Source organism: Caulobacter sp. Root343 (assembly GCF_001425745.1).
In the GTDB taxonomy this organism is placed as follows: Bacteria; Pseudomonadota; Alphaproteobacteria; order Caulobacterales; family Caulobacteraceae; genus Caulobacter.
Map to the genome: position 1 here is coordinate 784,966 of NZ_LMDF01000005.1, position 57,671 is coordinate 842,636.

At 69.5% G+C, this 57,671-nt stretch carries 45 protein-coding genes (2 of these 45 only partly in view); 21 read left to right on the forward strand and 24 right to left on the reverse strand.

Annotation, left to right across the window (positions count from 1 at the left end; all coding sequences use genetic code 11):
* From ASC70_RS07580 to ASC70_RS07590, 3 genes are all read right to left on the reverse strand, one after another.
* Positions 1-1,163 carry the 5' portion of a DUF4350 domain-containing protein gene (locus ASC70_RS07580; protein WP_056048266.1) on the reverse strand. 52 nt of this gene lie to the left of the window's left edge, so 1,163 of the gene's 1,215 nt are visible here — the first part of the coding sequence; it begins with the start codon at positions 1,161-1,163; its stop codon lies off the left edge, out of view.
* Entirely contained in the window at positions 1,160-1,786 is a 627-nt protein-coding gene (locus tag ASC70_RS07585; protein WP_056048269.1) for a DUF4129 domain-containing protein, read from the reverse strand. Before ASC70_RS07585 ends, ASC70_RS07580 begins: the two co-directional genes overlap by 4 nt.
* Positions 1,787-1,873: 87 nt before the next feature.
* Positions 1,874-2,788, reverse strand: coding sequence for a LysR substrate-binding domain-containing protein (locus ASC70_RS07590; protein ID WP_047408442.1), 915 nt, complete (start codon positions 2,786-2,788; stop codon positions 1,874-1,876).
* A gap of 205 nt (positions 2,789-2,993) precedes the next feature.
* Between ASC70_RS07590 and katG the strand changes: the two genes are divergently transcribed.
* Together katG and ASC70_RS07600 are read left to right on the forward strand one after the other, a co-directional pair.
* A complete protein-coding gene (gene katG / locus ASC70_RS07595) occupies positions 2,994-5,183 on the forward strand; it encodes a catalase/peroxidase HPI (RefSeq protein WP_056048271.1) in 2,190 nt (729 codons plus the stop codon).
* Between the two features lie 108 nt (positions 5,184-5,291).
* Positions 5,292-5,726, forward strand: a complete 435-nt coding sequence (locus tag ASC70_RS07600) for a transcriptional repressor (protein WP_056048274.1) — start codon at positions 5,292-5,294, stop codon at positions 5,724-5,726.
* On the opposite strand, the gene ASC70_RS07605 is transcribed toward ASC70_RS07600, so the two are convergent.
* The 6 genes from ASC70_RS07605 to ASC70_RS07630 form a co-directional block, all read right to left on the reverse strand.
* Entirely contained in the window at positions 5,714-5,917 is a 204-nt protein-coding gene (locus ASC70_RS07605) for a hypothetical protein (protein WP_056048277.1), read from the reverse strand. The genes ASC70_RS07600 and ASC70_RS07605 overlap by 13 nt on opposite strands.
* Positions 5,918-5,931: 14 nt before the next feature.
* Entirely contained in the window at positions 5,932-7,224 is a 1,293-nt protein-coding gene (locus tag ASC70_RS07610; protein WP_162247189.1) for a hypothetical protein, read from the reverse strand.
* Positions 7,196-7,417, reverse strand: coding sequence for a hypothetical protein (locus tag ASC70_RS07615; protein WP_056048283.1), 222 nt, complete (start codon positions 7,415-7,417; stop codon positions 7,196-7,198). The genes ASC70_RS07610 and ASC70_RS07615 overlap by 29 nt, the downstream gene beginning before the upstream one ends.
* Positions 7,418-7,777: 360 nt before the next feature.
* Complete coding sequence (locus ASC70_RS07620) at positions 7,778-9,532, reverse strand: adenylate/guanylate cyclase domain-containing protein (protein ID WP_056048285.1); 1,755 nt, start codon at positions 9,530-9,532, stop codon at positions 7,778-7,780.
* A gap of 11 nt (positions 9,533-9,543) precedes the next feature.
* Positions 9,544-9,951, reverse strand: coding sequence for a hypothetical protein (locus ASC70_RS07625; protein WP_056048288.1), 408 nt, complete (start codon positions 9,949-9,951; stop codon positions 9,544-9,546).
* A 15-nt stretch (positions 9,952-9,966) separates the two neighbouring features.
* Positions 9,967-12,012, reverse strand: a complete 2,046-nt coding sequence (locus tag ASC70_RS07630; RefSeq protein ID WP_056048291.1) for a TIR domain-containing protein — start codon at positions 12,010-12,012, stop codon at positions 9,967-9,969.
* Positions 12,013-12,047: 35 nt separating this feature from the next.
* On the opposite strand from ASC70_RS07630, the gene ASC70_RS07635 reads away from it, so the two are divergent.
* Entirely contained in the window at positions 12,048-12,785 is a 738-nt protein-coding gene (locus tag ASC70_RS07635) for a Crp/Fnr family transcriptional regulator (protein WP_056048294.1), read from the forward strand.
* Here ASC70_RS07635 and ASC70_RS07640 read toward each other — a convergent pair.
* A complete protein-coding gene (locus ASC70_RS07640) occupies positions 12,782-15,424 on the reverse strand; it encodes a glycoside hydrolase family 3 C-terminal domain-containing protein (protein ID WP_056048297.1) in 2,643 nt (880 codons plus the stop codon). The two genes, ASC70_RS07635 and ASC70_RS07640, sit on opposite strands and share 4 nt — an antisense overlap.
* Positions 15,425-15,746: 322 nt before the next feature.
* On the opposite strand from ASC70_RS07640, the gene ASC70_RS07645 reads away from it, so the two are divergent.
* Both ASC70_RS07645 and ASC70_RS07650 read left to right on the forward strand, forming a co-directional pair.
* Positions 15,747-18,986, forward strand: coding sequence for an autotransporter outer membrane beta-barrel domain-containing protein (locus ASC70_RS07645; RefSeq protein ID WP_056048300.1), 3,240 nt, complete (start codon positions 15,747-15,749; stop codon positions 18,984-18,986).
* Positions 18,987-19,120: 134 nt separating this feature from the next.
* A complete protein-coding gene (locus tag ASC70_RS07650; protein WP_162247190.1) occupies positions 19,121-19,852 on the forward strand; it encodes a response regulator transcription factor in 732 nt (243 codons plus the stop codon).
* A gap of 6 nt (positions 19,853-19,858) precedes the next feature.
* Here ASC70_RS07650 and ASC70_RS07655 read toward each other — a convergent pair whose 3' ends face one another.
* On the reverse strand, positions 19,859-22,045 hold the full coding sequence (locus ASC70_RS07655; protein WP_056048305.1) for an outer membrane beta-barrel family protein: 2,187 nt from the start codon (positions 22,043-22,045) through the stop codon (positions 19,859-19,861).
* Positions 22,046-22,151: 106 nt separating this feature from the next.
* On the opposite strand from ASC70_RS07655, the gene ASC70_RS07660 reads away from it, so the two are divergent.
* The 6 genes from ASC70_RS07660 (at position 22,152) to ASC70_RS07685 (ending at position 30,723) form a co-directional block, all read left to right on the forward strand.
* Positions 22,152-22,520, forward strand: a complete 369-nt coding sequence (locus ASC70_RS07660) for a BlaI/MecI/CopY family transcriptional regulator (RefSeq protein ID WP_056048308.1) — start codon at positions 22,152-22,154, stop codon at positions 22,518-22,520.
* A complete protein-coding gene (locus ASC70_RS07665) occupies positions 22,513-24,036 on the forward strand; it encodes a M56 family metallopeptidase (RefSeq protein WP_056048311.1) in 1,524 nt (507 codons plus the stop codon). Before ASC70_RS07660 ends, ASC70_RS07665 begins: the two co-directional genes overlap by 8 nt.
* A gap of 90 nt (positions 24,037-24,126) precedes the next feature.
* Complete coding sequence (locus tag ASC70_RS07670) at positions 24,127-24,729, forward strand: RNA polymerase sigma factor (protein WP_056048314.1); 603 nt, start codon at positions 24,127-24,129, stop codon at positions 24,727-24,729.
* Positions 24,698-25,699 (forward strand): FecR domain-containing protein, encoded by a 1,002-nt coding sequence (locus tag ASC70_RS07675; RefSeq protein WP_056048317.1) that lies wholly within the window; start codon positions 24,698-24,700, stop codon positions 25,697-25,699. Before ASC70_RS07670 ends, ASC70_RS07675 begins: the two co-directional genes overlap by 32 nt.
* Before the next feature lie 130 nt (positions 25,700-25,829).
* Positions 25,830-29,009 (forward strand): carboxypeptidase regulatory-like domain-containing protein, encoded by a 3,180-nt coding sequence (locus ASC70_RS07680; protein WP_235519286.1) that lies wholly within the window; start codon positions 25,830-25,832, stop codon positions 29,007-29,009.
* 82 nt (positions 29,010-29,091) lie between these two features.
* A complete protein-coding gene (locus tag ASC70_RS07685; RefSeq protein ID WP_056048321.1) occupies positions 29,092-30,723 on the forward strand; it encodes an alkaline phosphatase in 1,632 nt (543 codons plus the stop codon).
* 23 nt (positions 30,724-30,746) lie between these two features.
* Here ASC70_RS07685 and ASC70_RS07690 read toward each other — a convergent pair whose 3' ends face one another.
* Complete coding sequence (locus ASC70_RS07690; protein ID WP_056048324.1) at positions 30,747-33,872, reverse strand: PAS domain S-box protein; 3,126 nt, start codon at positions 33,870-33,872, stop codon at positions 30,747-30,749.
* A 317-nt stretch (positions 33,873-34,189) separates the two neighbouring features.
* Between ASC70_RS07690 and ASC70_RS07695 the strand changes: the two genes are divergently transcribed.
* The 9 genes from ASC70_RS07695 (at position 34,190) to ASC70_RS07735 (ending at position 42,846) form a co-directional block, all read left to right on the forward strand.
* Positions 34,190-35,929 (forward strand): PAS domain S-box protein, encoded by a 1,740-nt coding sequence (locus ASC70_RS07695; protein ID WP_056048326.1) that lies wholly within the window; start codon positions 34,190-34,192, stop codon positions 35,927-35,929.
* Between the two features lie 119 nt (positions 35,930-36,048).
* Positions 36,049-36,648, forward strand: a complete 600-nt coding sequence (locus tag ASC70_RS07700) for a dihydrofolate reductase family protein (RefSeq protein ID WP_056048329.1) — start codon at positions 36,049-36,051, stop codon at positions 36,646-36,648.
* A gap of 126 nt (positions 36,649-36,774) precedes the next feature.
* Positions 36,775-37,428 (forward strand): hypothetical protein, encoded by a 654-nt coding sequence (locus ASC70_RS07705; protein WP_056048332.1) that lies wholly within the window; start codon positions 36,775-36,777, stop codon positions 37,426-37,428.
* A 34-nt stretch (positions 37,429-37,462) separates the two neighbouring features.
* Positions 37,463-37,696 (forward strand): hypothetical protein, encoded by a 234-nt coding sequence (locus ASC70_RS07710; RefSeq protein WP_056048335.1) that lies wholly within the window; start codon positions 37,463-37,465, stop codon positions 37,694-37,696.
* Between the two features lie 164 nt (positions 37,697-37,860).
* Positions 37,861-38,631, forward strand: coding sequence for a response regulator (locus tag ASC70_RS07715; RefSeq protein WP_056048338.1), 771 nt, complete (start codon positions 37,861-37,863; stop codon positions 38,629-38,631).
* Positions 38,628-39,950 carry an ATP-binding protein gene (locus ASC70_RS07720; protein WP_056048341.1) on the forward strand — a complete coding sequence of 441 codons (1,323 nt, stop codon included), beginning with the start codon at positions 38,628-38,630 and terminating at the stop codon, positions 39,948-39,950. Before ASC70_RS07715 ends, ASC70_RS07720 begins: the two co-directional genes overlap by 4 nt.
* Before the next feature lie 167 nt (positions 39,951-40,117).
* Complete coding sequence (locus ASC70_RS07725) at positions 40,118-40,813, forward strand: carbonic anhydrase (protein WP_056048344.1); 696 nt, start codon at positions 40,118-40,120, stop codon at positions 40,811-40,813.
* Positions 40,810-42,369 carry a SulP family inorganic anion transporter gene (locus tag ASC70_RS07730; RefSeq protein ID WP_082539821.1) on the forward strand — a complete coding sequence of 520 codons (1,560 nt, stop codon included), beginning with the start codon at positions 40,810-40,812 and terminating at the stop codon, positions 42,367-42,369. Before ASC70_RS07725 ends, ASC70_RS07730 begins: the two co-directional genes overlap by 4 nt.
* A gap of 60 nt (positions 42,370-42,429) precedes the next feature.
* Positions 42,430-42,846 (forward strand): MucR family transcriptional regulator, encoded by a 417-nt coding sequence (locus ASC70_RS07735; protein WP_056048347.1) that lies wholly within the window; start codon positions 42,430-42,432, stop codon positions 42,844-42,846.
* 61 nt (positions 42,847-42,907) lie between these two features.
* On the opposite strand, the gene ASC70_RS07740 is transcribed toward ASC70_RS07735, so the two are convergent.
* From ASC70_RS07740 to ASC70_RS07785, 10 genes are all read right to left on the reverse strand, one after another.
* The gene (locus tag ASC70_RS07740; RefSeq protein WP_056048349.1) at positions 42,908-45,661 is read right to left on the reverse strand and encodes a TonB-dependent receptor domain-containing protein; all 2,754 of its coding nucleotides are present in this window, start codon (positions 45,659-45,661) and stop codon (positions 42,908-42,910) included.
* A 278-nt stretch (positions 45,662-45,939) separates the two neighbouring features.
* A complete protein-coding gene (locus tag ASC70_RS07745; protein WP_082539820.1) occupies positions 45,940-47,940 on the reverse strand; it encodes a 3-hydroxybutyrate oligomer hydrolase family protein in 2,001 nt (666 codons plus the stop codon).
* Entirely contained in the window at positions 47,937-48,257 is a 321-nt protein-coding gene (locus ASC70_RS07750; RefSeq protein WP_056048351.1) for a hypothetical protein, read from the reverse strand. Before ASC70_RS07750 ends, ASC70_RS07745 begins: the two co-directional genes overlap by 4 nt.
* Entirely contained in the window at positions 48,254-49,612 is a 1,359-nt protein-coding gene (locus ASC70_RS07755; protein WP_056048355.1) for an acyclic terpene utilization AtuA family protein, read from the reverse strand. The genes ASC70_RS07750 and ASC70_RS07755 overlap by 4 nt, the downstream gene beginning before the upstream one ends.
* Positions 49,609-50,910 carry a CitMHS family transporter gene (locus ASC70_RS07760; protein ID WP_056048357.1) on the reverse strand — a complete coding sequence of 434 codons (1,302 nt, stop codon included), beginning with the start codon at positions 50,908-50,910 and terminating at the stop codon, positions 49,609-49,611. The genes ASC70_RS07755 and ASC70_RS07760 overlap by 4 nt, the downstream gene beginning before the upstream one ends.
* Before the next feature lie 120 nt (positions 50,911-51,030).
* Positions 51,031-51,921, reverse strand: coding sequence for a LysR family transcriptional regulator (locus ASC70_RS07765; RefSeq protein ID WP_056048360.1), 891 nt, complete (start codon positions 51,919-51,921; stop codon positions 51,031-51,033).
* A gap of 118 nt (positions 51,922-52,039) precedes the next feature.
* On the reverse strand, positions 52,040-52,924 hold the full coding sequence (locus ASC70_RS07770) for an alpha/beta fold hydrolase (protein ID WP_056048363.1): 885 nt from the start codon (positions 52,922-52,924) through the stop codon (positions 52,040-52,042).
* Between the two features lie 93 nt (positions 52,925-53,017).
* Positions 53,018-53,425, reverse strand: a complete 408-nt coding sequence (locus ASC70_RS07775; protein ID WP_056048367.1) for a GFA family protein — start codon at positions 53,423-53,425, stop codon at positions 53,018-53,020.
* Between the two features lie 19 nt (positions 53,426-53,444).
* Positions 53,445-53,882: a RidA family protein gene (locus tag ASC70_RS07780; RefSeq protein ID WP_082539819.1), complete on the reverse strand. Its 438-nt coding sequence runs from the start codon at positions 53,880-53,882 to the stop codon at positions 53,445-53,447.
* Positions 53,876-54,745 carry a PD40 domain-containing protein gene (locus ASC70_RS07785; protein ID WP_056048369.1) on the reverse strand — a complete coding sequence of 290 codons (870 nt, stop codon included), beginning with the start codon at positions 54,743-54,745 and terminating at the stop codon, positions 53,876-53,878. Before ASC70_RS07785 ends, ASC70_RS07780 begins: the two co-directional genes overlap by 7 nt.
* A gap of 75 nt (positions 54,746-54,820) precedes the next feature.
* Here ASC70_RS07785 and ASC70_RS07790 point away from each other — a divergent pair, with 75 nt between their 5' ends.
* Complete coding sequence (locus tag ASC70_RS07790) at positions 54,821-55,690, forward strand: LysR substrate-binding domain-containing protein (RefSeq protein WP_082539818.1); 870 nt, start codon at positions 54,821-54,823, stop codon at positions 55,688-55,690.
* 3 nt (positions 55,691-55,693) lie between these two features.
* On the opposite strand, the gene ASC70_RS07795 is transcribed toward ASC70_RS07790, so the two are convergent.
* Positions 55,694-56,134: a putative quinol monooxygenase gene (locus ASC70_RS07795; protein ID WP_082539817.1), complete on the reverse strand. Its 441-nt coding sequence runs from the start codon at positions 56,132-56,134 to the stop codon at positions 55,694-55,696.
* 199 nt (positions 56,135-56,333) lie between these two features.
* Positions 56,334-57,671: the 3' portion of a PLP-dependent aminotransferase family protein gene (locus tag ASC70_RS07800; protein WP_056048372.1), read on the reverse strand. 57 nt of this gene lie beyond the right edge of the window; only the last 1,338 of its 1,395 coding nucleotides appear in the window; its start codon lies off the right edge, out of view; the stop codon is at positions 56,334-56,336.

Genomic DNA, 57,671 nt, shown 5'->3' on the forward strand with positions numbered 1-57,671 from the left:
ACCCGCATCAGGTCGGACGCGGTCGCGGCCTGGGCGCGGTCGGCGAGCGCCGAATAGGTATGGGCCGCGCCGACGGTCGTGCTGGCGCGGTCGAGGAAGTCGGCGAGGGCCTGGCCCTCTAGCCCGCGCGGCGCGCCGATCGCCCGCGCCGTCGAGGCCTGGACCAGGCGGGCGTAGAGCGGGGCCATCCGGTGCTCGCGCCCGGCCAGGCGGATCAGGCCGGCGGTGTTGTCGGCCAGGGCGGTCTTGCCGAGGGCCACGGCGCGCCGCGCGGGCCGCGCCGGACCGAAACGCACCGCCGCCTGCGCGCCCGCCAGCAGGGCCAGGGCGACCAGCACCAGGGTCGCGCCCAGCAGCGGCGGCTCCAGCGCCAGGCGGATCAGACTGCGCGAACGGGTGAAGCCGTGCTGGGTCAGGTCGAAGATCACCGGCGTATCCGGGGCGCGGATCAGGTCCAGCAAGGCCACGGCGGTCCGCGCCCCGTCCGCCGTCTTCAGGGCCGGGGTGTTCAGCAGGTCGGGGTCGGCCAGGACATAGATCCAGGGCTCCTCGCGCATCACCAGCACCGGCGCGCCGGTCTCGTCGACGACCACCGGCGTCCAGCCGGGGCCGGACAGAGTGCGCAAGCCTTTCACGCGGACCGGACGCCCGATTGGCTGGCCGCCCGGCCGCGACAGCCGCACGACCCGCTCACCCGGCGCGACCTTGAGCACCAAGCCCTTGCGCATCGGCTCGGGTAAGACGGTCGTGCTCAGTTCGGTCGGCAGGCCGTCGATGGTTCGGACCCAGCCGCGATGGCGCGGATCGGGCGCGGCCTGCCACTTGGGCAGCACGACCAGCAGCGGGCCGTAGGGTCCGACGCGCTTCAAGCTTTCCGGCGACATGCCCGGCGCGGGGGTGAACACCAAAAGCCCGCCCTCGGCGCTGGCCGGCAGCGGACCTCGGCTGGTCAGCACCGGCTCGCCGGCCAGGCCCAGCAGGCGCACCAGGGCCGCATAGCCCACGGAAGAGCGCGACAAGGCGTGCGGGCCGCCGTCGTCGCCCTTCTTCAGCTCGGGCGCATAGGCCGACAGCACGCCCAGCCCGGCGACGCTGATCACCCCGACCAGGGCCAGGACGATCATGGTCATGGGCGAGAAGCCGCCCTCCGACTTGCCGCTCATCGGCTCCACCCTTCCGGCAGGGCGAAAGCCTCGTAGGCCGCGCGGCAGGCGGCGAAGTCGTCGTTGTCGACCGGCCGGCCACCGAACAGGCCGCGCTCGACGACCCGGGCGATGCTGGCGAAGCCCGGCCTGGCGGCCTCGGGCAAGGCCGGCAGCACCGCGATCTCCCGCGCGGTCAACGATACACGCAGGGCCTTGGGCCGATGCTTCTGGATGTCCTCGACGCTGCGCAGCAGCAGCAGGTGCGCCGCCTCCAGGAACCGTCCTTCCCCGGCCAGCCGATCGGCGGCGGCCAGCAGGTCGCGGGCCTCGCCGGCGTCGGGACGCCACGGCGGGTCGGCGCTAAGGCGCGGGCCGTCGGGCCGGGCCGCCGGTTTGCGCAGCCGCAGGATCTCGCGGGCGATGGCGTAGAGGATCAGCAGGGCCAGGGCCGCCAGTCCGACCCAGAAGACATATTTCAGATAGGGGGCGACCGCCTGCAGCGCCTTGCCTACCCACACCAGCCAGTCGGGGATCTTGGGCGGGGCCAGCATCGAGCGGTCGAACTGGAAGCCGCCGTCGTGCGCCAGGCGCCGCTGCGCCTGATCGACCGCGCCGCCGGACGCTTTGTCTAAAACCCTCACGCCCCGAACCCGACCGCCTCGCCCCGCGCCACGAAGCGCATCATCGACTCAACCTTACGGCGCGGCAACGGAATTCGAGCGACAAGCCTAGACCGTTCCCGCCGCCGCCCCCTCGGCGAAGCCGCGCAGGCGCCCGGCGATCACCGCGCCCACGGCTTCCACGACGGGCGCGCGCGGGAAGTGGGCCCGCCAGGCGATGCGCACCGTCCGCCCCGCGCGGGCGGCCAGCGGCCGCAGCACGATGCCGGCGTCCTGGGCCGCGCCGGCCGCCAGGCCGGGGATCAGGGTCGTGCCATAGCCGGCCGCCACCATGTTCAGCAGGGTCGGCAGGCTGGCGGCCCGCAAGGCGCCGCTGGCCGCCGCCTCGGCGCCGCAGGACTCGATGGCGTCGATGGTCTGGTCGCGCAGGCAATGGCCGTCCGACAGCACCAGGATGTCCGGGGCCAGGTCCGCCTCGGCGATCACCGCGCGTCCGGCCAGCGGATGGTCGGGCGGCAGGGCCGCCAGGAACGGCTCGGCGAACAGGGGCCGGCTGACCAGGTCGGGTCCCGGCGCCTCGGTGGCCAGCAGGGCCGCGTCCAGGTCGTGGGCGCGTAGCCGCTCCAACAGGGCGACCGTCTGGTCCTCCCACGGCTCCAGCTCCAGGGCCGGCAAGGCCTCACGCAACGGCGCGAAGATCAGCGGCAGCAGATAGGGCGCCAGGGTCGGGATGATGCCCAGCCGGAAGCGTCCGGCCAGCGGATCGCGCATGGCGCGGGCCGTCGACAGCAGGGCCTCGGTCGAAGCCACCGCCGCGCGGGCGTGGTCGATCAGCTGCAGGCAGGCGCTGGTCGGGGCCGCCGTCTTGCTGCCGCGTTCGAACAGCGCCACGCCCATCAGGTCCTCCAGCTTGCGGATCTGCACCGACAGGGTCGGTTGGCTGACGCCGCAGGCCTTGGCCGCCCGGCCGAAGTGCTCGTGCTCGGCCAGGGCCAGCAGGTAGCGGAGGTCTCGCAGGTTCATAGGCTTAGCCTATCACGACCATTAAAGCTTACGACTTCTATTTATGGCCCCGTTGGGCGCACAGTCGCGTAGGCCAGCCGACAGAGACGGCCGTCGGGAAGAAGCGTCAGGACCCCACCCGGCCAGCATCGATGCCTCGTCACTGTCGACGCGCGGCCGCGTCAGTCTGAACCACCGATCAACAGAGTCAGAACCGGAGACCCCCATGGACGGAAGCGAAATCGTCGAGCCGACCTCCAAATGCCCGCTGAAGCATGGCGTCCGGTTCCACACCAGTTTCGGGGGCCGCTCGAACCGTGACTGGTGGCCCAACCAGCTGAACCTGAAGATCCTTCACCAGCACTCGGCGCTGTCGAACCCGATGCCGCAGGGCTTCCGCTACGCCGACGCGGTCAAGACGCTCGATATCGAGGCCCTGCGCGCGGACATCGTCGCCCTGCTGACCGACTCCCAGGACTGGTGGCCGGCCGACTACGGCCACTACGGCCCGCTGTTCGTACGGATGGCCTGGCACAGCGCCGGCACCTATCGCACCGGCGACGGCCGCGGCGGCGCGGGGGCGGGCCAGCAGCGCTACGCCCCGCTGAACAGCTGGCCGGACAACGGCAACCTCGACAAGGCCCGCCGCCTGCTGTGGCCGATCAAGCAGAAGTACGGCGCCAAGATCAGCTGGGCCGACCTGATGATCTTCGCCGCCGACGTCGGCATGGAGACCATGGGCTTCAAGACCTTCGGCTTCGGCTTCGGCCGCGAGGACGTCTGGGAGCCGGAGGAGGACGTCCACTGGGGCGCCGAGGACACCTGGCTGGCCGACGCCCGCTACACCGGCGAGCGTGAGCTGGACAAGCCGCTGGCCGCCGTCCAGATGGGCCTGATCTACGTCAATCCCGAAGGCCCGAACGGCAAGCCCGACCCGCTGGCCGCAGCCCGCGACATCCGCGAGACCTTCGCGCGCATGGCCATGAACGACGAGGAGACGGTCGCCCTGATCGCCGGCGGCCACACCTTCGGCAAGGCGCACGGCGCGGGCGATGCAGGCCAGGTCGGGGTCGAACCTGAAGGCGCCGGCGTCGGTCAGATGGGCCTGGGCTGGAAGAACAGCTTCGGCAGCGGCGTCGGGATCCACGCCATCACCAGCGGCCTGGAGGGCGCCTGGACGCCCAACCCGATCGCCTGGGACAACGGCTTCTTCGACACCCTGTTCGGCCACGAGTGGGAGCTGACCAAGAGCCCCGCCGGCGCCTTCCAATGGACGCCCAAGGATCCGAACGCCGGTCCGATGGCGCCGGACGCGCATGATCCTGCGAAGAAGCATCCGCCGATGATGCTGACCACCGACCTGGCCCTGCGGCTGGACCCCAACTACGGCCCGATCGCCAAGCGCTTCCACGAGAACCCGGACCAGTTCCAGGACGCCTTCGCCCGCGCCTGGTTCAAGTTGACCCACCGCGACATGGGCCCTAAGGCCCGCTATGTCGGCCCGCTGGTTCCGCAAGAAGAGCTGCTGTGGCAAGACCCGCTACCCGACGCGGCCTATCCGCCGATCGGGGCCGGCGACGTCGCCGACCTGAAGGCCAAGGTGCTGGCCTCGGGCCTGTCGGTCCCGCAGCTGGTCGCCACCGCCTGGGCCTCGGCCTCGACCTTCCGGGGCTCGGACAAGCGCGGCGGCGCCAACGGAGCCCGCATCCGCCTGGCCCCGCAGAAGGACTGGGCGGTCAACCAGCCGGCCCAGCTGGCCACGGTGCTGGCCAAGCTGGAGGAGATCCGGGCCGGGTTCGCCAAGCCCGTGTCGCTGGCCGACCTGATCGTGCTGGCGGGCTCGGCGGCGGTGGAGAAGGCGGCCAAGGACGCCGGCTTCGACGTCGAGGTCCCGTTCGCGCCGGGCCGCGTCGACGCCTCGCAGGACCAGACCGACGTCGCGTCGTTCGCGGTGCTGGAGCCCAGGGCCGACGGCTTCCGCAACTATCTGAACACCGACTCGCCGCTGACGGCCGAGGAGCTGCTGATCGACCGCGCCCAACTGCTGACCCTGACCGCGCCGGAAATGACGGCCCTGGTCGGCGGCCTGCGGGCGCTGAACGCCAACACCGACCAGTCGCAGCACGGCGTGCTGACCCAACGTCCGGGCGCGTTGACCAACGACTTCTTCGTCAACCTGCTGGACATGGGCGTGGTCTGGACGGCGACCTCGGAGGAGGAAGCCACGTTCGAGGGCCGCGACCGCAAGACCGGGGCGCCGAAGTGGACCGCCACCCGGGTCGACCTGGTGTTCGGCTCCAACTCGCAGCTGCGGGCGCTGGCCGAGGTCTATGCCGAGTCCGACATCACCTTCGTGGCCGCCTTCGTGGCGGCCTGGACCAAGGTGATGAACGCGGACCGGTTCGACCTGGCCTGATCCGTCCAGCTTGATCGGCAAGGGGCGCGGCCGAGGTCGGTCGCGCCCGTCTCGAACTGGGCAGGGCGCGGCGACACACGACCGCGCCCGTTCCGCTGGGAGGACCGGATGCCACACACCGTGGACGCCGTGTTTCAGGAAGAGCTACGCCGCGCCGGCCTGTCCGGCCGGGGCGTGCTGCCGCATCTGCTGGCCCTGCTGAGGGCCTCGCCCGAGACGCATCTGTCGTTGTCGGACATCGCCGGGCTGAGCGCGGAAGCCGGCCTGGCGATCACGGCCGACGACCTGGCCCGGCGGCTCGAGGCCCTGGCTGATCACGGCCTGATCAGTCGGCTGCCGACCACGACCACCGAGATCGTCTTCGACACCGTGCCCGAGCCGCACTCGCACATCCTCTACGAGGACTCCGCGCAGATCGTCGACCTGCACGTCTCGGCCGAAACCCTGCTGCTGATGGTCCGCGACGCCCTGGCTCAGCATCCGGAAGGCGTGGACGTCATCATGCGCTTTCGGCGACCAGGATCGCCGCCTTACGACTCCTGAAGGGGCGCTTGGCGTGACGCGCCACGCCGCCGAGCCGCTTCCACCAAGGTCCGGTCGCGGTCGTCGGCGGTGCGCCCGCCCGCCGCCAGCAGCCGGACGCCCAGGACCAGGCCCAGCGAGCCGGCGACGATCCGCGGGGCCGCATCGGCCAGCGAACCGTCGACCAGGCCGGACAGGGCGGTTTCAAACATCGCGGCCGCCGCGCTCAGATCGCCAGGTCGGCGGAGGCGTTGCGCGCCTCGGCCGCCAGCCGCCGCCAGCAGTCCAGGACGTCCACCACCGAGCTGTTGGCGGCGAATGGCTGGCCGTGTTCGGCGCAGGCCATCATCTGGGCGGCGCCGGCGCGCAGGTCGTCGGCGATCGCGGTCCAGTCGTCCCCCAGCCGCGCCAGCCCGCCGACTTCCAGGCCCGGCGCGGCCGCCGGGGCGATGACGTCGTGGAAGATCAGCTCCTGGCGCGAGCGCAGCGGCGGCTCGAATGCCCAGCGCTGGGTCGCCCCGCCGCGCTTCAGGGTGGTGAAGATCGGCGCGCCGTGTCGCCAGCCGCCGTCGCCCGGGCACTCCAGGGCTAGGGTCTGATAGCTGACGTTCTGCAGGTAGAGGTCGGACGACACCGACACGAAGAACCGGGCGGCGTCCGCCGGAGCCTCGTCCCGGCGCGCCACGCGGGGCCTCGGCCCCCGGTCGGCGAAGGTGAACGGCGGCGGCCGGCGGGTCATCGGAATGAGGTCTTCATCCTGATCGACGACCAGGACGAGATCGGGGTCGTCGGCGCTGATCAGCACATAGGCGTCGCCGCTGGGTTCGAGGATCCAGGACTGGCGCTTGTCGAACGTGGCCATGTCGCTGGCGCAGGCCCAGCCGTCGTCATCATGGCTGAGGCACATGCCCGGGACGTGGGGCAGAACGATCCGCACCGGCGGGTTGCGCTCGCGCCGGGCGAAGGCCTTGCCCAGGCGTTCGGCGGCCTGGGCCAGCGGCGTCATGGCGCCGCTCAGCGCGCCGGCGCGGCGGGCACGCTCCTCGGCGGCGCGGCACAGGGTTTCCAGGATCGCCTGGCAGGCCTTGGCCTCCTCCAGAGACGGCGGTCGGCTCTTCAGCGGGCCCAGCATGGCGGCCAGACGACGATAGAGCTCCGGCGCAACGTCCTTGGCGTAGCTGACGATGTCTTCCGCCAGGGTCCTGGCGTCGTCGCGCACGGCTGTGTCCCACGTCTCGGCGGCGGTCGCGAACGCGACCCAGGCCTCCAGCAACGTCTGGTCCGAGAACCAGGTGACCCGGGCGATGTCGGCGGCCGGCGCGGCGCGGCGGCGCCCCTCGGCGACCATCAGGCACAGGCGCCGCCAGGCCCCGGTCTCCAGCGCCGGCAGCGTTTCGCGCGCCGCCGTCGCCGGCTCGGTCAGGGCCCCGCCGCCGGCCACGCTCCGGGCCTGGGCGGGACTGGAAGGTCGATCGGCGAAGAGCCTCAGACTACGCACCGGTTCGTCCGAAACGACCATCAAGGATCCCCGTGGTGGCGTAGTGCAGGACCCCCTCGATCAGGTTGGGAACTTCGGCCTCCGACAAGCCCTGCTCGCGCGCCCAGACCTTCAGGACGTGGCGAAGCAGGCGCGCGGCCGCGTCGTCGACGGGCGGGACGGCGTTGAGGATGGCGTTCGAGGCGTTGGCGGTTTGGTCTTGGTCGAGAAGCATGGCGTGGCTCCTGATGAAGCAATCGGTCACGCGCGCGGCGCGACCTGGAAAAGGCAGGGTCGAAAAGGCGGGACCCGACCGGCGGGTGGTCGGGTCCCTCAGTCGGTTCACGCGGCCGGCGGCGAGCGCGGACAAAAGGCGGTGTCGGTCAAGCAAGCCTCCCAGTGATGAGGGACTACAGAGACGTTCAGCCGCCCGGACCTTGCTCGTCGCGGTCGACAGCTAGACCATGGGGAAAAATGACCGTTTTCGATGTGCGGATCTGCACACCGAACAAAGATCGCGGACCGGCGATCTCCGAAACACGCCTGGCGCGCAAACGATTGGGCGCTCGCCCGCGCTAGTCGGGGCTAGTCGGCGCTAGGGCGCGCGGGTCAGGCTGAAGATCGGGGTGGCCGGAAAGCCCTTGTGGCCCTGGGTGCGGCCGACATAGCCGCAGCGCACGTTGTCGCCATGGAAGGTCGCCAGGGCCCCGGCCAGGGCTTCGCTGACGCAGGCCGAGCCAGGCGCGACGTCGGGTTCGATACGCGCGGCCACGACGACATGGGCGCCGATCACCGCCGGGGCCCGGGTCAGCGGATGGGTGCGCAGGTGCACGGGCCCGTAGTGCCCGCCGATCCGCAGGCCTAGCGACCGCGGCAGGCCCAGCGAGCGGAGGTCCAGGGCTTTATGGGTCTCCAGCAGGGCCAGGGCCGCCAAGGCCGCGTCCACCGGCTGGTCGAAGACCAGGAACAGGCCGTCGCCCCAGGTTTCGATATGGCTGGGCCGCGCCGCCAGCCGCTCGATGGCCCGGGCCATCTGGCCCATCACGAGTTCGATGAAGGCGGGGATCTGGTCGTCGCGCAGGGCGCCGAAGCCTCTCACGTCGGCGAACAGCATCGCCTTCATGGCCCGTCGAGGCGGTTCTTCGGGATGAGCCGGGACGCGGCGCGGCGGCGATGGCCGCTCGATCCGGATGACCGCCCGCCGCCGGCCGCCGCGCGCCCAATAGGCGAGGTCATAGGAGACGCCGGCCGGCCCGCCGGTCTCGTGGCCGTCCCACACGGCCAGTTGGATCGCTTCTGTCGACAGGGTCTGGGCGCGCAGCACGGCGCAGCCCATGGCGACCTGGCTGGAATAGGCGAAGATCTGCTCGTCGCCGAGATAGGGGTCCTGCGAGGCGTAGCGGATCGACGTGGCGGCGCTCATGCAGCGCTCGAAGCGCTCGACCCATGGGGCGCCGAACGGCGCGACCGACACTTCGACGAACGACTCGCGGCTGACCGGCAGCACGACGTGCAGCTCCGCGCCCGCCGCCAGCAGGGCTTCGGCGAACACGATGTCGGCGCCGGCCGCCAGGCTGCCGTAGCCGAAGCCGACGCGCTGCTCGCGCAGCAGCGCGTCGACCTGATGGCGCAGGGCGCAGTCGGCAACGGCGGCGTCGCTGGCGGGTCCCAGGATATGGCCGGTGAAATGGGCGCAGACCGGCGGCCGGAACGGCGCCAGCCAGGCCGGGTCGACGCCGGTCTCGCGGCACAGCATCTCCAACTGACGCAGGGTCGAGGCGTGGGCGGCGAAGGCCTGGGGCGCATGGGCCAGGGCCTGGACCATTGTCAGGCGCGCCGCTTCGAGGTCGCCGGTCAGGAACCGCGCCTCGGCCCGGCTGGCCGCCTCGTAATAGGCCGCCTCACCGGTCAGGCCGGGCGGCGGCGGGATCTTTAGCGCTTCGGTAGCGCGGACCCGGGCGCCGGCGGCGTCACCGGCCATCAGGGTCATGGTCGCGGCGTTGATCGCGCCATAGAGGCCGCCGAAGCGGTGGAACAGCGCCTCGTAGCGGCGGATCGAGGCTCGGGCGAAGGCGGCGCGGCGGCGTCCGCGCGCGGACAGGGCCACGTCCTTCAGAAGCCGCGCGCCCAGGGCGACGGCGTCGGAATCGTCGTCCGCCCGGTCCAGGCCCAGTCGGACATATTCGGCCCGCGCGAAGTCCGCCGCGCCCGACCTGGCCAGGCAGAGCACGGCGGCGTAGGCGATATCACGTGAGATCTCACCCGCCTCGAGGGCGGCATGAGCGATGTCGTAGGCCGCGAGGATCTCGCCGCGCTGGATCAGCGCGGCGACCTTGTCCTTGTCGAACATCGCTTCCGGGATCAGGGAACGGCGCCCGTGCCGTTCTCGACGTCGGGATCGAGATCGATCTTCTGATTGTGCGAGTCGGTCATGAACAGGCTGTAGCTGTACGTGCCCATCCGCTGGTCTTCGTAGATGATCTTGAAGCAGGTGCGCGGCGACGGGTCACCGCCGTCGATCGAATACGGCACCCAGACATAGCTCGAGAAGTTGACGCCGTAGTCGCGGTCGATCTCGATCGGTCGAGCCTGGAATTTCCAGCCGGCGTTGATCAGCTTGTCGCACAGCGTGAAGACGAGTTCGCAACGCTCACTCAGATCCAGCAAAAGCCGGGTCGGACGGTCCGGATTGCTGACGTTCATGAAGTTGTAGCGATCGTCCAAGCCGATGACGAGATATACAACCTTACTGGGAACGGGTTCGGTCATTTCTATAGCCCCCTATCAACTTGCATTTCTACCTACGGGAGAGCTTCTCCAGAACGCAAGGAATGCGGGGTGTTCATAGCCTTGTTTGGTTAAGCTGTTCACAATGGCGTCCGCCTCGGCGCGCCTTCCAAGCGCCAGATAGGCGCGCGCCAAGACGTCCAGGCTGGCCGGCGGCAGAGACCGGCGGCGCGTCGAAAGGGTCGCCGCGGCCGCCTCCGGCTGTCCCATGGCCAGCTGCGTAAAGCCCAGCAGCCGCACCTGATCGATCTTCGCGGCCCGCTCGCCCGGCGCGTCGACCATGTCCTTGGCCAGTTTCCGCGCGAGTGCGCGCGCCTCGTCCAGGTCGCCGGCGCGCTGAGCCAGCAAGATCGCCTGCTGCGCCAGCCGTCCCTCGAGATCGGCGCGCCAAGCCGTGTCCTTCGCACCGGATCGCAGCTTCGCGACCTCCGCCGCGGTCGCCGCGTAGGCGACGCGCGCGGACGCGGGATCCGACCAGATGTAGCGGTCGACCTCGTCCAACCGCCCGACGACCAGATATTCCCGCCAGCGGGCGTTGGTGGGATCCAGGGCGGCCAGTTCGCTCAACCGTCGCATGGCGACCTGAGAGCGCGCGCGCGCCTCGGCCATGCGTCCCACGTCCAGCTCCAGCCGGGCCAGGGCCAATTGGGTGGCGACGCTCTTGGCGGCCAGGCGCTGGTCGTTCGGGCGTCCGGCCACGCCCTCCGCCAACAGCTTCGCCGCGGCCTCGCGCTCGAGCAGCGCCTCCCGAGGCCGGCCCGAGACCAGGAGGGTGTCGGCGATCCACGCGTGGGTATTGGCCGTGTCGCCGAGGCGCTTGGGGTCCTTGGGCGCGCGGACCCGCTCGGCGTCGAACACGGCCAGGGCCGCGCGGAACGCGGTCAGCGCCTCCTCCGGCCGTCCCTGCTCGAAGACGAGCATGCCGAGATTGTTGTTGGCGTAGGCGACCTCGATCCGCCAGTCCGCGCGGCTGGCGTCCAGCTTGACCAGCGCCCGAGCCAGCTCGGCATAGCGCTTGAAGCCGCGCTCGGCGGCGATGACATCGCCCTGACGCCATTCCATATAGGCCAGCCAGAAGACGTTCTGGGCCTCGTCGAAAATGCGCTCGCCGTTGGCCGGGTCGCGCTCGACCAGGGCGTGGGTGGTCGCCGCCGCCTGGCCGAAGGCGTCCTTGGCGCCGGCGATGTCGCCGCGCTGCTCGCGGATCGTGCCCAGCAGGGTTTGCGCCTTGGCCCGCTGGGCCAGCGCCTTATCGTCCAATCGGTCGGTGTGGGCCTTGGCGTAGTAGGCCAGCACCTTGGCGCTGACCCCGTCCAGCACGTCGAGCCGTCCCACCGGCTCCAGCTGCTGGCGCAGGTCGCCCAGCATGTAGGCCACCAGGGCTTCGGTCTCGTCGCGCTGCTCGCGGGCGATCTGGCGGGACTTCAGGGTGGCGACGGTCATCGCGCCCATGCCCAGGGTGACGACCGCGGCCAGAGTGGTGAAGGCGGCCATCAGTTGCAGGCGCCGGCGCGCGTCACGCTGGACCAGTTGGTCGAGGCTGACGCCCAGCAGCCGCGCCGCGATCTTCAGCCGGGCCAGCCGCTTGCCGTCGGCGTCGCGCCGCAGGTCGACGGCCAGCGGCTCGACGTCCTCGGGCAGGGCGGCGCGCAGGGCCGGCGGCAGCACGTCGACCAGCGAGGCCTGGTCCGGTGTCGCGGGCGTGATCACGCAGAGGACCGCGGCGGGGCCCCGATCCTTCAGGAAATAGGCGACCTCCTGGTCCACCCAGCGCGATGTCGCGGCGGTCGGCGAGCACAGAACGATCAGGGCGTCCGAGCGATCGAGGGCGTCGCGGATGGTTTCGCCAAGATCAGCGGCGGCGCTCAGTTCGTCGCGGTCGCGAAAGATCGGTCTAAGGTCACGCGCGATACTGGCGTCGCCGCGCGCCGACAACCTGGGCGGAGCGCGATAGGCCTCCAAAGCACGATGAAGCCATTCCGCCGCTTGGCGGTCGTGGTGACTATAGCTGATAAAGGCCTTGTAGCGCTGTTGGTTATTCATTCGCCGCCCCCCTCGACAGCGTAGGACCCTAGTCGATGACCGTGATTCCTTCACCACCCCAACGCGCGTCGAACGCGATGGCCGATCCCGAGGACTATCGCGGCAACAAGCTGTTCCGGCACATGACGCGCGACGAGGTGGCGGCCCTGGCGCCGCAGGTCGAGACCCTGCGCTACGGCAAGGGCGAGATGATCCTGCAGCGCCACGACCTGGACGGCGGGATCTACCTGCTGCTGGAGGGCGCCCTGCTGGCCAACCAGTACGCGCGCTCGGGGCGCGAGGTCGGCTACCGACGCATTCCGCCCGGCGGCTATTTCGGCGAAATCGCGGCGATCGACGGCCTGCCGCGCTCGGTCAACATCGTCGCCCTGGAGGACGCGCGGCTGGTGCGCCTGCCCCAGCGCCTGGTGATGCGCCTGTTCGAGGAGTCGCCGCGCTTCATGCGGGCGCTGCTCGAGGACATGGCCGCCCTGACCCGCGCTCTGACCGACCGGCTGTTCGAACTGACCGCCGTCTCGGTCGCCTGCCGCGTCGACATCGAGCTGCTGCGCATGGCCACGGCGGCCGGCGGTCGCGGCGAGGAGGCGGTCATCCATCCCTGCCCCACCCACGCCGAGCTGGCCGTGCTGGTCGGCAGCCAGCGCGAGCCGGTGACCCGCGAGCTGAACCGCCTGGCCGGCCTGAACATCATCCGCCAGAGCGGCCGCACCCTGAAGATCCTCGACATGGCCGCCCTGGCCGACGAGGTCGAGCGCATCGGCGGCGAGCTCTAGTTGGCGAGGGCCTTTTCGCCCGTGATCCGCAGCCGGGCGGCGACGCCCGAGGCGGCCGCCAGGCCCGGCCGCGACACCGGCTGACCGCCGCCGATCCACAGCTGGGCGTCGCCGGGCTGAACCGAGCGGCGCCCGGCGGCGTCGACGGTGGCGAAGACGTCCGTGTCCAGGTCGAAGGTGACGGTCTTCGTCTCGCCCTTGCGCAGCGACACCCGCTGGAAGCCCTTCAGCGCCCGGATCGGCGCGCCGGCGGCGCCGGGCCGCGAAACATAGAGCTGAACCACCTCGTCACCGTCGCGGCCGCCGGTGTTGGCGACAGGCACGGCGATCTTGACCCGCTCCCCGGCCGCGACCACGCCCTTCAGGATCGGTTTGCCGTACGAGAAGCGCGTGTAGGACAGGCCGTGGCCAAACGGGTACAGAGGCTCGCCGCTGAAATAGCGGTAGGTGCGGCCGGCCATGCCATAGTCCTTGAAGGCCGGCAGTTGGTCCGCCGAGCGATAGACGGTGATCGGCAGGCGGCCCGAGGGGCTGAAGTCGCCAGCCAGCAGGTCCGCGATCGCGGTCCCGCCCTCGCCGCCCGGATACCAGGCCTCGACCACGGCCGGCAGGGTCTTGTCGGCCCAGTTGGCGCTGATCGCACCGCCGTTCATCAGTACAAGGACGACTGGCTTTCCCAGGCCGTGCAGGCGCTCAAGAAGTTGCTCCTGCGGGGCGGGCAGGTCGAGGCTGGTGCGGTCGCCGCCGGCGAAGCCCTTGGCGTGGACCGACATCTCCTCGCCCTCGACCCGAGCGGTCAGACCGCCGGCGAAGATCACGAGATCGGCGCCCTCGGCGGCGGCCAGGGCCGCGTCACCGTCGTCCGCCGGCTGGCTCCAGGTCAGGCGCTGGTCGCCCCGGTCGCCGTCCTCGCGGGCCTCGATGGTGATCGCGTAGGGCTTGCCCGCAACCAGGTCGATGGTCCGAGCCGAGGCCGGGTCGATCGCCGCGTTCCAGAAGTCGGCGATCAGCTGGCCGTCGATCCGGACGCGCCAGCCGCCATCGCCGGTCAGCGAGAAGCCATGTGCGCCGGTCTGGCCAGGCGTGATGAAGCCGCTCCAGCGGATCGAGGTATGGCGTTCCTGGCGGACCGGGCGTCCCCAGCTGAACTTGGCGTTGGCGTCGACCCGCGTCTCCACGGGCGCGCCGGCGAGGTCCAGATTGCCGAATTCCTCGACCTTCAAGCCCTTGGCCGCGCAGGCCGCGTCCTGGCAGAAGATCGCGTCCGGCGTCGGGCTGCTGGCCGGACCGACGACACCGGTCCCCGGGACGTGGATCACCTTGGCGTCCGGAAAGCGCGCGCGGATCCCGGCCAGCACCGTCACCGGCCTGGACGGCGTGCCGTTGTAGTTGCCGACCAGGGCGTCGATGCTGTCAGCGTTGGGGCCGATCACCGCGATGGTCCTCGGCGCGGCCTTCAGCGGCAGCAGGCCGTCGTTCTTCAACAGCACCAGCGACGACCGGACCGCGCGCAGGGCGACCGCGTGATGGGCCGGCGTGTCGTTGTCGGCGGCGGTGATCTTGCCCCACGGTCCGCTGGTCGGCGGATCCATCAGCCCCAGGCGGTAGCGGACCTCGAACAACCGGCGCATGGCGACGTCGACCTCGGCTTCGCTGACCAGGCCCGTCCGCACCGCCTCGACGATGGCCGGCGCCTCGACCCCTTTGGGGCCGCCGAAGTCGCAGGCCAGGTCCGTGCCGGCCTTCAGGGTGGCGGCGAAGGCCTCGGCGGCCGTTTTGCGATAGGCGTGCGAGGTCGGCAGGTAGACGTCCGCGACGGCGGCGCAGTCCGAGACCACATGGCCCGAGAAGCCCCAATCGCGACGTAGGCGATCGGTCAGCAGGGCCGGGTTGGCGCAGGCCGGCAGGCCGTCCACGGCATTGTACGCGCACATCACCGCCTGGGCGTGGGCCCGGGTGATCAGCGCCTTGAACGCCGGCAGGTAGGTGTCCTCCAGGTCGTGCGGCGACGGATGGATGTCGTCGCGATGGCGGTCGGCCTCGGGTCCGCTGTGCACGGCGAAGTGCTTGGCCGTGGCCGCGGTCTTCAAGTGGTTCAGGTCGGGACCCTGCAGGCCGTTGACGAAGGCCACGCCCATCTCGGCGGTCAGGACCGGATCCTCGCCGTAGGTCTCCTGGCCCCGGCCCCAGCGCGGATCGCGGAAGATGTTGATGTTGGGCGACCAGACCGTCAGACCTCGGTATTGGACCGTGCTCCCGTCCGGCGCGACCTTCTCGACGTACTTGGCGCGGAACTCGGTGCTGATGACGTCGGCGACCTCGCCCATCAGTTGGGTGTCGAAGGTGGCGGCCAGGCCGACGGCCTGTGGGAAGACGGTGGCCTCGCCGGCCCGGGCCACGCCGTGCAGGCCCTCGTTCCACCAGTTGTAGGCGGGCACGGCCAGGCGCGGGATGGCGGGGGCGGCGTGGCGCAACTGGCCGGCCTTTTCCTCGAGCGTCATCCGCGCCACGAGATCGGCCGCGCGTTGGGCGGCGGGCAGGGTCGGGTCGGCATAGGGCGCGTCGGCGGCCCGGGCGGCGCCCGCCAGCGACCCCAAGATCAGCGAGGCCGAGATCAGCCAGTAGCCGTGCTGTCGCATGGCGTATCCTCCCTTAATTCCCGGCCGTTCCAGCCTTCGCGCCCGGCTCGTCGCCGGTGTCGCGCGGCCCGAGATAGACATGCGAAATCAGGACTGGGAAGAGAAAAGTTACCGGTCACATTCACGCCGACACTGGCCCCTGTCAGCCCATCTATTCATGACGAACGGTGGGACGCGATCCGCACGAAAAACCGGATGTACATTCCCGAAACTTACAGGCGACTACGCGAGATTACGGGGCGCGGCGGGGCGGCAACAACCCGGCCACGGCGCGGCCAAGACCCCCGGCTAGGCCTGCGAGGACAGTCCTCGAAGGTTCTCCATGCCGCGCAAGTTTCTGATCGTCACCGTCGCCGCCGCGCCGTTGCTGCTGGCCGCCGGCGATGCTTTCGCCGAGGTCGAAGTCACCAGCAGCACGCGCACGGCGCCGATCACCACGTCCAGCCCCAACGGCGGAAGCGCCGACGACGTGAAGGTCACCGCCGACGGCGTCATCACCCTGAGCGCGGCGGGCCCGATCATCACGCTCGACAGCGACAACACCGTCACCCTGAACGGCGGCCTGGCCAGCGTGGGCGTCGACGACTCGGTGGGCGTGCTGGTCCTGGGCGGCAGGACCGGGACCCTGACCAGCGCCGGCTCGATCAGCCTGACCGAGGACTACGACTACGAGGACACCGACGAGGACGGCGACTACGACGGCCTGTTCGCCAAGGGCTACCGCCGCTACGGGATCCGGCTCACCGGGACCGACGCCTTCACCGGGACGATCACCAATACCGGCACGATCACCATCGAGGGCATGGACTCGGCCGGGATCAGCGTCGAGGCGCCGCTGGTCGGCAACCTGGTCCATTCAGGAACGATCAGCGTCACCGGCGATCGCGGTTACGGGATCCACATCGCCGCGCCGGTCACCGGCAAGGTCCAGATCGAGGGCTCGACCAGCGTCATCGGCGAGGGCTCGGTCGGGGTGGCGGTGGACTCCGCCATCGATGGCGCCTTCGTACTGCAGGGCTCGGTCTATTCGTCGGGCTATCGCGTCACCTCGCGCTACGCCGATCCCGACGACCGGGCGCTGCTGGACGCCGACGACAAGCTGGAAGGCGGCGGCGGCGTCAACATCGCCGCCAACGTCTCGGGCGGCGTGCTGCTGGATGTTCCGCCGACCGACACCAATGACGACACCAGCGACGACGAGGACGGCGACGGCGTCACCGACAGTTCCGAGGGCACGGCCTCGATCAGCGTCTATGGCGGCGCGCCGGCCCTGAAGATCGGCTCAAGCACGAACACCGTAACGCTCGGCGCGGTGGGTGCGGGCGACGACGCCTACGGCCTGATCATCAAGGGCTCGGTCAGCGCCGCCAGCGTCTACGACGGGGTCGAGACCACCGGCGTCCAGGTCGGCGGCGACGCCGGTTACCAGACCTTGATCACGGGCGGGATCCGGATCACCGGCTCGGTGTCGGCCTCGGGCTACGAGGCCCAGACCACCGGCCTGCGCTTGAAGGCGGGCGCGGTCGCCGACACGATCTGGAACGCCGGCTCGATCGCGGCCTCGACCACCTCCGAAGGCGATTTCTCGGCGCGCGCCCTGGTGATCGAGGCGGGCGCCAGCGTCACCACCTTGAATAACGATGGCGCGATCAGCGCCTCGGTGGCCGGCGAGAAGGGCACGTCGTACGCCATCCTCGACAACGCCGGGACCCTGACCACGATCAACAACACCCGCTCGATCACGGCCTATGTCGTGGCCACCGATGACGAGTACGACACCGACGACGACAACACCGACGCCAGCGACGAGACGGTCACCGGCAAGGCGATCGCCATCGACGTCTCGAAGAACACCACCGGCGTGACCATCACCCAGACCGGGGTCAATGACGGCGACGATGGCGACGACGGGGTGGCGGACACCGACACGGATGGCGACGGCGTGGACGACGCCGACGAGCCCAGCATCGTCGGCAAGATCCTGTTCGGCTCGGGCGACGACAAGCTCAGCATTCTGAACGGCACGATGATCGGCTCGATCAGCTTCGGGGATGGCGCCGACAGCCTGGTCATCGACGGCGGCGGCTATGTGCTGTCGAACCTGACCGACACCGACGGGCGCCTCGACATCACCATCGGCAAGGGCGTCCTGGGCCTGACCAACACCAACGACCTGAAGGTCACCAACCTGACCCTGGGGGCCGAGAGCAAGCTGATCTTCAGTGTCGATCCGGCCGCCGGCACGGCGACCCGCCTGGTCGCCGATACCGCGACGATCGCCACGGGGGCCAATCTCGGCCTCGTGCTCAACAACCTGCTGACCACCGCCACGACGTTCGAGGTGATCAAGGCCAACGCCCTGACGGCCGGCGACATCGGCCAGGACCTGCTGGGCAATGCGCCGTATCTCTATGTCGCGAAGGCCTATCAGTCGGGAAACAGCATCGACATCGACGTGCGCCGCCGGACGGCCAACGAGGCCGGCATGACCGGCAACCAGGCCTCCGCCTATGACGCCGTGTTCGCCGCCCTGGCCAAGAACGACGACATCGCCGGCGCCTTCCTGAACCAGAACACCCGCGACGGCTTCTACAACCTCTACAACCAGATGCTGCCCGACCAGGGTCTGGGCATGTTCTCGGCCCTGCAGGCGGTGAACCAGCAGATCTCGGCCGCCACCGCCATCCGCCCTGACCTCGGGGACCGCTACGGGCCCGACAGCGTCTGGGTGCAGCAGATCAACACCATGGTCCGCCGCGAGGACGGCCAGGACCAGGGCTCGGACACCCAGGCCCTGGGCTTCGTCGCCGGCTACGAGGCGATGGGCGATGCGGGCGGCGCGCTGGGCGTGACCCTGGCCGTGGTCAATATCGAGGAGCACGACACCACCGCCAAGGTCGGCGAACAGACCACCAACACCATGGTCCAGGCCGGGCTCTACTGGCGGCGCGCGATCGGCGGCTGGCGCTTCAATCTGGGCGGCGGGGCGGGCTATGGCTGGCTGACCGGCGACCGCAGCTTCTACAGCGAGGACGTCAACGCCGACGGCGTGGCCGACGTCGCGGTGACCAATGTCGCCCACTGGAACGGGGCCATGGCTAACGCCTTCGCCGGCTTGGCCTACGAGCAGAAGATCGGCCGCTACTTCGTCCGCCCCGAAGCGCGCGCCGACTACGTCTATTTCTCGGAAGGCCAGCGCAGCGAGACCGGCGGCGGCGACGGCTTCGACCTGACCCGCGACGCCCGCGCCTTCAGCAATCTCAGCGGCGACATCGGGCTGGTGCTGGGCGCCCAGTTCGGCGAGGCGGTCTGGTGGCGGCCGGAGATCCGCGTCGGCTATCGCAAGACCCTGGCGGGCGACATCGACGACACCGTGGCCCGCTTCCGGGGCGGCCAGGCCTTCGCCCTGACCTCCGTCGCCGACAAACAGGGTGCGGCGACCCTGGGCTTCGCCATCCGCGCCGGCTCGGCGCTGTCTTACCTGGCGCTCGAGGGCGGAGCCGAGGCGGCCAAGAAGCAGACCCGCTACTACATGCGCTTCTCCGGCCGGGCGATGTTCTAGCCGCGTGGAAAGTGTGGGCGGAAAGCCGCCGCAATCGCGCCACAATCGCGAATGTTTCAATACAGTCGGCCGGTAATTTCGCCACCGGCCACGCTTAACCCTCGCCGGGTCTTGTACGAGGGAGCTTGGCGGGCGTGCGGCAAACAATTCTTCTTCTCGACGCGGACACCGCCGCGCGGGCTCAACTGTGCGACCTGCTCTCGCAACACGAGTACGAGGTGGTCACCGCCTCGTCGGCGCGCCAGATGGACAAGATCCTGACCACCACGACGGTCGACGCGGTGGTGCTGGACATCATGCTGCCCGGCGAGGGCGGCTTCTCGGTCTGCAACCGCCTGCGCAGCCACGTCCCGTCGCCGGGCGTCATCGTGATCAGCGAGATGGCCGAGGAGAGCGACATCGTGGTCGGGCTCGAGATCGGGGCCGACGACTATCTGGCCAAGCCCTATCGCTCGCGCGAGCTTTTGGCCCGGATCCGCTCGGTGCTGCGCCGCCGGCAGGCGCCCCAGCGCCTGAACCCCGGAGACGATCGCGCCAATGTCTATCGGTTCGACGGCTGGCGGCTCAACATCGTCACCCGGCAGCTGTTCGACCCCTACGACCGCGGCGTCGAGCTGTCCGCCGGCGAGTTCGCCCTATTGCGGGCGCTACTGGCCAGTCCGCAGCAGATCGTGCCCCGGGCGCGCTTGGTCCAGCAGGATCCGAAGTCCGGCGCGCGGCGCGACGCTCCGCCCCAGATCAACGTCATCGTCAGCCGCCTGCGCGCCAAGCTGGCCCGCGTTCCGGGCGGCGAGGCCCTGATCCGCACGATGCGCGGCCAGGGCTACATGCTGACCGTTCCCGTCGAGAGCCTCCCGGCCGAATAGGCCCCGCTACTGCGGTCCGCCGGGCCCCTGGAAGTCGAAGCCCGGATCCTTGCGGTTCTTGCCCACGCCGAAGGTCCAGGCCAGGCTGACGCGAAGCCAACGGGCGTCGAAGTCGCGGACCACCAAGCTGTTCAGCGCCGGGGTCTTGATCACCTGCTTGTCGCGATAGAGGTCGAGGGCGTCCTGGACCGTTACGACCAGCGACAGGCTGTCGTTGATCTTGCGACGATAGCCCAGGTCGATCGCGGCGAACGGCATGCCGTAGCCCTGCGGCGTCAGGCGCTTGCCGGCCATGAAGCCGTTCAACTGCAACAGGTCCTTCGACGTCACCTGCCAGCTGAGCCCCGCGCGCCCCTGGGCGGTGACGGCCGAGCGTTTGCCCGGGAAACCGAGGTTCGAGCCGTCCATCTCGACCCAGAAGAAGTTGCTGCTGAGATTGTAGGTCAGTTTCGGCGTCAGCTTGCCGTTCAGCACCAGCTCCAGCCCGCCGTTGCGGGTCTGGGCGGCGTTGGCCTTGGTGGTGACGAACACCCCGCCGCCGATGTCGGAGACGATGTCGGTCACGACCTTCTCGTTCTCGCGATAGTACAGCGTGGCCAGGGCCATGGTCGGCGCCTTGCGGTACTGCCAGCCCAGCTCGAACGAGTGGGTGTGCTGCGGCTTCAGCGCCGGATTGCCGACCCGGTAGTTCAGCGGATCCAGGAAGAACGGCACGGGATTGAGGTCGAACGGGCCGGGGCGCTGCAGGCGCTGGCTGTAGCTGGCGGTCAGCTTCTGGCGGTCGTTCAGCGTGTAGGACAGGTGCAGGCTGGGCATCAGCCGGGCGGTGTCGTTGTCGGTCTTGTGGCCCAGGGCGGTTAGGTCGAGCTTCGACTGTTCGTAGCGCAGGCCCGCCAGCACTGTCAGCTCGCCGACCGGGCGCTCGTAGGTGACATAGACCTGGTTCAGCTGCTGTTCGTAGAAGAACTGGCTGGTCAGGGTCGGATCGGCTGCCAGCCCCGCGAGCGACGGGCCCCTGAGCCCCTCGTTGTCGTAGCCGTTGTCGTCGAACTGCAGGTCGAAGCCCAGCTTCAGGGTCTGGCCCGCGCCCATGGGCCGGACATAGTCGCCCTTCAGGTCGGTCTGGCGGGTGTCGTAGCCCAGGCGCTGCTGGTCGAACACGCTGGTCGCGGTCGGCAGCGAGCCCACGGTGTGGCCGGTCCGCGTGCGGTTGTCGTCGACGACGTCGTAGCTGATCTTCAGCGTCAGTTCGTGGCCGTCGCCGTCGAACTTCCGGCGCAGGTTGCCGCTGACCGCGGCGTTGTCGCGCCGCTGGCGGATGGTCAGGTCCCGCTGATAGGCCTGGACCAGCGCGCCGCTGGCGTCCTTGCGCGTCGTGTCGCCCAGATTGTCGAGCGCGAAATCGACGCGGCTAACCCGGGCCTCGCTGCCGATGCGCAGCTTGTCGGTCACGTCGTAGTCGACGGAGCCCTGGCTGCTCAGGTTCTCCATGTCGAGCTGGGTGTTGGTCTTGACCTCGCTGTCGATGGCGGCCTGCTGGCGACGCTCGTACTCGGTCTGGCTGGCCGGGTCGCGGCGGTAGTTGATGTCGCCGGACGCCGACAGCTTGCCGCTGTTGTAGCCGACATTGGCGCTGACCGCGCCACGGCCTGAATCGCCGCCGGTCAGGCGCAGCGAGCTGGTGCGGCCCGCGCCCTTGGCCTTCTTGGTGATCAGGTTGATGACCCCGCCCGTCCCGTCGGCGCGGAACTCGGCCGAGGGGTTGGTGATCACCTCCACCCGGTCGATCCGCTCGGCCGCCATCGACTGCAGCGCCTGGCCGCGGCTGTCGCCCTGGAACTGGCCCGAGGGCTTGCCGTCGATCAGGATGGTGACGTTGGGATCGCCCCGCAGGCTGACATTGCCCTGCACGTCGACCTCCACCGAGGGCAGGTTGCGCAGGGCGTCGGCGATCGAGCCGGACTGGGCCGAGAGGTCGCCCGAGACGCTGTAGCTGCGGCGGTCGATCGAGGTGCGCACCGCCGGCGCGTCGGCGGTCACCGTGACCGCACTGACCCCTGTCGAGGCTTCGGCCGGCTTCTCCGCCGGCTTCTGGGGCGCGGCTTGGGGCGCCGCTGGCGTCGCGGGGGCCGGCGTGGCGGTGGAGGCGGCTTGGGCGGCGGCGAGCACGACCCCGACGAGACCGATATGCACTTTGACTTTCCCCTCGGGCCGCTGGCGTCAGCGACGGAATGAGCTATCATACAGCTGTATTCTCGCCTAGAATACAAATGTAGTTTCTGTAATGCGGAGAGGGCGCGTGCGAATTTCGGGCGCCGAGAGCCAGATCATGGAAGCGCTGTGGCGGCGCGGCCCCCTGACGCCGGACGGCGTCGTCGCCGAGGTCGGCGAGGCGCACGGCTGGGCGCCAGGCACGGTCAAGACCCTGATCACCCGCCTGCTGAAGAAGGGCGCGATTTCCGGGGCCCGCGAGGCCGGCGGCTATCTCTACCGGCCGCTGATCTCCCGCGATGACTATGTGCAGTCCGAGAGCCAGGGCCTGGTCGACCGCCTTTTCGGTGGCGAAGTCGCGCCCCTAGTCGCACATTTCGCGCAGCATCGGGCGCTGACGGCCAAGGACGTCAAACTGCTGAAGGACCTGATCGCGGACATCGAGGACGATGACTGAGGCGCTGGAAACCCTGCTGCGCGTCAACCTGGCCCTGGCGGCCGCGATCGCCGTGGTGATGGCCGCGCGCCTGCCAGTGCGCCGACTGTTCGGGGCGCGGGTCGCCTACGCTCTGTGGATCCTGCCGCCGCTGGCCGCCCTGGCCATGCTGGTCCCGGCGCGAGTGGTCACGGTGACCGCGCCGACCCTGCCCGCCCTGGCCAAGCCGGTCGGCGGCGCGCCCTCGACCGAAGCCGCCGCCATGGCCGCCGCGTCGTTCGATCCGGAGCTCTTGCTGACCGGCCTGTGGCTGACGGGCGTGGCCGCCAGTCTGGCGTGGCTGGTCTGGCGTCAGGTCCAGTTCGCCCGCGCCGTACGGGCCGGACAGGCGGGACCGGCCGTGGTCGGGGTGCTGCGCGCGCGCGTGGTGACGCCCGCCGACTTCGCCGAACGCTACACACCGCGCGAGCGCGAGGTGGTGCTGGCCCACGAGCAGACCCACCTCGAGCGCGGCGATCCGCCGGTCAACGCCGCCGTCGCCCTGCTGACGTGCGTGAACTGGTTCAATCCGACCTGCCACGTGATGGCGCGCTGGCTGCGGATCGACCAGGAGCTGGCCTGCGACGCCCGGGTCGTCGCCGCCCATCCCAGGGCCCGCAAGGCCTATGCCGAGGCCATGCTGAAGACACAGCTGGCCGCCAGGCCCCTGCCCTTGGGCTGCCACTGGTCCAGCCACCCGCTGGCCCAGCGCGTGCGCCTGCTGTCGCGCCCCACGCCCAGCCGCGCCCGCCGGCTGGTCGGCGTCGGCCTGACCGTCGCGACGGGCCTGGCCGGCGCTATCGGCGTCTGGGCGGCGCGTCCGGCCGAGTTCGTCCTGGTTTCAGAGGCGTCCTCCGTCCCGGAAGGGCGGCCCGCGATCGTCTCGCCGCCGTCTCGGGCGACCAAGGCCCTGTCGTCGCCGCGCCAGCCGGCCAAGCTCGCTTCGCCCATCGCCAAGCTCGTCGAGACGCCGGTGACCGACGCCAGCCCAGAGCCCATCCTGGCTCAAGCCGAGATCCAGGCCGCGCCGACACCGGCGACCGAGCCGCCGCCGTTCGCCGACCTTCGCAGCCCCCGGATCATCCGCGCGATCGCCGACCGGTCCAGCGTCGAGCCCGGCTCCGCGGTCCGCGTGATCGCCAGCGGCCTGGCGCCCGACGGCGCGCCGCTTTGGGCCGACTTCACCGCCTTCGGCTCGCAGCGGCTCTATCGCAAAGGCGCCTATGCCCGGAGCGGCAGCCGCTATTCGCTGTTCACCAGCGTCGTCCAGGAGGGCCAGCGCCTGCGGGTCACGGTCAGCCTGGGCAAGGCCTTCCGGCCGGAGCTGACCGGATCGATCGACCTTGCGCCCAACGAGACCGGGATCCTGCGCCTGCCGACCGGCCAGCCCATGGTCGTCACCGCCCTGGTGCGGCCCGAGACGCCGGAGGAGATCGAGGAAGGCCGACGCCTGTCGGACTACGCCGAGAACGCCGTCGGCATGGGATTGAGGCTTTAGCCGACTCCTCCGCGTGCGTCGCAAGTGAGTGTCACAATTGCCGTCTAGGCAGGAGCCGCCTTCGGGCGATGTCCAGCCAGCGGAAGACGGATGAGCGGCGCCGACAGGGAAAGAACACGGTGGTTCCTGCGGAATATCCTGCCGCACGAATCCGCGCTGCGGGGCTGGCTGTCGCGCCGCCCGCTGCCAGGCGTCGACGTCGACGACGTGATCCAGGAAGCCTATTCGATCCTGGCCGAGCTGGAGACGGTGGAGGGCATCCGCTATCCCCGCGCCTATCTGTTCCAGGTCGCGCGCTCGGTCATCACCCGCCACGTCCGCCGCGCGCGCATCGTGCCGATCCATACGGTCGACGACCTGGAACGGCTCGAACACAGCGACGACGCTCCCTCGCCCGAGCAGCACACGATCGACCGGGACGAATTGCGCCAGCTGGCCCGCGCGATCGCCGCCATGCCGCTGAAGACGCGCGAGGCCTTCATCCTTCGCCGCGTCAAGGACTTGCCGCAGCGCGAGATCGCGGCGCGGATGCGCATTTCCGAGAATACGGTCGAGACTCACATCTCCCGAGGCGTCCTGTTCTTGATTGATTGGTTCGGTCGTGGCGGAAACAAGCGGTCCCAAACCTCTAAGACCCTGGAAGCGGAGATTGCCGGGATAGATGGCCGAGCGAGACACCAGTCGAGACATTGATCAGGCGGCGTCCGACTGGACGGCGCGGCTGGATCGTGGGCCGCTGACTCCGAAGGAAACAGACGCATTCCAGGCCTGGCTGCGGGCCGATCCCCGCAGTCGCGGCGCGCTGCTGCGCGCTCAGGCCCTGTCGATGATGAGCGAGTCCGCCCAGGCCCTGGGGGATGGGTTCAATCCCGTCGCGTTCGAGGAAGCCCGGCGCCCGCGGTTCGCGGGTCTGTCTCGCCGTCAGGCCCTGACCTGGACCGGCAGCGCGGCGGCCGTGGCCTCCCTCGTGGCCCTGGGCGTCGCCCTGCCCGCGGCCGGGGCCGTCGTCAGCACGCGTCGCGGCGAGATCCGCCTGGTGCCGCTGAAGGACGGCTCGACCGTGCTGCTGAACACCGAAAGCAGCGTCAGAGTGAAGTACGACGACGGCCAGCGCCGCGTGACCCTGCTCCAGGGCGAGGCCTATTTCTCGGTGGCCCGCGACGAGCGGCGGCCCTTCGTCGTCGAGGTCGATGGCCGCCGCCTGCGCACGGCCCAGGCGGCGTTCCGGGTCCGCAAGCTGGACGCCGATCCCGTCGACGTGCTGGTCAACGAGGGCCAGGTCGATCTCACTGTGGGGGGCCGAACGACTGCTTCCCTGGCGCTGGGAGCCAATACGCGGCTGACCCTCTCCGACTCGCGGGACGGCGCCGTCGAACAACCCCGGTTGATCGCGCCCGAAGCGGTGACCCGCGAGCTGGCCTGGCGCGAAGGCAAGCTGGCCTTCGAGGGCGAGACCCTGAAGCAGGCGGCGGAGACCTTCGCGCGCTATAGCGACACGCGGATCCAGATCCGCGACCCCGACCTGGCCCGTGAGCCGGTCACCGGCCTGTTCGCCGCCAACGACCCGGTCGGGTTCGGCCGCGCCATTGCTCACGTGTTCGACGCCAGGCTGGCCCAGGACGGCGACACGATCGTCCTGACCCGCCGCGCCGCCGCCGAATAAGAAGTTTTTGTTACCGCTAGCGGAAGCCTCCGGCTGACGGCTCTCAACCGCGAACGTCGCGACCAACGCGGCGATTGGGGGCTGTCAGCCAATGCGTTCTCGTTACTCCATCCTCTCCTGCGGGGCAGCCGTGGCCGCGCTCGCGATCGCCGCGCCGGTCCAGGCGCAGGAGCGCGTCTTCGACATTCCCGCGCAGGCCGCGGTGCGCGCCATTCCCGAACTGGCCCGCCAAGGCCAGGTGCAGATCGTGGCCCCGGCGCGCAATCTCGAGGGGATCCGGACGCCGGCCGTCAAGGGCCGCATGGATGTCCGCACGGCCCTGCGCCTGCTGATCGCCGGCACGCCGCTGCGGATCGACTCCGACGACGGGCAGATCATCACCCTGCGCTCCTCGGTCCAGGGCGGCCCGGCCGCCGGCGCGGGCGTGGTGCGCGGTCGCGTGCTCAACACCGCCACCGGCGAATATGTCCGCAACGCCGAGATCCGCGTCGAGGGCACGACCATCGTCGCCTATTCCGAGGACGGCGGCGACTTTCGCCTCACCGGCGTGCCGGCCGGCGACGTCACCCTCCGCGTCAAATACGCCGGCCTGCAGGAGTCGGCGGCCGTCGTCACCGTCACCGCCAACCAGGCCGCGACCGTCGACGTCGCGCTGAGTCCGCTGTCTAGCCTGGCCCAGGTCGAGGCGGTGACGATCACCGCCAAGCGGGAGGGTCAGGCCAGCGCCATCATGGAGCGCCGCGCCTCGACCAACGCCAAGAACGTCGTCGCCGCCGACAACTTCGGCGCCCTGACCATGGGCGACGTGGGCGAGTTCATGAAGAACATGCCGGGCATCTCGCTCGACTACACCGAGGTGGACGCCACCGCCGTGCGTATCGGCGGCTTGGATCCGAAGTACTCGACCTTCACCACCGACGGCGCGCGGATGGCCACGGCCACGTCGAACAACAACAACGGCCGCCAGAACTCGTTCGAGCAGATGTCGATCACCGGCGTCGACTCGATCGAGCTGAACAACACCCTGCAGGCCAGCATGGACGCCGACTCGCCCGGCGGCGCGATCAACCTGCGCAGCAAGTACGCCTTCCAGCGCAACAAGCGCCTGCTGCGCTTCCAGCTGGGCGCCGTGGGCACTTCGGACTCGGGCCTGTCGAAGGCCTATTTCCCGGACGACAAGAAGCACGCCCGCATCTTCCCGTCGGCACAGGTCGGCTATGCCGACGTGTTCCTGGACGGCCGTCTGGGGATCGCGTTCAACGCCAGCTACAACGCCAACTACGTCCAGCAGGACCGCATCCAGACCGACTGGTCCTATCTCGCCAGCGGCCGGGTCATTCCCTATCAGGTGATGTGGCGTCCGGGCCCGAAGCTGACCAGTCGCAAGGCCGCCAATCTCAGCGTCGACTACAAGCTGACCGACCAGTGGGCCGTGTCGCTGCGCAGCACCTACTCGTTCTACGACGTCGAGTACTTCAACCAGTACACCTACCTGATCTTCGGCACGACGACGGCCTCACAGACGACGGCGGACTCCAACTCGACCCACATCGCGGTCAATCCGAACGGGACCAATACCCGCCTGCACACCCAGTATTCGCACCGCTACGCCGGCACCCCGTCGGTGCTGATCGCGCCGAAGCTGGAGTACCGGGGCGACACGCTGGAGGCCGTGCTGCGCGGCAGCTATTCCAGCTCGGAATTCCATTTCCGCGACAACGACAAGGGCTTCTTTCAGCGTACGGACAATTATCTGACCCGCATCGGCTTCACGCTGGATCGCGCGTCGGAGGATTCGAACGCCTGGACCTTGAAGCAGACCGCCGGCCGCTCGTGGACCGACCCGACCAGCTTCAATCGCGACGACGACATCGGCAACAACATCCGCACGTCGGAGTCCAACGCCGGCAACCAGATGTACGGCGTCAACCTGGACCTTAAGAAGAAGCTCGACCTCGGCCCGGTCCAGCTCAAGGTGCTGGCGGGCGCGACCTATCGGACCAACGTCTGGAAGACCAACGAGGGCTCTTTCCAGCAATTCCAGTACGTCGGTCCCACCGGTGACCTGACCCAGAAGGCGCCGGAGGCGGTCATTCCGTGGACCCGGAACTATGACTTCCGGATCCACGGCTTCGACGCCGGCAACCTGAACGACCAGGACTGGCGCGCCGACAGCAACTACGCCGTCTACGACATCTACAAGGCCCATCCCGAGTACTTCGCGCCCGACTTGGTCGGCAATCTGAAGCGCAAGCTCGACAACAACAAGAAGGTCGGCGAGACGGTCGACGCCGCCTATGTCGAGGTCCAGCCGCGCGTCGGCCGCGCCCAGTTCGACCTGGGCCTGCGCTACGAGAAGACCAAGACCGACGCCCGCGTCGCCGACATCCGCTCGGCCAAGGAGGTCACCGCCGCCGGCCTGTCGGTCAGCACGGTTCCCGGCCTGCTCTACCAGTACCGCAACGGGACCTATGTCACGCGGCACGGCGAGTATGACGACTGGTTCCTGAGCGGCGGGGCCAAGTACGACTTCAGCAAGAAGCTGGTGGGCCAGCTGGCCTTCAGCCAGTCGATCCTGCGGCCCGACTACGGCAACCTCGGCGGCGTGGTCGCGGTCGACGACAACAACCTGATCGTCACGGTGCCGAATCCGCTGCTCAAGCCCGAGCATTCGACCAAATACTACGCCAGCCTGCAGTACTATCTCGAGCCGTCGGGCGTGCTGGGTCTGTCGTTCTACAAGCTGGACGTCAAGGACATGCAGGTCACCGGCATGACGGTGAACCCCGAGGACGTCGGCTACAATCCGGGCGACTACGCCGGCTACACCTTCCGCAGCGCCCAGAACCTGCCGGGAACCAGCACCAACAAGGGCGTGACGCTGGAGTACGACCAGCAGCTGACCTTCCTGCCGGGCGCGCTGCGCGGCCTGGGCCTGCGCGGCTCGATCACCAAGATCGATCCCGACGGCGAGCGCGTGAACCTGCCCAAGACCGCGGCCAACTGGGGCCTGCGCTACAGCTACGGCAAGTTCGACGTCCAGCTGACCGGCAACGCCCAGGGCAAGTACCGCACCAGCGCGCTCAACAACACGCCGACCACGCCCAACAATGGCATCCTCTACCACGCCGCCCGCGAGCTCTGGAACGTCAGCGCCAGCTACAAGATCTCGAAGCAGTTCGAGGTGATGCTGGCCGGCCGCAACATCTTCAACGCTCCCGACGTCATCTATTCCAACGTCCGCAGCCGGGTGCAGCAGTACAGCATCTACGGCTCGATGTGGAACGTCGGGATTAAGGGCACCTTCTAGCTTCCCCTGAAACTTCACCTCCCGCGGCCGCCCGGTCGCGGGAGTTTTTCTTGTTCTCACCTTTCACTGTTGGGGGACCGTCATGGTTCTGACGATTGATCGACGCAGCCTGGTTCTGGGCGGCGGCCTGGGGCTCGGCGCCCTGGTCCTTCCGGCCGGCCGCGGCTTGGCCGCCGAGCTGCTCGGCGCCACGGGCTTCACCCATAATGTGGCCAGCGGCGAGCCCGGTCCGGACTCCATGCTGCTGTGGACGCGTTACGTCCCCGCCGCCGGCGACGATATCCTGAACCTGCGGGCCGAGGTGGCGCTGGACCCGGCGTTCACCAAGGTCGTGGCCGGCGGCGAGGTGCGCACCGGCGCCTATCGCGACTGGACCGCCAAGATCACGGTCGACGGCCTGAAGCCGGGCGCGTTCTACTGGTATCGCTTCGTCGCGCCGGACGGGACCAAGTCCCCCGTCGGACGCACCAAGACCCTGCCCGTGGGTCCCGTCACCCGCTTCGGCCTGGCGGTCTTCTCGTGCTCGAACCTGCCCCAGGGCTTCTTCAACGCCTACGCCCACGCGGCCGCCCGGGCCGACCTCGATTTGTGGCTGCACACCGGCGACTACATCTACGAATATGGCCTCGCCTCGACCCGCGAGGCCGACTGGGCGCCGGGCCGCAAGGAACAGCTGCTGCCGGCGACCGAGATCCTGGCCATCGCCGACTACCGCCTGCGCTATGCCAGCTACCGCGCCGATCCCGATCTGCAGCGCCTGCATCAGATGGCGCCGATGGTGGCCCTGTGGGATGACCACGAGTCGGCCAACGACAGCTGGGAGGGCGGCGCCCAGAACCACCAGCCGGCCACGGAGGGCGACTGGACCGTCCGCCGCGCCGCGGCCATGCAGGCCTATCGCGAGTGGATGCCGGTCTCCGAGGAACCGTGGAAGGCCTATCCGATCGGGACCCTGGCCACCCTCTACCGCACGGAGTCGCGGCTGCTGGCCCGCACCAAGCCGGCCGACATCGGCGCCGCCTTCAAGGCCGCCGATCCCGACGCCGCCCTCAAGGCGTTCCGCGACGGCGTCTGGCGCGATCCCGCCGCCACCATGATGGGGACGACCCAGGAGAGCTGGCTGGCCCATGCGATGAAGGCCAATGCCGGGGCCTGGCAGCTGGTCGGCATGGGCACGATCATCGGTCGCACCGTGATGCCCAAGGACGCCGTGGATTGGCTGCGTCCCGAGACCTCCGAGAAGAAGGCCGCCGGCTATCGCAACAACATCCGCGCCGCCCAGGCGGGCCTGCCGATGTGGATGGACCGCTGGGACGGCTATCCCGCCGCCCGCGCGCGCCTGCTGACGTCGGCCCAGACCGCCGACGCCGACCTCGTCATGCTGTCGGGCGACAGCCACAACGCTTGGGCCTACGGCCTGGTCGAGGACGGCCGTCCCGCCGGTGTCGAGTTCGCGGGCCACGCCGTCACCTCGAACGGCATGGAAGGCGACATGGGGGCCGATCCAAAGCTCGTCGCCCGGGGCTTCATGGCCGCCAATCCCGAGCTGAAGTGGGCCGACACCAGCCAGCGCGGCTACATGATGGTCGATGTCACGCCCCAGCGGGTCACGGGCGAGTGGCTGTTCTTGCGGACAGTGAAGGCCCGCGACGTCACCCTGGCGGGAACGCACCGGATGCAGGTGGAACGCGGACGGAGGGTCTTCGCCACGTAAAGCGTGGCAGGGCGGGGCCTTGCTCAGGCGATCGCGCGGGTGATCGCGGTGAGCAGGCTGGCGCCTGCCAGCGGCTTGCCGACGACGCCGTCGAACAGGCCCGAGCCTTCGATCTGATCGACATCGGCCGAGAAGGCGAGAATGGGAATGGCGGCGTTCGGACCGTTCTCGGTGCGAATGCGCCGGGCCGCGCCGACCCCGTCGAGGCCCGGCATGCGAAGATCCATGAGGATGAGGTCGAACGGCGCGCGACTGGCCGCCGCCACCGCGCCGAGCCCGTCGACCGCCTCGCTGAGCTCGACGTCGAACGGCGTCAGCATGGCCCGGACCAGTTCGCGGTTCGTCCGGTTGTCGTCGGCCACCAGGATCCGGCAACCCGCCGGCAGGAGGATCTCGTCCTGCTCCGACGCCACGGGCGCGACGGCCTCCACGACGGGCGCGGGAAGCGCGAACCAGAAGCAGGCCCCCTCGCCGGCCGCGCCGCGCACGCCAATGTCGCCGCCCATGGCGTCGGCGAGACCCTTGCAGATGGCCAGGCCCAGGCCGGTGCCGCCGTGCTTGCGTGTCGAGGAGGCGTCGACCTGGGAAAATCTCCGGAACAGGCAATCGACCCGGTCGTCGGGGACGCCTGGACCGGTGTCGGTCACGGTGAAGGTCAATCGCTCGCCGAGCGGATCGAAGGCGACATCGAGGCGGACGCCGCCCGTCGTCGTGAACTTCACCGCGTTGCCGATCAGGTTGAGCAGGATCTGGCGAACCCGATCGGGGTCGGCGCGAACCGTCCGGGGCAGGGCTTCCAGATCGCTTACCGTCAGCGCGAGGCCCTTGCCCGCTGCCTGGGCCGCGAACAGGTCAAGGGTCTCGGCGGCCATCTGGGCCGGCGACATCGGCCTGGCTTCGATCTCGACCTGTCCGGCCTCGAGCTTGGAAAAGTCGAGGATGTCGTTGATCGTCGACAGCAGGGCCTGGCCCGCATTGGACGTTCGGCGGAGATAGCCGCGCGTTGTGTCCGACAATTCCGGTTGCTCTTCGGCCAGGCGCGAGAAACCCAGCACGGCGGTCAGCGGCGTGCGCAGTTCGTGGCTCATATTGGCCAGGAACTCAGACTTGACTGCCGCGGCCGTCTCGGCCTCGGCCCGGGCCGCGCGCAGTTCCGCCTCCAGGGCCCGTCGCGCGGAGATGTCGCGCACCACGTCGGTGATGCCGGTGATCGCGCCCGTCTGGAGATCGAAGGCCAGGGTCGGACGCCCTTCCAGCCACAGCACACGACCGTCCTTGTGCCGGGCGCGGAACTCCACGGCCGTGGCCGGCGCGGCGCCGTGCGACTTGAACTGGGCGGCGACCGTGGCCCTGACCCTGGCGGCGTCGGCGGGATCGATCCAACTGAAGATATCGCTGCCCACGATGTCCTCCGGCGCGAAGCCCGTCGTGGGAAGCACCGACGGCGAGATGTAGGTGACCCGCCCGGCGAGGTCGCTGTGCATGATCAGGTCACTGGCGTTCTCCGCCAGGAGCCGATAACGGGCCTCGCTCTGGGACAGCGCGATCCGGGCCTGACGTTGCTCGGTGATATCCCTCATCGTGCCGACGACAGCCATGACCCGGCCGTCGGCATTCTTTTCGACCGCGCTGGCGCCGGTGATATGGCGCACCTGTCCGTCCGCCCGAACAATCCGGGATACCGCTTCCTCCATGGGCTCGCCCGTGGCCAGAACGGCCGCCAAGCGCTGGCGGGCGGCGGCCTGGTCCTCGGGGTGGGACATGGACATCAAGGCGCTGAAATCCAGCGGCAGCGCCGGGTCCAGACCGTAGATCTGGTACATCTGCTCGGACCAGGTCACCGTTCTCGTCTCGGCCTCGAAACGCCAGTGCCCGACCCCCGCCATGCGTTCGGCCATGGCGGCCCTCTGGGCCTGCTCGCGCGCTTCGTCGCGGGCGGCGATCATGGCGTCTTCCAGCAGCTTGCGCTCGGTCGCGTCGCGGATCACCGCGACGATCTCGAAGGGCGATCCCTGTCCGTCGCGCACCAAGCGGAAGCTGGTCTCCACCCAGACCGTTCGCCCGTCTTTGTGCACCGCCCGGTGCTGCAAGGTCTTCTGGTCAAGGCCTCGCGCCAGTTGGTCGAAGGTCGCCAGGACCAAGGGGTGATCGGCCTCGTGGACGAAGGCCTGGGCCAGCCGGCCGGTCATTTCCTCGGGCTGATAGCCCAGGATCCGTTCGATCGCGGGCGAGATATAGTTGCTGCCGCCGTCGAGACGGATACGCGTGATCACGTCGCCCATATTGTCGGCGAGCAACCTGTAGCGCCGCTCGCTGCGCCTGGCCGCGTCCAGGGCCCGCGCCTGTTCGGTGATGTCCTGGAACACGCCGAACACCGCGACGACCTCGCCCTGCTCGTCGAGTTCGCACAGGCCTTTCGACACCACGTCGCGCGTTTCGCCGTCGGGGCGATGGATGCGGAGTTGGAATTCGAACGCGCCCCTGGCGGCGATCGCCCGTCTGACGCAATCGACAACCCTGGCCTGGTCCTCGGGATGATAGAGGGCCAGCGAATTTTCGCGGTCGGGGACGAAGTCCTCGCGCCTGACGCCATGGATCCCATAGACCATGTCCGACCAGCTCACGGCGCCGGTGGCGACGTCGATGCGCCAATAGCCGACGCCAGACACGCTCTCGGTGAGTTCCAGCAGGCGATGTCGCTCGCCAGCCAGCCGGTGCGCGCGGGCCAGCTCCAGCTCGTCGACGACGATCTTGGCCAGCATTTTCAGACGCTCGAGCTTGGCGGGCGCCGGACGTCGACGGGCGCGGGTGTCGAGGACGCACAGCGTGCCGAGGGTTCGGCCGTCGCGGGTCGTCAGCACGGCGCCGGCGTAGAAGCGGATGTTGGCCCCGCCGGTGACCAGGGGATCGGCGGCGAACCGGGGATCCGCCGTCGCGTCCGTGACGATCATCAGCGCGTCGGGGCCCATCCGCAGGGCCGCGGCGCTGAAGGTCCAGACCTGGGGCGGGTCTTCCGACGAGGGTTTCGGGTCGGACAGGGAGGAAATGCGTTCGACCTCGGTCAGCGACACCAAGGCGAGCGGAGTCTTGAACAGATCGGCGGCCAAGGCGGTGACGAGATCGAACCGTTCCTCGACCGGCCTCTTCAAGGCCTTGAGTACCCGAAGCGCTTCAAGTCGTCGCGCTCCCGCGCCCTTCATGACCAGACGGTTCTCCTTTTTGCGTTTGTCGCACGCCAGCTTCACCGCAGAGGTTAACCTTGGGCGCGACAATCAGGCGCAGGCGGGAGGCGCCGCGGCGAGGCGCGGGCGCGGGCGCGGGCCCTTGACCGTGGCGGCGCACGGCCACCTATGGTCGCATAGGCGCTTCGGCCCACCGAACGTGTCGCCTGACCGGGACGACGGGACTCTGGAACATTCGGCGATCGGACCACCCGATCGCCCATACATCGGTTGACGGAGTAGTCGTGTCCGACCTCGAAAAGCTGCAGCCCATCCTCAATACCGCGATCGACGCGGTCGTTGTGATGGACGCGCGCGGCCTGGTCGCCGACTGGAGTCCCCGCGCCCGGACGATGTTCGGCTGGGCGCGAGACGAGGTCGTCGGACGGCCTCTGGCCGACGTCATCGTGCCGCTTCATCGCCGCGAGGACCACAGGAAGGGACTCGAGCGCTTCGTGGCGACGAGGACGAGCCGAGTGCTGGGTAAGATCCTGGAGCTGAGCGCCCTTCGCAGCAATGGCGAGGAATTCCCGGTCGAGCTGTCGATCACCACGTGGGGCGAAGGCGGCGATCCGCTTTTCCTGGGCTTCATCCGCGACATTTCCGAGCGCCGTGATGCGATCGCCCGCCTCGCCGCCAGCGAGGCCCGGTTTCGTGCGGCGGTGGACGCGGTCGAGGGCGTGCTGTGGACCAACAACGCCGCCGGCGAGATGGTCGGCGACCAGCCGGGCTGGGAGACGCTGACGGGGCAATCACCCGCGGAGTATCGAGGGTTTGGCTGGGCCCAGGCGATCCATCCCGACGACGCTCAGCCCACGATCCAGGCCTGGCTCGTCGCGGTCGCCGAACGCCGCCCGTTCCTGTTCGAGCATCGCGTGCGCCGTCGCGACGGAGTCTGGCGGAACTTCCAGATCCGCGCCGTCCCGACCCTGGACGCGGACGGCTCGGTGCGGGAATGGGTCGGGATCCATACGGACATCACGGAGCAGAAGGTCTCCGAAGGGCGACTGCGAGAGAGCGAGGCGCGCTTCCGGGTCATGGCGGACGCGGCGCCATCCCCCGTCTGGATGACCAGCGCGCAAGGCGGCATCGAGTTCGTCAACGAGGCCTTCGTCGAATTCGCGGGCCGCGACCGGGAGCAGTTGCTTGGCGATGTCTGGATCGACCTGATCCACCCCGAGGACATTCCCGGCGTGCTCGCCCGCCGCCTGGAGGCGCGCGCCAAGCTCGAATCCTACAGCTTCGAAGCCCGCTTTCGGTCCGGCCTCGGCAGCTACAAGTGGATGCTGGCCAACGCCCGGCCAAGCTTCGACGAGACGGGCCGTTTCATCGGCTATCTGGGCATGGCCATGGACCTGACGGCGATCAAGGAGGCCCAGATTCAGCAGCGCCTGCTGATCAACGAGCTCAATCATCGGGTCAAGAACACCTTGACGGCGATCCAGTCGATCGTCCGGCAAACGCTCAAGCCGGGTGAAACGCCGCCCCACGTCCGCGAGCAATTGTTCGAGCGGCTGATGGCGATGTCGGCCGCCCACGATGTCCTGACCCGCGAGAACTGGACGAGCGCCGGCGTCGAGGAGGTCGCGCGCCAGGCCGTGCGCCCCTTCATCGACAACAACGATCTGGCCCGGATCACCATGGACGGACCCTCGCTCAGGGTGGGCCCCAGCGCGGCCCTCGCCCTGGCCCTGGCGCTGCACGAACTGGGCACGAACGCCGTCAAATACGGCGCGCTGTCGGTCCCGACGGGCGTCGTGCGGATCGAATGGTCGCGCACGGGCCCCGATGGCGCCGAGCTGACCTGGCGAGAGACGGGCGGGCCTCGGGTGGAGATCCCCGAGCGGAAAGGCTTCGGGGCGCGGCTGCTGAGCGGCGGCTTGACGTCCGATCTGGGCGGGCGGCCGGAACTGATCTTCGCGCCCGCGGGCGTCGAGGCGCGCCTGCCGCTCCGGCTCGACGGGGCGGCAGATCAGGAGGGGTGAAGGCGGCGCCTCCACGCCGGGCCGCGAACCCGGCGAGGGCCGGTGCGGAAAAAATCTAGCGCGCTGTCGGAAGCGGTCGATCCGGCCCGTCCTTGGGCAAGGCAGCGAAGGAGAAAGCCGTGCGAGATCTGATCCTGAAAATGAGCATGTCGGTCGACGGCTTCGTGAGCGACCTGGAGGGCCGGAACACGTGGATGTTCGGCGCCGACCAGGAGGCGAAGGCCTGGAGCGTGGACTACGTATCGAACGCCAGCCTGCACATCATGGGCAGCCGCAGCTTCCAGGCCATGTCCGGCTACTGGCCGACCTCCACCGACCAATTCGCGCCGCCGATGAACCAGATCCCGAAGGCCGTCTTCTCACGACGGGGCTCGGCGATTCTGGAGAGCGCCAGTGGCCAGGGTGGGCAGGCCGGCGAGCCGCAACCCGGCGCGGACAGCTGGGCGAAGGCCTATGTGGCCAGCGGTGACCTGGCGGAAGAAATCGCGGCGTTGAAAGCCCAGGACGGCAAACCGATCATCGCCCATGGCGGCGTCGGCTTCGCCCGCAGCCTCGTCGCCCAAGGCCTGGTCGACCAGTTCGTCCTGCTCGTGGCGCCCGTGGCGCTGGGCAAGGGCCAGCCGCTCTTCTCCGAACTCACCGCGCCGGCGCCGCTCAAGCTGGTCAGCTCGAAGGCCTTTCCGGGCGGCGCCGTGGCGCAGATCTACCGACCGGCCTGACGCCACAGCCCGCCGGCGCTGTCATTCTTTGTCACAAACGCGATGCAGAGCCGAAAGGCGGCCTCGCCACTCTCGAACCGTTGAAGGGCGCTCCCCGATGGAGCCGCCCTGTTCGGGAGAACAAGGATGAGCAAGACCCGCAGCCGCCTGTCGACGCCGACCCTCGTCGCGGTCCTGGCGGTCGCCGCGGCCGGCTCCGCCAGCGCCGAGGCGGTGCGCCTGCCGGCCAAGCAGGCGGCGCTGAGCGCCGACCATTTCCACGCCCATGCCCGGGTGATCGACGACCCGCTCGACATCGAGACGGTGGTCAGCACCGAGCGCGGGTTCCAGACCGGCAAGGGCCTGTTCCGCGAGCCGACCAACGACAACCACCTGCGGGCGGTCGTCGACAAGCGCTCGGGCGCGACGCGGTTCGAGGTGCGTCAGACCCTGACCTATCCCGGGCCCGTGCGCCGCTACGGCGAGGTTTCCTACCAGAGCGCCCGGTGGCCAGTCGCCGCGCCGCTGAACCGGATCAGGGACAACGCCGGCCACTGCTTCCTGTTCGAGGCGCCGGAAGTCTGCCGCGAAGAGGTCGCCTTCGACATCTCGGAGAGCGAGCTGCGCCGCGCCGCCGCCGCGCCGGACGCCTGGGGTTTCAAGTTCAAGTCCGACACCGGTCATGAGCACCGCGCCGCCATCACCCCCGCCGAGATCGCCGGCCTGCTGAAGGCCGTCGACGCCTACCGCCGCGACTTGCCCGCCATCCAGGCGCAGGCCGACACCGTCACCGGCGGCTGAACCCTCGCACCGTTTCCCCGGAGTTGTTTCCCGTATGCATGTCCTCGCGTCCCTCGGCCTCGCCGCCGCCTGCCTGATCGCCTCCCCCGCCCTCGCCGGCCCGGCGGGCGCCGGCCTGACCTTCACCGAGGAGGTCGCCAAGAAGAACCTTCAGAAGCGCGCCGCCAGCGTCCAGCCAAGCCCGTGCCTCGCGCCCAAACCCGTCGCCAAGACCGAGCCCGCGCCGAAAGACGGCGCCGGCCCGCCCGAAGCCTGTCGCGCCAGCTAGCGCCTCCAGACGGTCGCCGAAGCCCCTTGATCCACGGCGACCCGCCCTCGCGCGCCCCCTACCTGCACAAGACGCGCGAGGGCCCAATCTTTCGGCGGCGGCCGGCTGAAATCGCGCGCCGCGGCCTTGTCCACGGCGCCGCCGCGCCTAAGTAGCCCGGGCATATGGATTATTCAGGTCACGGACTGATCGCCCCGCCGCGTGAGTTGGCGACGGCGCCGCTCGCCCCCACCGTCCTCGTCGTCGAGGACGATCCGGCGCTGCGCACCTTGCTGATACGGCTGCTGCGCGAAGAAGGCTTCCAGCCGCTCAGCGCCAGACACGGGGCCGAGATGGCCCGGGTGCTCGAGACCAACACGGTCGACCTGATCCTGCTGGACCTCATGCTGCCCGGCAGCAACGGCTTCGACCTGTGCCGCGCCATCCGCCGCGACAGCGACGTGCCGATCGTCATGCTCAGCGCTCGCGACGACGAGACCGACCGCCTGATCGGGCTGGAGCTCGGCGCCGACGACTATATCGGCAAGCCCTTCAGCAAGAAGGAGCTGATCGCCCGCATCCGCGCCATCCTGCGCCGCACCCAGAACGGTTCGCAGTCCAACCAGCCGCGCGGCCACCAGCAGATGACCTTCGCCGGCTGGAGCCTGGATCCGGGCCGGCGCGAGCTGCTGTCCCCCGACGGCGCCTTCGTCGAGCTGTCGGGCGCCGAGTTCGACCTGCTGCTGGCCTTCGTCAGCGCCCCCCAGCGGGTGATCGGCCGCGAGCGCCTGCTGGAGATGTCGCGCGCGCGCTTCTCCGACGCCTCGGACCGCAGCATCGACGTGCTGGTCAGCCGCCTGCGCCGCAAGCTGGCCGTCAGCGGTCAGGCGGAGGCGCTGCTGCGCACCGTGCGCGGCGTCGGCTACATCTTCACGGCCGCCGTGGAGCGGCGATGAAGCCCTGGCGGCTCTGGCCGCAGCGGCTGGTCAGCCAGGTCACTCTGGTCCTGATGCTGGCCGTGGCCCTGGAGTTCATCGGCAGCTCGATCCTGTTCGAGAACAGCCGCCTCTATCCCAATCGCGACAACCAGGTCCGGCGCGCCGCCGAGCAGCTGGTCACCGCCGAGATGATCTTGGAGGCCGCGCCGGCGCACGAGCGCGCCGCCCAGGCGGCGGTGATCTCGAACCGGGCCACCGAACTTTCGTGGTCGGCCCTGCCCAGCCTGGTCGATCCCGAGCGTTTGGCCGAACGCGACCTGAAGACCCGCTTCCGCGACGCCGAGCCTAGCCTGCGCGGCCGCGACCTGCGGCTCCAGGCCGAGACCGACCGCGCCCTGCCGCGCGACACCCATCTGAAGGCGGCGCTGCGGCTCCGCGACGGTTCATGGCTGACCTTGAAGACCAAGATCCGCGCCGCGCCGTGGGCCGTGCTGCTGAGCAGCGTCGGCTCGGCCTTCATCCTGGGCCTGGGCGTCATCGCCGCCGCCGCCCTGGTGTTGCGCAACCTCAGCCGTCCCTTGCGGGCCCTTGCCGAGGCCGCCGACAAGGTCGGCAAGGGCGCCCACGTCCGTATCGCCGAGAGCGGCGCCCGCGACCTGAAGCTGCTGGCTGAGGCCTTCAACGCCATGCAGGACCGCATCGCCAGCCTGCTGCGGGCCCGCACCGAGGCCCTGGCGGCCGTGGGTCATGACCTGCGAACGCCCCTGGCGCGCCTGCGCCTGCGGGCCGGCTTCGTGAAGGACACCGACGCCCGCGAAGCGCTGGAGGCCGACGTCGACGAGATGACCGCGATGCTGGACTCGCTGCTGGCCTATCTGGGCGGCCAGGAGGATCCCGAACCTCGGCGGCGCACGGACCTGGCGGCCATCGCCATGACCGTGGTCGACGACGCCGCCGACGCCGAGCGCTCGGCGACCTATGCGGGCCTCGACCATCTGCCCGTCCAGGCGCGACCCGTCTCGCTGAAGCGGGCGATCAGCAATGTCGTCGAGAACGCGCTCCACTATGGCGGCGCGGCCGCCCTCAGCCTGACCCGCGAGGGCGACACCGCCGTGGTGGCGGTCGAGGACAATGGGCCGGGCATACCGGAGGCGGACCTGGCCGAGGTGCTGCTGCCCTTCCATCGCCTGGACAGCGCTCGCGCCCGCAACACGGCCGGGCTGGGCCTAGGCCTGACCATCGTCCAGCAGATCCTGCGACGCGAAGGCGGCGTCCTGGTGCTGAAGAACCGCCCCGAAGGCGGGCTACGCGTCGAACTGCGCCTGCCCGCGCTGTAGCGCGCCCAAGCTTCTCACCAAGACATCCTTTGTCACAAAGCCGCTGCACCGCAGCAAAACCACGAAACGACCTTGTCCTCGCGTCAGGCGGTTCTCGCCGTGGACGCCCGCCGCGGCGCTTGCATCCCCTTTTCCTCGCGTCGCGGCGGCCAATCGACGGAGGTCCCTTGGAACAGTTTCTCGAACGCGCCGCCCTGTTTCGCGGCCAGGTCTTTCCCGCGCAGAGCGCTCTCTACGAACGCCTGGCCAGCCACGGCCAGAGCCCCAAGGCCCTGATGATCTCGTGCGCCGACTCCCGGGTCGTGCCCGAGCTGATCACCCAGGCCGCCCCCGGCGACCTGTTCGTCTGCCGCAACGCCGGCAACATCGTGCCGCCCTTCTCGCAGGCCAACGGCGGCGTCTCGTCGGCGGTGGAATACGCCGTGATCGCCCTGGGCGTGCGCGACATCGTCGTCTGCGGCCATTCCGACTGCGGGGCGATGAAGGCCTTCTCGCATCCCGAGGCGCTGGAGAAGATGCCCAATGTCGCCGCGTGGCTGCGACACGCCCACGCCGCCCACAGCGTGGTCTGCTCCTGCTACGGACACCTCGACGACCACGGCCGCACCCGGGCCCTGTCGCTGGAGAACGTGGTCGTGCAGATCAACCACCTGCGCACCCACCCCTCGGTGGCGTCGGCCATCGCCAAGGGTGAGCTGACCCTGCACGGCTGGTTCTTCGAGATCGAGACCGGCCAGATCCAGGCCTATAACGGCGACACCGGCCAGTTCGAGCAGGTCTACGAGGGGGCGCCGCTTCCCGTCGCCCAGCGCCCGTCCCGCCGCATGGTCGCGGCCGACCATCTGGGCATCGCCGCCGAATGACCCAGCTCGCCACGTCCTCCCCCAAGGAATCCCCGGGCGCCAAGCTCGGGCTCCAGACGATCCTGTCGCGGGACCTCACCGCCTCGATCGTCGTCTTCCTGGTGGCCATGCCGCTGTGCATGGGCATCGCCGTCGCCTCGGGCGTCCCGGCGGAGCGCGGCCTGGTCACCGGCGTCATCGGCGGGATCATCGTCGGCGCCCTGGCCGGATCGCCGTTGCAGGTCAGCGGCCCCGCCGCCGGCCTGGCCGTCATCGTCTTCGAGATCGTCTCCAAGCACGGGCTCTCGATGCTGGGACCGATCCTGCTGCTCGCCGGGCTGATCCAGCTTCTGGCCGGCGCGGCCCGCCTGGGCCAGTGGTTCCGGGCCATCTCGCCGGCCGTCGTGCACGGCATGTTGGCCGGCATCGGCGTGCTGATCGTCGCGGGCCAGTTCCACGTCCTGTTCGCCGACAAGCCCAAGGCCCATGGCCTGGAAAACCTGGCCGCCATCCCGGCCGCCCTGGGCGGCGTCTCCTTCTCCAGCCTCGGCGCGGTCGAGGCGGCCCTGACGGTCGGCCTCGTCACCATCGGCTCGATCGTCGCCTGGGAGAAGTTCCGCCCCGCCAAGCTGAAGCTGGTCCCCGGCGCCCTTCTGGGCGTATTGGCCGGCGCCCTGGTCGCCGCGGGTTTCGGCCTGGACGTCCAGAAGATCGCCGTGCCCGAGTCGATCGCCGCCGCCATCGCCATCCCGGGCGTGGGCGACTTCGCCAAGCTGGCCGATCCGATGCTGCTGGTGACCGCCCTGGCCGTCGCCTTCATCGCCTCGGCCGAGACCCTGCTGTCGGCGGCCGCCGTCGACCGCATGCACGACGGTCCGCGCACCAAGTACGACAAGGAGCTGTTCGCTCAGGGCGTCGGCAACATGCTGTGCGGCGCGGTCGGGGCCTTGCCGATGACCGGCGTGATCGTGCGCAGCTCGGCCAACGTCCAGGCCGGCGCCGTCTCGCGCCTGTCGACCATCCTGCATGGAACCTGGATCCTGGCCTTCGTGGCCCTGCTGCCCTGGCTGCTGCGCCAAGTGCCGAGCGCCGCCCTGGCCGGGGTGCTGGTCGTCACGGGGTGGAAGCTGGTCAGCCTGGATCACGTCCGCCACCTGTTCGCCCGCTACGGCCTGCTGCCGGCGCTGATCTGGGGCGCCACCTTCGTGATGGTGGTGGCCACCGACCTGCTGACCGGCGTGCTGGTCGGCATGGGCCTGACCCTGCTGGAACTGATCCCGAACCTGAAGAGGATGCGCCTGCGCGTCTGGCGGCACGACGTCGGTCCCGACCAGAGCGAGATCCGTCTCGAAGGCGCGGCGACCTTCATCCAGCTGCCGAAGATCGCCAAGGTGCTCGACACCGCGCCGAACGGCGGCCTGGTGAAGCTGGACACCCGCGGTCTCACCAGCCTGGACCACACCGTCGCCGAAGCGCTCGGCGACTGGCTGAAGTCCAAGGCCAGGGCCGGGGTGAAAGTCGAGCTGCCCAGTTCCTGCGCGTTCGGCGACCGCCTCCGCGCCGCCGTCGCGCACTAGTCCCACCACGGCCCGGGGGCGTTTCGGTTCCCGGGCCCTTTCCCTTCAAGAGTCTCCCTGATGACCAAGGCCCAGGAGCGCGCCGCCGAGATCGCCGCCCAGGTTCTTTGCGCCTATCTCAGCCGCAACACCGTCTCGGCGGACGATCTGCCGGGCCTTTCCGCCCGCACCTACGCCGCGCTCGAGGCCGCGCTCGCGTCCGGTGCGGGCGGAGCGCCTGTCAGAGCCCTCACCGCCGAAGAGATCGCCGCCAGCGTCAGCCACGACGCCATCGTCAGCTTCGAGAATGGTCGGCGCTATCGCTCGCTGCGCCGGCATCTGAAGCAGCTGGGCCTGACCGACGAGCAGTACCGCGCCAAATGGGGACTGCCGGACAACTATCCGCTGGTGGCGCGGAGTTTTTCGGACCTTCGCTCGACCGCCGCGCGCGGCCAGCGGTTTGGCGGCCAGGGCCCCGCGGTCGCCGGCGGGCGATGACTGTTCCCCGGTTTTCGTGTGAGGGCGCCCCGACCTTTAGGAGACCGGGGCGCCGTTGTGGCTAAAAGCGCGCGTCGAGCCGCACGTAGGATTGCCGTCCGAACGGGTCGGCCACCGAGCTGAGATAGCCCGTGTACTTGGCGCTGGGCGCGGCGCGGTCGAAGACGTTGATCGCGCCCAGGGTCACCCGATAGCGCTCGTCCTCGCCGAACGCGTAGGCGTACTGCAGGTCCAGCACCGTCCAGGACTTCACCCGCGCCGCCGTCGTCGCGGTCACCGAGATCGCGTAGTCGTCGACCACGCCTGAGACGTAGCGGACGGTGGCGCTGGCGAAGTGGGGGCCCATCGACCAGTCGATCGAGGACAGGTTGCGATACTTGGGCGCCGCCGCCGCCGTGGACGGCGAGGTGGTGGTGTTGTTGCGCCGGCCCACCCCGTCATAGACCAGCGACCCGGTGTCGATGTCGTACTTCAGCAAGTAGCTGAGGTTGTCGCGCAGGGTGAAGATGCTGTCGCCCCAGTCGAACGACCAGCTGCCCGCGATGTCGAGACCCGAGGTCTGGGTGCCGCTCTTGGCGTTGTAGCTGGTGACATAGACGGTCTGGGCGACGCCGCTTTGGTCGCGAACCACCTGCGGACCATTGGGCGCGGCGTTGATCACCGCCTGGCCGTTCTGTACGGCGATCTGGTTGTCGTACTTGAAGGACCACCAGTCCAGCGACAGCGAAGCGCGGCGGACCGGCAGCCAGGTGACTCCGAGGTTGCGGACCTTCGAGGTCTGCGGCTTGAGGTCGGCGTTGCCGATCGTCGTCACCGTACGGAAGTTGGTGGTGACCAGCACCGGGTCGGTGATGTTGACGACGTTGTTGCTGATCGGGCCGCTGGTGGCGTTCTCGAGGCCGGGCGCCTGGAAGGCCGTGCTAGCCGAGGCCCGCAGGGACAGGCTCTCGACGGGCCGCCAGATCAGCGAGGCCTTGGGGTTGGTGGTCTTGAAGCCCCCGTAGTCCTCGTGGCGCACGGCCAGGTCCAGGTTCAGCCCCTCGACGATCGGCAGGTTCCACTCGGTGAACACGCTCTTGATCGTGCGGTCGGCGTCGCGGTCCACCGAGGGCCCGCCGAACGCGGCGTAGCCGCTGCGCAGCAGGTCCGAATAGTGGATCGACTCTCCTTCTCGCCGCCACTGCAGGCCGACGGCGCCGGAGATGTCGCCGCCCGGCAGGCGCAGCTTGCCCAGCGTCCCGTCCAGCACCAGGTCGGCGATTTCCATGTCGCGCACCGTCCGGGTGAACACCTCGGACTGGATGTTGAACAGGACGGCCGGGTTGTTGGTCTGGTTGTCCTTGGCGAAGGGGCTCAGATAGTAGCAGTTCCCCTGGCCGGCGACCGCCCCGACACCAGGGCCGTTCCAGCGGTAGTTGCAGTTCTGGCCGCCGTAGCCGTTCAGGGCGGCCTGGAACAGGTTCATGTCGGTGTCGTGGTCGCGGAACACATTGCTCGACCACGACGAGGTCAGGGTCGCGGCGTAGTTCCAGCCGCCCAGCAGCGGACCCTTGGCGCCCAGCACATTGTGGAACTGGTTCGCCTCGTTGCGTTGGACGTTGTAGTTCAGCCCCGCCAGGCCTTGAGAGCCGATCGGCCGGCCGACGTAGTAGACGGGCACGCCGAACGGATTGCCCGGGTTCGAGGCGGGCACGACCGGCGGCGTCGCGCCGTTGTGGTTCTGGGCGTAGGACGGCACGCCGTAGCGCTGCGAGTCCTGGTGGTAGATCGCCGACTCCAGGAACAGCGTATGCTCGTCGGTCAGGTCATACTGTCCCTCGACGTGGATCAGGCCGCTCTGGCTGGCGCCGCGGATCGGGTTCTGGGCCTGGAAGCTGAACGCGCACGAGCCGATCGCATAGCCGGGGCCGGCGGCGGACGGGGTGAAGACGCTCTTGGTCACCGCGGAACCGCAGTTGGGATCGACCACGGCGAGCGAGCCGGCGCCGTTCTTGTAGGTGTCGTAGAGGGTCGAATAGTTGACCGCGCCGATCACCACGTCGCCGCCCGAGGCGGTGCGCGGCCGCGCGGTCAGGGTGAAGGACCCCGGGTTGGCGCCGGCGCCGGACGAGGCGTTGAAGATGTTGGTCACCGCCCGGTCGGCGTTCTGCAGCCGCTCGATGTCGGTGTACGAGGCCGAGGCCACCAGGCGCGAACGCTCACCCTTCGCGCCCCACATCGCCTGGACCTGCCAGGCCGGAGAGTCGGCGATGTGCGTATACTGGGCGCTGGTCTTGAAGCCTTCGAAGCGGCCGTCGGTGATGATGTTGAAGACGCCGGCCACGGCGTCCGCGCCATAGGTGGCCGAGGCGCCGTCCAGCACCGTCTCGACCCGGGCGACGGCGATCGGCGGCGTCAGGCTGTTGAGATTGACATAGCCGTCGGACTTCACGACCCGGCGGCCGTTCATCAGCACCAGGGTGGCGCCGGAACCCAGGCCGCGCAGGTTGGCCGAGCGGGTGTCCTTGCTGTCCTGGCCGCCTTTGGCCAGGTCCTGGACGCCGCCCATGCTGCCGATGTTCTGCGGCACGTAGCGCAGCAGGTCGCCGATCGAGACGACGCCGGTCTTGGTCAGGGCCTTCTGGTCGACCGAGACGATCGGCGAGGCCATGTCTTCCTGTTTGACGTTGCGCAGGAAGCTGCCGGTGACGATCACCGCGTCGACCTGGGTAGCTTCCGAGGCCTGTTGGGCGCAGGCGCCGCCCGCCAGCAAGGCCGCGGCCGAAACGCCGCCCAGGCTGGCCAGCAGCCAACGGCGCTGGTTGGAATTGTGCATGATGGATCCTCCCCTTGTTCTTATTTCGGCGCAGGACGCCGTACGGTCGCGAGCCCTCGCGACCGGTGATGCAGAGACGTTGTGCGAGCTTGGGCGGCGGCCTGGCCGTCAGGCGGGCGAGCGGCCGCTAAGTCAGAATGTGATCCACTCTGATGTTTCCTCCTGTCGCCGGTTCACTTTCGCCAGCGTGTGAAATCGTTGTTACGCGATAAGCCGAACCCTAGGGAAATGGCATTTCCTGATCGATTGATCAGTCGTCGTTATGAATAATCCCGCGCTCAATCCGGCAGCCAGACCACGCCGGTCTGGACCGTGATCCGGTCGCGGAATGCGGCTTCCAGCGCGATCGGCGGGAGGTTGTCCAGGGTCACCGGCGGGGCGGCGCCGGGCGCGCCGCCCCTGGGCCGGGTCCGCACGATCTGGCTGCGCGGCAGGGCCTGACCCGTCGTCAAATGGCTCCACATCAGGTCCAGCGCCCGCAGAGTGTAGTAGGCTAGCGGGACGAACCGCGTGTCGAACCCGGGCCCGGAAAAGCCGAAGTGCTCGGCGTTCTCCACCTCGATGTAGCGCAGCTGGCTCTTGCCGCCTTCCCGCAGGCTGTTGGCGGCCAGGTAGGGCCGCGAGCTGAAGGCCGGCGGTACGCGATTGTCGGCCCGGCCATGGACGATGATCGCCGGCTTGCCGCGCAGGTCGCCGCTGGCGAGGAATTCGGCGACCCCGGCCTGGACGCGGCGCGCCTTGGCCGAACGCCCGACCGCCAGCTCGCGCAGGCAGCGCGCGCCGTCCAGATTGTAGTCGGCCCGGCCCGTGCTGGGCGAGATGGACAGGTCGTTGCGGCGCGGCCCGCGCGGGTCGTTGTCGTTGACCAGGTCGATGCTGCCGGTCGGCGCGCCGCCGGCCGCCTTGGCGAAGATCTCGGCCATCTCGGCCGGCGGAACCGCCCGGGGCTTTCCCTCGCCGTCAACCGAGGCGTAGCTGTAGCCGCAGATCCGATCCTCGACGCCGAACCGGCCGTGGTCGCTGGCGTATTTGGCGGCCGTGGCGTCCGGGCCGATCAGGTAGCCGGCGGCGTTCAGCACTTCCGTCTCGGGATCGAAGCCATAGGCCAGCAGCCTGTCCTGGGCCTCGCGAGCCTGGGTCTCCAGCGTACCGGCGGTCAGCAGTCCGGCCTGGGTCAGCGAGGCGCAGCGGTCCTTGGCGTGGACGAGCTTGTCGACCAGCGGGGCGTCGGGCATGGCCAGGGCCGCGCACGGTTCGTAGAGGTTGGCGAAGGTGAAATAGTCCAGCAGCGTGCGTCCGCCGCCGGACCGGATCGTGCTGCCTCGCATGACCCGCAGCGCGGGATCGGGCCGCACCTGGACCTGGGGTTCGCCGGCCACCAGGCCGTCGATCAGGCCCTCGGCGTCCTTCTCGCCGGCGTACAGCGTCGCGCCGCCGCCGTTGGAATTGCCGGAGACGATCACCACGGTGTTCCCCGCCGTCCAGCCGCCGCCGTCGCGGGCGTTCAGCTGCCAGAGGGCGTAGCGGATCGCGCGCAGGACGTCGTTTCCCCATTCGCTTTCGGGATTGTGGCGCGCGTGCGCGGCCTTGAAGGCGATCCGATGCGGCCAGCGGGCCAGAAAGGCGGCCTTGGTCTTGGCCGACAGCGGCGCGGTGAAATGCGACAGCGCGCCCGCCGCCCCGGCCTTGGCCGTCGTCCCGTCGATCAGGGTGACGGTGTCGCTCTCCAGGTCGTGGGCGCCCGTGCCGTGGCCCTTGTCGGTATAGACCACCGCGCAGCCGTGTTGCAGGCCCCAGAAGCCCGTCGTTCCAATATCGTGATAGATCCCGAACGAGCCCGCCTGGGGCACCGCCAGGATGCAGCGGCGCTCGCGCGACAGCTTGGCGGGGATCTGCAGCAGGACGGCGCTCTTGCCGCCGTCGGGGGCGCGGGCATAGGCTAGGTACTCCTCGCCGGCCACGCGACCGCCGTCCGGATAGGGCTGGCCGGCGGCCGCGTCGACCGGCGGCCCGAACAGCCGACCCCAGCCCGCCCCCGCGTCCATCCGGCCGGCCAGGGTCGCGCGCCGCAGCTCGGCGGCGGTCGGATGTAGCGGGTCGGCATAGGGCGCCGGCTTTGCGGCCAGGCCGACCAGGTCGTCGGTGACGCCGTCGAAGGTCAAGTGGCGCAGGACGGTGACCTCCCGGGGCCCGTCCACCGCGCGGACTGGGACAGCCAGCAGGCTCGTGACGGCGACGCCCCCGAGCACGGCGGCGCGCAGGCCGCGACGACCGATCATCGCGAGGGTTCCTCCGGCGTGAGGTCCAGTTCCAGCAGCAGGCCGCTCAGGCACTTTCCGTGGGCGTCCAGCGCCAGCGACCGGGTGACCCCGCCGCCCAGGGCGCCGTTCAGAACGAAGTTCAAGGCCAGCAGGCCGGGCAGCTCGTAGCGGCGGACCTCGCCGCGCACGATGCCGCCCAGGTGGCGCTTGACGCGCTCGGGCGTCAGGACCGCCCGCACCCGCTCATAGCCCGCCGTGTCGTAGGCGATGACCGAGATGTTCGAGACGTCGCCCTTGTCGCCGCTGCGGGCGTGGGCCAGTTCGCGGAGCCTCATTGCGTCGCCTCGTAGATCACGGCCGGCCGGACCAGGTCGCGCTCGATCAGGGTCGAGACCACGCCGACGACCGGGGTCACCAGGCGCGTGGCCCCGCCGCCGCCGGCCGGGCCATTGGTGTAGAGGGCCTCGACCTCGCGACCGACGCGCTCGGCCTCCTCGCGGGTGAGGGTGCGGGCCACGACACGGGCGCGCACCTCCATCGGCGCGAAGGCCGAGGCCAGGTGCTCGGGCGCGACGGCGTCGACGCCGATCAGTTCGAACCGCGTCTCCAGCGGCGACAGGCCGATCAGGCGGAAACGCTCGGCGACGATGTCCAGGGCCAGACGGCCGCGCGCCACGGCGCTGGAGCCGGCATAGGAGATGGCGCCCTCGCCGATGAAGCCTTCCTTGCGGCCCAGCGAGACCTTCAGCTGCGCGGGACGTGGCCCGCCCCCGCCGCCACGCACCGCCACCCGGTCGGGACCGACCTTCTCGAACGCCACGGTCGAGAAGTCGGCGGTGACATCGGGGGTCAGGTAGCGGGCCGGATCGTGCAGTTCATAGAGCAGTTGCTCGGTGCAGGTGGCCACGTCGACGCGGCCGCCGGAGCCCTCGACCTTGGTGATCACCGCCGAGCCGTCGGCGACAACCTCGGCCAACGGAAAGCCCAGGCGCGCCAGGTCCGGCACCATCTTGACGTCGGGATCGGCGAAATAGCCGCCGGTCACCTGGCCGGCGCATTCCAGCAGATGGCCGACGACAGTGCCGCGCCCCAGCCGCTCCCAGTCGTCCAGCGACCAGCCGAATTCGTGGACCAGCGGCGCCAGGAACAGCGAGGGATCGGCGACACGCCCGGTGACGATGACCTGGGCGCCGTGGGCCAGGGCCTCGACGATCGCCTCGCAGCCTAGATAGGCGTTAGCCGAGATCAGGGCGTCGCCCAGACTCGCCACGTCGCCGCCAATCTCGAGCAGGGGGCGGGACGAGCCGGCCATGACGTCCAGCACGTCGTCGCCGACCACGGCCGCGACCTTCAGGCCCGACAGCCCCATCTCGTCAGCCAGCTCGGCGATCCGGCGCGCCGCCGCCGCGGGATTGGCCGCGCCCATGTTGGAGATGACGCGAACATTCTTCTCGACGCACAGCGGCAGGACGGCGCGCATCCGCGCTTCCAGCAGCGGATCGTAGCCGGCGCTGGGGTCGCCCAGGCGGGTGCGCTGGGCCAGGGCGATGGTGCGCTCGGCCAGGCACTCGAACACCAGGTAGTCGAGCCGTCCCTCGCGGACCAGTTCGACGGCCGGTTCGATGCGGTCGCCCGCGAAGCCGGCCCCGGCGCCGATGCGCACCACGCGGGAAGAAGGAGAAGAGGTCAAAGCGGAAACAGCCCCAGCAGAAGGCAAGCCAGCGCCATGACCAGCGATGCGCCGTACAGGAATGGGAACGCGAACTTCTGGTGCGCCGACAGCTCGACGCCCGCCAGGCCGGCCACCAGGAAGGTGGCGGGGGTCAGCGGACTGACGGGGAAACCGGCGGTCATCTGGCCGACCAGGGCGGCCTGGGCCACCTGGATCGGCTCGCCGCCCAGGCGCGCGTGGGTCTCGGCGATCACCGGCAGGACGCCGAAATAGAAGGAGTCCGGATCGAAGACCATGCTCAGCGGCATGGCGACCAGGGACAGCACGAACGGGATGTGCCGGCCGCCTTCGGGGTGGACGTGCTGGACGACCGCGTCGGCCATGGCCTTCAGGAAGCCGCCGCCGCCCATGATCCCGGTGAACGCGCCCGCCGCGATCAGCACCGAGGCCATCAGCAGCGCCGAGCGCGCGTGGGCGTCGATGCGCGCGCGCTGGTCGGCGACCTTGGGATAGTTGACCAGCAGCGCCACGGCGAAGGCGATCATGAACACCACGGCCGGCGGCGCCAGCCCCGCGACCAGCGCGCCCATGGCGCACAGGGTCAGCAGCAGGTTCAGCCAGAACAGCCGGGGCCGCGCCAGGTCCGTCCTGGTCAGCGCCTCGGCCACGGGTTCGGCCGCCGTCGCGCCTTCGTCGGCGCCCAGCAACGCCAGGCGACGCTCCTCGCGCTTTCCGAGCCACCAGCTGACGGCGAAGACGAAGGCGAGACCGACGATCTGGACGCCGATCATCGGGCGGAAGATGTCCAGCACCGGCACGTGCAGCGCCGAGGCCGCGCGGACGGTGGGACCGGTCCACGGCAAGAAGTTCACCCCCGCCGCCAGCGAGGCCACGCAGGCCAGCACCCGGCGGTCCATGCCCAGGCTGTCATAGACCGGCCGCATGGCCGGGATGGCGACCAGGAAGCAGACCGCCCCCGAGCCATCCAGATGGATCAGCAGGGCCAACAGCGCGGTGCCGACGGTGATGCGGCTAGGCTTGCGTCCGACGGCCTTGAGGATGCGCGAGACGATCGGGTCCAATAGGCCGGCGTCGGTCATCACGCCGAAGAACAGGATGGCGAATACGAACATCGCCGCGACCGGCGCGATCTTGGCCACGCCCTCGACCATCAGGGCCGGCGCATGGCCGCCCTGCCCGGCCGCGATCGCCGCCGCCAGCGGAACCAGGATCAGCGCCGCCACGGGCGAAGCGCGGTTCGACAGGATCGCCGCCGTCAAGGCGATGATCGCCGCCGCGCCAATCAGAGCGAGCATGGTGAGCGTTTCTTCCGGCCGCTGTTTTCAGCTTGTCAGCGTCATATGCCGACGCCCGGCGGCCCAACGCAAAACGGAAGATTTGATGGATTGATAGCCTCACTCGATAAATCCGCTCCATCACCCCTGTGTCTGAGAGCAAACTCTATCGATGAAGGCTTCGACGACCGGCCTGACGGGCGAGTTCCGGCGGCGCAGCAACACGATCGTCCGGGTGAAGGCCGGCGCGGTGATCGGGCGGGCGGCGATCCTGGCCTGGGTGTGGATCTCCACCGCCGTCGAAGGCAGGATGGCCAGGCCGAGCCCCGCTCGAACCAGGGCCACGGCCGTGGTCATGTAGCGGACCTGGCAGGCCGGCGTCGCCGTCTTGCCGGCCGCGATGAAGGCCGCGTCCACCAGGTCGCGCACGCTGCTGCCCCGGTTCATCAGGATCAGCGGATAGGCCGCCAGCGTCTCGACCGTGACCTCGGCGGCGTCGGCGACCGGATGGCCTTCGGGATAGACGACGGTCAGAGCGTCGTCGAACAGCTTGATCTGCTCCAGATCGGCGGCGCCGCCATCGGCCATGCCGATGCCGAAATCGACCCGATCCTCGCGCACCAGCGTGGCGATCGCGCTGTTCAGCGCGTCCTCGACCTCGAAGGTGACGTTCGGATGGTCGAGCTGAAAGCGCGCGATCAGGTCCGGCAGCAGGGTCGCCGCGCACGACGGCAAGCAGGCCAGCCGCACCACGCCCTTGGCGCGCGAGACGAAGTCGCGGGCGTTAACCACCGCGCCCTCGAACTCGGTCACTAGGCGCAGGAAGATCGGCAGCAGCTCACGGCCGACGTGGGTCAGCTCGACCGACCGCGTGCTGCGGTCGAACAGGCGCAGCCCAAGGGAGTCCTCGAACTGCCGGATGCGATTGGTCAGGGCCGGCTGCGACAGGCCCAGCACTTCGGCCGCGCGCGTGAAGCTGCTGGTCGAGGCCACGGTCACGAAGGCGCGGATCTGGCCCAGCGTTATGTGCATGGCTTCCCCTCCAGCCTCCCGTAGCCGGACAGGCGCCAGTCATGCCGACGAATGGCAATCCCAGCCGCGAAGTCGAAAACGGAGAGACGATCTCGGCTCCCCGTGTCAAAGCAGCCGTTCAGGCGCTCATGCTAGCGCGGGCGAGCGTCCGCTCCAAGAACGGCCTCATGTGGCGGACCACCGCCTCGAGCTGGACTTCAAGCAGCCAGTGGCCGCCGTCGAGAAGGTGGAGCTCGGCGTCGGGGACGTCGCGCAGATAGGCCCGGGCCGACGCCTCAGGCATGTAGCCGTCCTGCGGCCCCCATAAAATCAGCGTCGGCGGCCGGTGTTCGCGCAGATAGGCCTGATAACGCGGAAACCAGTCGAGGTTCTGTCGCAGCCCCGCCAGGACGCCGACCGTGATCTCTTTCCGTCGCGGCGTCATCAGGGCCCAGTGCAAGGTCCAGAGGTCGGGCGGGATCCGATCGGCCAGCTCGGGCCGCACGTCGTTGAGGAACTCCGCCTTGAACTCCGCCTCCGTGACCGCCTCGGCCAGCGCCGTCCGGGCCTCGGCTTCGGGGCGGGCGAGAATGTCGAAAAGCCCCTCGTACTTCGGCCCGAACGCGTCCTGGTAAATGTCGCCGTTCTGGATGATCAGGGCGGTCACCGCTTCGGGCCGCGCGATCGCCAGCCGAAGACCGATCTGCGACCCGAAATCATGCAGATAGAGCGCGAAGCGATCGACGCCGAGCTGGTCGAGGAAGCGCGCCAGGAACGCCGCGTAGCCATCGAAGTCATAGGTGAAACCGACGGGCGTGTCGCTGTAGCCGCACCCTGGAAAGTCCGGCGCCAGCAGGCGCCAGCGGTCGGCGAGCGGCGGCATCAGCGCGCGAAACTCGTAGGACGAGCAGGGATAACCGTGCGGCAACAGGATCACCGGCGCATCAACCTCGCCCGCCTCGCGGTAGAAGACCTCGTATCCGTCTAGCTTGAGCCGCTTGTGGCTCACCGTCGCGATACTCACCGAAAGCTACTCCGCCGAGGATGGGGCCCAGCTCAGGAACCGGCTCATTTCGATCGAGTTCCGCCGCGCCCACACCGCCTCCGGCCGTTCCGCCTATAGATGCCGGATCTCCTCGGGCGCATTCCACCAATTGTCATTGAGGCCGTCGCAATAGGTCACCGGGGCTGAGATCAATTCCGTTAGCGGCAGGTCGTCCAGCGCCGCGACACGCACGCCCACGAACGCGCCGCCCATGGCCTCGATCCGGCCGTGGCCATGGGTGGCTGTCCCGCATTCCCGGCAAAAGCGATGGTGGGTCTCGAAGCCCTCGCCGCTTCGTGCGTAGTCCCCCAGATGCTCCTCACCTTTGAGCAAACGGAACTGATCGGGCTTGAGACCCGCCACGTTCCAGTTCCGCTGTTTCCAGCAGTAGCGGCAGTTGCACTTGCTGCCGCCCGCGAACTCCATGTCGACCTCGAAGGCCACCCGACCGCAGTGGCAGCTTCCATGATAGGTTTTCATCCGTACTCCTCCCTTTTCGTCAGGCGCAGGCGATCGCGTCGATTTCCAACAGCCACGCCCCGTCGAAGATCTCGACGATCACGATCGTGATCGCGGGCGAATGGCCGCCCAGGATCTCGTGACGGATCGCGCTGTTGACCGCGCGATCGTCACGGCTCGACAGGAATATGCCCACCTTGACGAGGTTCGTCAGCGTCATGTCGGCCGCCGCTAGCCGGCGCGCCACGTTGGCCCATGCGAGCCTGCATTGCGCCTCGAAACCTTCGGGTGGCGCATCGTCGCCGGCCACCGGAACCTGTCCGCTGATGAACAACACGCGCCGGGGCGCTTCGACGAGAAACGCTTGGGCATAGGAGAGGCCGCTCGGCTCGACCGCTCGACCACGGCCTGTCCCGTCCGCGTGCGCCGACCTGGCCACACCGGCGCCGCCCAGGGCGAACAGGCGCCGGGTCAGCATTTCGGCGGCCAGGGTTCGGCGCTATCCGGCTTGAGCGCCGTCAGGAAGATCTCGCCCGAACGGCGGCCATCCGCCTGCGCGAACAGCAGCTTTTCCCCGCGCGGCGAGAGGCTGGGGCCAACCTGGAAGACCGCCTCGCGGGCTGGAACGCGTCCGGCCTCCACCCACAGGCCACCGATGCGCAGGAAGCGATAGAGGTGCGAGCGTCCGTCGCGATCGGACACCACGATCAGGCTCTGGCCATCGCGCGAGACTTCCGCCTCGTACTCGTTGGCGGACGAGTTCACCGGCGGGCCGAGATTGTCGACCGACCATCCGTTCGCCGCATCGCGTGTGGCGACATAGATGTCGCTCTTCCCCAGCCCGCCCGGCCGGGCCGATCCAAAATAGAGCCGCCCCTCGGCATCCGCGCGCGGCAACAGCTCGGCCTCGGCCGAATTGACGGGCTTTGGCAGTCGTTCGGGCTCGCCCCAAGCGCCGTCGGCCCCGCGGGTGACGTGATAGATGTCGAAATCGGCATTGCTCCGGTCATGCCGCGCGGAGACGAAGTACAGCCCTCGACCGTCCGGCGTGAAGCCGGGGTCGGCCTCGATCACGCCGACGGTCGCGGCGAAGGGCGGCGGCGCGGGCGGCGACCAGGCCCCGTCGACGCACGTCGAGCGCAGCAGGCGCCAAGCCTCGAACCCGCGATCCGCCGCCAGATAGATCATCTCCCGGCCGTCCGGCGAGAAGCTCGGCGTGGCCTCGTAGGCGCTGGTCGCGATCGTGGCCGGCGTCCATCGTTCGGCCCCGCGGCCCGACGGCTGGGGCGCCGTGCAGCCGCAGACCAGGCTTAGCGTCAGGATCGGCAGGAGGGCTCTCATCTCGGGATGGGATAGGACCGGCCGACGCGGTCGCAAAACAACGGAATTGCGTCGTCATTTCAAGCTAGGCTTAATATGGCGATGTCCCTCCGCCTGCCCTCGCTGGAAACGCTCCGCATCTTCGACGCCTGCGCCCGGCATGGAAACTTTTCACGGGCCGCCGCCGAGCTGTGCATCACGCCCGCCGCGGTCAGTCAGCGTGTTCGCGGGCTGGAGCTGGAGCTTGGCCGGACGCTGTTCGTCCGCAACGGGCCGCGCGTCGCGCTCAGCGCCGAGGGCGAGACGCTGTTTGGCCGGACCAGCGAGATGATGGCCATCGCCCGCGCGGCGATCGAGGAGTTGCGAGGCTCTCGAACGCTGCGGTTGACGGCGACGCCCAGCTTCGCCTCGCGCTGGCTGGCCATACGCATTCCGGATTTCGAAGCGCTGCACCCCGGTATCCAGGTCGACATCGACGTGTCGACGGACGTGCGCCGCCCCGCCGCCTTCGACACCGCGATCCGCAGCGGCCTGGGCGACTGGGCCGGCGTGCGCGCGACGCGGCTGTTCCCGGTCGAGGGAACGCCCATGCTCCGTCCTGACCTTCTGGCCGATCTTCCGGAAGGCCTCGCCGAGCCCGCAGATCTCGCGCGTCTGCCCCTGATCCCGAACAGCGACTGGCCGCGCTGGTTCGACGAGCAGGGCCTTGGCCAACCGGACCTGAGCGCCGCGCGCCGCTCGACCTTTCCCTCGCAGGATCTGGCCGCCCAAGCTGCGCTGGAAGGCAAGGGCGCGGCCCTGCTCTCGCCCAGGCTGTTCGCAACGGAGATCGCCAGCGGCCGCCTGGTCAGTCCCTACTCCTTCGTCCTGTCCGGTCCGGAGCAATACTGGCTGGTCGAGCCGGAGAGAGGGGCTGGATCGACGGCCTCGGCGTTCCGCGACTGGCTGCTCGCGACCTTGTCCTAGGCGTCAACCCGCGAAGCAGGTCACGGCCCCTCCGGCGCGGCCCTTGGACTTGGCGCACAGCAGGATCGGCTTGGTCTCGACCAGCCGCAGTGACTTGACCATGGTTTCCGTGGAGGTCTTGTACTTGATGAAGTGCGGCGCCTTCAGGTGCGCCTCATAGGCCGCGCGGCTGGCGTACACCTCCAGCAGCCGGATGTGGGTCGGCGCGTCGGCGATGGCGACCGAGTGCAGCATCAGCACGCCAGGCTCCAGCCGCACCGAGGCTTCCTGTTCCTCGGCCAGGATGGCCTTGTAGGCGTCCAGCTGGGCGGGGTCGATCTCCAGCTCGGCGATGCGCACCATCGGCGGCTCGGCCGCGGCCTGAGCCCTGGCGCCGAAGCCCGACACGGCCGCGGCGGCGAGCGCCAGGACCCCCGCGCCGATCATCATCCTCGATCTCTTCATGGTCTCCCGTCCATCCTGTCCACCTCATCCGTCCTTGGCCGCGACTTCGGCGTGCTTGGCGAAGACGTCCTTGGCGATCGGCGGCGCTGACATGGTGTTGGGCCAGCCGGCGTAAAAGGTCAGATGGATGATCACCGCGGCCGCCTGGTCCTGGCTGAGGCCCTGTCCTCGCGATGCGACATGCCAGGGTCCGCGTCTCTCAGGCGATGGCGCGCGCTAAGGACGCGACGACCTGATCGGCCCGATCCTCGGGGACGTTTGTGAAGCTCAAGAGCAGACCCTGGTCCGCGCCCGGCGTCAGATATTGACCCGATAGCGGCGCTGGCTTGAGACCGACCCGCGCCGCCCGCCGGGCCAATTCGAAATCGTCGCCCAGGCCCGGAAACCGACCTAGCACATGCAGGCCGCCAGCGCGGTGGGTGAGGACGATCCGGTCGCCGAACCGCCGCTCCAGCGCGCCGACCAGGGCGTCGCGGCGAGCCTTGTAGCCAACCGCCATGCGACGCAGGTGCCGGGCGAAATGGCCCTGACGCATCAGTTCGGCCACGGCCGACTGCTCGAACATCGCCACGCCGCGATGCCGCAGCTGTTGGGCTGTCCTGGCGGCGTCCACGAGGTGAGGCGGAAGAACCAGATAGCCGAGCCGAAGGGACGGCAGCAGCGACTTGCTGAAGCTGCCGGCGTAGAAGACCCGCTGGTCGACGTCCATCGTCTTCAGGGCCGCCGGCTTGTGGCCGCTGTAGTGGAACTCGCAATCGTAGTCGTCCTCCAGGATCCAACGGTCGGCCGCCGCCCAGGCCAGCAGGGCGCGTCGGCGCGCTGGCGATAGCGTGACGCCGAGAGGGAACTGGTGCGCGGGCGTGACGATGGCGAGCTTGGCTTGCGGCGCCTTGGCCCGGGCCCAGTCGACGTCCAGGCCTTCCTCGTCGACCGGCGCCGCGGCGATCGTCATGCTCCTGGCGCGAAGCGTTCGTTGGACAAAGCCGTAGCCTGGATCCTCGATCCAGACCGTGTCGCCCATGGCCAGCACCAAGTCGACAGTCAGGTTGAGGGCGTCCTGATAGCCGTGGGTCACGACGATCTGGTGTGCGCCGCAGGCGATCCCGCGCGATACGGCCAGGTACGCGGCGATCGCCTCGCGCAGCGCCAACAGGCCCATCGGATCGGGCGCCACCATTTCGTCGATCGGCAGCTGGCGCGCTTGCCGCGCGAGAATCCGGGTCCAGGTCTTGCGAGGAAAGAGATCCAGAGCAGGCAGGCCAAGCTGCAGGGGGAGCCAGGGTTCGGATGAAGGCTGGGGCGTCGGAACGGTGGGCGTGTCGGGCGGCGAGCGAAAGTTCGGGCTGACGATCGTTCCGCCGGGGCGACGGGCGATCAGGCGGCCCTCGCCGGCCAGGCGCGCATAGACCCCGTCGATGGTCCCGCGCGCGACGCCCAACTGGATGGAAAGGCTGCGCGTCGAGGGCAGCCGCGCGCCCGGCGCCAACCGTCCATCGCGGATCGCGGCATGGATGCGCTCATAAAGCTGATCATGCAG

Coding starts and splice junctions, on each gene's coding strand:
- ASC70_RS07590 (WP_047408442.1), bottom strand. CDS start 2,788: ATGAACCTGCGAGACCTCCGCTACCTGCTGGCCCTGGCCGAGCACGAG.
- katG (WP_056048271.1), top strand. CDS start 2,994: ATGGACGGAAGCGAAATCGTCGAGCCGACCTCCAAATGCCCGCTGAAG.
- ASC70_RS07600 (WP_056048274.1), top strand. CDS start 5,292: ATGCCACACACCGTGGACGCCGTGTTTCAGGAAGAGCTACGCCGCGCC.
- ASC70_RS07605 (WP_056048277.1), bottom strand. CDS start 5,917: ATGTTTGAAACCGCCCTGTCCGGCCTGGTCGACGGTTCGCTGGCCGAT.
- ASC70_RS07610 (WP_162247189.1), bottom strand. CDS start 7,224: ATGGTCGTTTCGGACGAACCGGTGCGTAGTCTGAGGCTCTTCGCCGAT.
- ASC70_RS07615 (WP_056048283.1), bottom strand. CDS start 7,417: ATGCTTCTCGACCAAGACCAAACCGCCAACGCCTCGAACGCCATCCTC.
- ASC70_RS07620 (WP_056048285.1), bottom strand. CDS start 9,532: ATGTTCGACAAGGACAAGGTCGCCGCGCTGATCCAGCGCGGCGAGATC.
- ASC70_RS07625 (WP_056048288.1), bottom strand. CDS start 9,951: ATGACCGAACCCGTTCCCAGTAAGGTTGTATATCTCGTCATCGGCTTG.
- ASC70_RS07630 (WP_056048291.1), bottom strand. CDS start 12,012: ATGAATAACCAACAGCGCTACAAGGCCTTTATCAGCTATAGTCACCAC.
- ASC70_RS07635 (WP_056048294.1), top strand. CDS start 12,048: ATGACCGTGATTCCTTCACCACCCCAACGCGCGTCGAACGCGATGGCC.
- ASC70_RS07640 (WP_056048297.1), bottom strand. CDS start 15,424: ATGCGACAGCACGGCTACTGGCTGATCTCGGCCTCGCTGATCTTGGGG.
- ASC70_RS07645 (WP_056048300.1), top strand. CDS start 15,747: ATGCCGCGCAAGTTTCTGATCGTCACCGTCGCCGCCGCGCCGTTGCTG.
- ASC70_RS07665 (WP_056048311.1), top strand. CDS start 22,513: ATGACTGAGGCGCTGGAAACCCTGCTGCGCGTCAACCTGGCCCTGGCG.
- ASC70_RS07670 (WP_056048314.1), top strand. CDS start 24,127: ATGAGCGGCGCCGACAGGGAAAGAACACGGTGGTTCCTGCGGAATATC.
- ASC70_RS07675 (WP_056048317.1), top strand. CDS start 24,698: ATGGCCGAGCGAGACACCAGTCGAGACATTGATCAGGCGGCGTCCGAC.
- ASC70_RS07685 (WP_056048321.1), top strand. CDS start 29,092: ATGGTTCTGACGATTGATCGACGCAGCCTGGTTCTGGGCGGCGGCCTG.
- ASC70_RS07705 (WP_056048332.1), top strand. CDS start 36,775: ATGAGCAAGACCCGCAGCCGCCTGTCGACGCCGACCCTCGTCGCGGTC.
- ASC70_RS07710 (WP_056048335.1), top strand. CDS start 37,463: ATGCATGTCCTCGCGTCCCTCGGCCTCGCCGCCGCCTGCCTGATCGCC.
- ASC70_RS07715 (WP_056048338.1), top strand. CDS start 37,861: ATGGATTATTCAGGTCACGGACTGATCGCCCCGCCGCGTGAGTTGGCG.
- ASC70_RS07720 (WP_056048341.1), top strand. CDS start 38,628: ATGAAGCCCTGGCGGCTCTGGCCGCAGCGGCTGGTCAGCCAGGTCACT.
- ASC70_RS07730 (WP_082539821.1), top strand. CDS start 40,810: ATGACCCAGCTCGCCACGTCCTCCCCCAAGGAATCCCCGGGCGCCAAG.
- ASC70_RS07735 (WP_056048347.1), top strand. CDS start 42,430: ATGACCAAGGCCCAGGAGCGCGCCGCCGAGATCGCCGCCCAGGTTCTT.
- ASC70_RS07740 (WP_056048349.1), bottom strand. CDS start 45,661: ATGCACAATTCCAACCAGCGCCGTTGGCTGCTGGCCAGCCTGGGCGGC.
- ASC70_RS07745 (WP_082539820.1), bottom strand. CDS start 47,940: ATGATCGGTCGTCGCGGCCTGCGCGCCGCCGTGCTCGGGGGCGTCGCC.
- ASC70_RS07750 (WP_056048351.1), bottom strand. CDS start 48,257: ATGAGGCTCCGCGAACTGGCCCACGCCCGCAGCGGCGACAAGGGCGAC.
- ASC70_RS07760 (WP_056048357.1), bottom strand. CDS start 50,910: ATGCTCGCTCTGATTGGCGCGGCGGCGATCATCGCCTTGACGGCGGCG.
- ASC70_RS07765 (WP_056048360.1), bottom strand. CDS start 51,921: ATGCACATAACGCTGGGCCAGATCCGCGCCTTCGTGACCGTGGCCTCG.
- ASC70_RS07775 (WP_056048367.1), bottom strand. CDS start 53,425: ATGAAAACCTATCATGGAAGCTGCCACTGCGGTCGGGTGGCCTTCGAG.
- ASC70_RS07780 (WP_082539819.1), bottom strand. CDS start 53,882: ATGCTGACCCGGCGCCTGTTCGCCCTGGGCGGCGCCGGTGTGGCCAGG.
- ASC70_RS07785 (WP_056048369.1), bottom strand. CDS start 54,745: ATGAGAGCCCTCCTGCCGATCCTGACGCTAAGCCTGGTCTGCGGCTGC.
- ASC70_RS07790 (WP_082539818.1), top strand. CDS start 54,821: ATGGCGATGTCCCTCCGCCTGCCCTCGCTGGAAACGCTCCGCATCTTC.
- ASC70_RS07795 (WP_082539817.1), bottom strand. CDS start 56,134: ATGAAGAGATCGAGGATGATGATCGGCGCGGGGGTCCTGGCGCTCGCC.